50 protein-coding genes and 1 pseudogene are annotated in these 43,469 nt (G+C 71.9%); 27 read left to right on the top strand and 24 right to left on the bottom strand.

Annotated features, from left to right (window positions below; translation table 11 throughout):
- Nucleotides 1-91 precede the first annotated feature (91 nt).
- On the bottom strand, nt 92-925 hold the full coding sequence (locus HNQ01_RS20995; protein ID WP_173807467.1) for a TOBE domain-containing protein: 834 nt from the start codon (nt 923-925) through the stop codon (nt 92-94).
- A 68-nt stretch (nt 926-993) separates the two neighbouring features.
- Between HNQ01_RS20995 and HNQ01_RS20990 the strand changes: the two genes are divergently transcribed.
- Both HNQ01_RS20990 and HNQ01_RS20985 read left to right on the top strand, forming a co-directional pair.
- Entirely contained in the window at nt 994-1,809 is an 816-nt protein-coding gene (locus tag HNQ01_RS20990; RefSeq protein ID WP_173807466.1) for an amino acid kinase family protein, read from the top strand.
- Nucleotides 1,810-1,827: 18 nt separating this feature from the next.
- Nucleotides 1,828-2,655, top strand: coding sequence for an amino acid kinase family protein (locus tag HNQ01_RS20985; RefSeq protein ID WP_173807465.1), 828 nt, complete (start codon nt 1,828-1,830; stop codon nt 2,653-2,655).
- Here HNQ01_RS20985 and modD read toward each other — a convergent pair.
- The 11 genes from modD to pdxR all read right to left on the bottom strand — a co-directional run bounded on the left by modD (nt 2,627) and on the right by pdxR (nt 10,974).
- Entirely contained in the window at nt 2,627-3,520 is an 894-nt protein-coding gene (gene modD / locus HNQ01_RS20980) for a ModD protein (RefSeq protein WP_173807464.1), read from the bottom strand. The two genes, HNQ01_RS20985 and modD, sit on opposite strands and share 29 nt — an antisense overlap.
- Complete coding sequence (locus HNQ01_RS20975) at nt 3,517-4,332, bottom strand: ATP-binding cassette domain-containing protein (protein ID WP_173807463.1); 816 nt, start codon at nt 4,330-4,332, stop codon at nt 3,517-3,519. The genes modD and HNQ01_RS20975 overlap by 4 nt, the downstream gene beginning before the upstream one ends.
- Nucleotides 4,333-4,348: 16 nt before the next feature.
- Nucleotides 4,349-5,134, bottom strand: coding sequence for a molybdate ABC transporter substrate-binding protein (modA, locus tag HNQ01_RS20970; protein WP_173807462.1), 786 nt, complete (start codon nt 5,132-5,134; stop codon nt 4,349-4,351).
- A gap of 44 nt (nt 5,135-5,178) precedes the next feature.
- Entirely contained in the window at nt 5,179-5,865 is a 687-nt protein-coding gene (gene modB / locus HNQ01_RS20965; protein WP_173807461.1) for a molybdate ABC transporter permease subunit, read from the bottom strand.
- An 81-nt stretch (nt 5,866-5,946) separates the two neighbouring features.
- The gene (locus HNQ01_RS20960; RefSeq protein ID WP_173807460.1) at nt 5,947-6,348 is read right to left on the bottom strand and encodes a nitrogen fixation protein NifQ; all 402 of its coding nucleotides are present in this window, start codon (nt 6,346-6,348) and stop codon (nt 5,947-5,949) included.
- A gap of 3 nt (nt 6,349-6,351) precedes the next feature.
- Nucleotides 6,352-6,660, bottom strand: coding sequence for a ferredoxin III, nif-specific (gene fdxB, locus HNQ01_RS20955; protein WP_173807459.1), 309 nt, complete (start codon nt 6,658-6,660; stop codon nt 6,352-6,354).
- On the bottom strand, nt 6,657-6,863 hold the full coding sequence (locus tag HNQ01_RS20950) for a CCE_0567 family metalloprotein (RefSeq protein WP_173807458.1): 207 nt from the start codon (nt 6,861-6,863) through the stop codon (nt 6,657-6,659). Before HNQ01_RS20950 ends, fdxB begins: the two co-directional genes overlap by 4 nt.
- On the bottom strand, nt 6,856-7,371 hold the full coding sequence (locus tag HNQ01_RS20945; RefSeq protein ID WP_173807457.1) for a NifX-associated nitrogen fixation protein: 516 nt from the start codon (nt 7,369-7,371) through the stop codon (nt 6,856-6,858). Before HNQ01_RS20945 ends, HNQ01_RS20950 begins: the two co-directional genes overlap by 8 nt.
- Nucleotides 7,368-7,784, bottom strand: coding sequence for a nitrogen fixation protein NifX (gene nifX / locus HNQ01_RS20940; RefSeq protein ID WP_173807456.1), 417 nt, complete (start codon nt 7,782-7,784; stop codon nt 7,368-7,370). The genes HNQ01_RS20945 and nifX overlap by 4 nt, the downstream gene beginning before the upstream one ends.
- Nucleotides 7,785-7,831: 47 nt before the next feature.
- Nucleotides 7,832-9,286, bottom strand: coding sequence for a nitrogenase iron-molybdenum cofactor biosynthesis protein NifN (gene nifN / locus HNQ01_RS20935; protein WP_173807455.1), 1,455 nt, complete (start codon nt 9,284-9,286; stop codon nt 7,832-7,834).
- 200 nt (nt 9,287-9,486) lie between these two features.
- Entirely contained in the window at nt 9,487-10,974 is a 1,488-nt protein-coding gene (gene pdxR / locus HNQ01_RS20930) for a MocR-like pyridoxine biosynthesis transcription factor PdxR (protein WP_173807454.1), read from the bottom strand.
- Nucleotides 10,975-11,088: 114 nt separating this feature from the next.
- On the opposite strand from pdxR, the gene HNQ01_RS20925 reads away from it, so the two are divergent.
- From HNQ01_RS20925 to HNQ01_RS20910, 4 genes are all read left to right on the top strand, one after another.
- Entirely contained in the window at nt 11,089-11,748 is a 660-nt protein-coding gene (locus HNQ01_RS20925; protein ID WP_173807453.1) for a pyridoxamine 5'-phosphate oxidase family protein, read from the top strand.
- A gap of 82 nt (nt 11,749-11,830) precedes the next feature.
- The gene (locus HNQ01_RS20920; RefSeq protein WP_173807452.1) at nt 11,831-12,349 is read left to right on the top strand and encodes a glutathione peroxidase; all 519 of its coding nucleotides are present in this window, start codon (nt 11,831-11,833) and stop codon (nt 12,347-12,349) included.
- A 55-nt stretch (nt 12,350-12,404) separates the two neighbouring features.
- Nucleotides 12,405-12,815 carry a DUF4870 family protein gene (locus tag HNQ01_RS20915; RefSeq protein ID WP_173807451.1) on the top strand — a complete coding sequence of 137 codons (411 nt, stop codon included), beginning with the start codon at nt 12,405-12,407 and terminating at the stop codon, nt 12,813-12,815.
- 244 nt (nt 12,816-13,059) lie between these two features.
- On the top strand, nt 13,060-13,818 hold the full coding sequence (locus HNQ01_RS20910) for a hypothetical protein (protein ID WP_173807450.1): 759 nt from the start codon (nt 13,060-13,062) through the stop codon (nt 13,816-13,818).
- Nucleotides 13,819-13,845: 27 nt separating this feature from the next.
- Here HNQ01_RS20910 and HNQ01_RS20905 read toward each other — a convergent pair whose 3' ends face one another.
- From HNQ01_RS20905 to nifE, 5 genes and pseudogenes are all read right to left on the bottom strand, one after another.
- A complete protein-coding gene (locus HNQ01_RS20905) occupies nt 13,846-14,784 on the bottom strand; it encodes a phosphotransferase enzyme family protein (protein WP_173807449.1) in 939 nt (312 codons plus the stop codon).
- Entirely contained in the window at nt 14,777-15,220 is a 444-nt protein-coding gene (msrB, locus tag HNQ01_RS22245) for a peptide-methionine (R)-S-oxide reductase MsrB (protein ID WP_273468827.1), read from the bottom strand. Before msrB ends, HNQ01_RS20905 begins: the two co-directional genes overlap by 8 nt.
- Before the next feature lie 36 nt (nt 15,221-15,256).
- Nucleotides 15,257-15,766, bottom strand: a pseudogene (gene msrA / locus HNQ01_RS22240) (peptide-methionine (S)-S-oxide reductase MsrA); the annotation flags it as partial.
- Between the two features lie 106 nt (nt 15,767-15,872).
- Nucleotides 15,873-16,601, bottom strand: a complete 729-nt coding sequence (locus tag HNQ01_RS20895) for a hypothetical protein (RefSeq protein WP_286181050.1) — start codon at nt 16,599-16,601, stop codon at nt 15,873-15,875.
- A 30-nt stretch (nt 16,602-16,631) separates the two neighbouring features.
- Nucleotides 16,632-18,077: a nitrogenase iron-molybdenum cofactor biosynthesis protein NifE gene (gene nifE, locus HNQ01_RS20890; protein ID WP_173807446.1), complete on the bottom strand. Its 1,446-nt coding sequence runs from the start codon at nt 18,075-18,077 to the stop codon at nt 16,632-16,634.
- Between the two features lie 122 nt (nt 18,078-18,199).
- On the opposite strand from nifE, the gene HNQ01_RS20885 reads away from it, so the two are divergent.
- The gene (locus tag HNQ01_RS20885) at nt 18,200-19,090 is read left to right on the top strand and encodes a LysR substrate-binding domain-containing protein (RefSeq protein ID WP_173807445.1); all 891 of its coding nucleotides are present in this window, start codon (nt 18,200-18,202) and stop codon (nt 19,088-19,090) included.
- A gap of 197 nt (nt 19,091-19,287) precedes the next feature.
- On the top strand, nt 19,288-20,949 hold the full coding sequence (locus HNQ01_RS20880) for an L-lactate permease (RefSeq protein ID WP_173807444.1): 1,662 nt from the start codon (nt 19,288-19,290) through the stop codon (nt 20,947-20,949).
- A gap of 46 nt (nt 20,950-20,995) precedes the next feature.
- Here HNQ01_RS20880 and HNQ01_RS20875 read toward each other — a convergent pair whose 3' ends face one another.
- The 6 genes from HNQ01_RS20875 to nifH form a co-directional block, all read right to left on the bottom strand.
- Complete coding sequence (locus HNQ01_RS20875) at nt 20,996-22,531, bottom strand: methyl-accepting chemotaxis protein (RefSeq protein ID WP_217427636.1); 1,536 nt, start codon at nt 22,529-22,531, stop codon at nt 20,996-20,998.
- Nucleotides 22,532-22,685: 154 nt separating this feature from the next.
- Nucleotides 22,686-23,177, bottom strand: a complete 492-nt coding sequence (locus tag HNQ01_RS20870) for a hypothetical protein (protein WP_173807442.1) — start codon at nt 23,175-23,177, stop codon at nt 22,686-22,688.
- Nucleotides 23,178-23,199: 22 nt separating this feature from the next.
- Nucleotides 23,200-23,520 (bottom strand): hypothetical protein, encoded by a 321-nt coding sequence (locus HNQ01_RS20865; protein ID WP_173807441.1) that lies wholly within the window; start codon nt 23,518-23,520, stop codon nt 23,200-23,202.
- 99 nt (nt 23,521-23,619) lie between these two features.
- The gene (gene nifK / locus HNQ01_RS20860) at nt 23,620-25,176 is read right to left on the bottom strand and encodes a nitrogenase molybdenum-iron protein subunit beta (protein WP_173807440.1); all 1,557 of its coding nucleotides are present in this window, start codon (nt 25,174-25,176) and stop codon (nt 23,620-23,622) included.
- Nucleotides 25,177-25,222: 46 nt separating this feature from the next.
- Nucleotides 25,223-26,686 (bottom strand): nitrogenase molybdenum-iron protein alpha chain, encoded by a 1,464-nt coding sequence (nifD, locus tag HNQ01_RS20855; protein WP_173807439.1) that lies wholly within the window; start codon nt 26,684-26,686, stop codon nt 25,223-25,225.
- Nucleotides 26,687-26,775: 89 nt separating this feature from the next.
- A complete protein-coding gene (gene nifH / locus HNQ01_RS20850; protein ID WP_173807438.1) occupies nt 26,776-27,657 on the bottom strand; it encodes a nitrogenase iron protein in 882 nt (293 codons plus the stop codon).
- Between the two features lie 312 nt (nt 27,658-27,969).
- Here nifH and HNQ01_RS20845 point away from each other — a divergent pair, with 312 nt between their 5' ends.
- The 9 genes from HNQ01_RS20845 (at nt 27,970) to HNQ01_RS20805 (ending at nt 36,628) form a co-directional block, all read left to right on the top strand.
- Nucleotides 27,970-28,515, top strand: coding sequence for a group II truncated hemoglobin (locus HNQ01_RS20845; protein WP_173807437.1), 546 nt, complete (start codon nt 27,970-27,972; stop codon nt 28,513-28,515).
- Between the two features lie 64 nt (nt 28,516-28,579).
- Nucleotides 28,580-29,176 (top strand): hypothetical protein, encoded by a 597-nt coding sequence (locus HNQ01_RS20840; protein WP_173807436.1) that lies wholly within the window; start codon nt 28,580-28,582, stop codon nt 29,174-29,176.
- Nucleotides 29,177-29,205: 29 nt separating this feature from the next.
- Nucleotides 29,206-30,054, top strand: a complete 849-nt coding sequence (locus tag HNQ01_RS20835) for an NAD(+)--dinitrogen-reductase ADP-D-ribosyltransferase (protein WP_173807435.1) — start codon at nt 29,206-29,208, stop codon at nt 30,052-30,054.
- An 11-nt stretch (nt 30,055-30,065) separates the two neighbouring features.
- Complete coding sequence (draG, locus tag HNQ01_RS20830; RefSeq protein WP_173807434.1) at nt 30,066-31,028, top strand: ADP-ribosyl-[dinitrogen reductase] hydrolase; 963 nt, start codon at nt 30,066-30,068, stop codon at nt 31,026-31,028.
- The gene (locus tag HNQ01_RS20825) at nt 31,025-32,692 is read left to right on the top strand and encodes a nitroreductase family protein (protein ID WP_173807433.1); all 1,668 of its coding nucleotides are present in this window, start codon (nt 31,025-31,027) and stop codon (nt 32,690-32,692) included. Before draG ends, HNQ01_RS20825 begins: the two co-directional genes overlap by 4 nt.
- Nucleotides 32,685-33,497: an ankyrin repeat domain-containing protein gene (locus tag HNQ01_RS20820; RefSeq protein WP_173807432.1), complete on the top strand. Its 813-nt coding sequence runs from the start codon at nt 32,685-32,687 to the stop codon at nt 33,495-33,497. Before HNQ01_RS20825 ends, HNQ01_RS20820 begins: the two co-directional genes overlap by 8 nt.
- Before the next feature lie 40 nt (nt 33,498-33,537).
- Nucleotides 33,538-33,963 (top strand): thioredoxin domain-containing protein, encoded by a 426-nt coding sequence (locus tag HNQ01_RS20815; RefSeq protein WP_173807431.1) that lies wholly within the window; start codon nt 33,538-33,540, stop codon nt 33,961-33,963.
- Nucleotides 33,964-33,982: 19 nt separating this feature from the next.
- Nucleotides 33,983-34,216 carry an FmdB family zinc ribbon protein gene (locus HNQ01_RS20810; RefSeq protein WP_173807430.1) on the top strand — a complete coding sequence of 78 codons (234 nt, stop codon included), beginning with the start codon at nt 33,983-33,985 and terminating at the stop codon, nt 34,214-34,216.
- 108 nt (nt 34,217-34,324) lie between these two features.
- Nucleotides 34,325-36,628, top strand: a complete 2,304-nt coding sequence (locus HNQ01_RS20805) for a methyl-accepting chemotaxis protein (RefSeq protein WP_286181048.1) — start codon at nt 34,325-34,327, stop codon at nt 36,626-36,628.
- Nucleotides 36,629-36,649: 21 nt separating this feature from the next.
- Here HNQ01_RS20805 and HNQ01_RS20800 read toward each other — a convergent pair whose 3' ends face one another.
- Nucleotides 36,650-37,039 (bottom strand): hypothetical protein, encoded by a 390-nt coding sequence (locus HNQ01_RS20800; protein WP_173807429.1) that lies wholly within the window; start codon nt 37,037-37,039, stop codon nt 36,650-36,652.
- 240 nt (nt 37,040-37,279) lie between these two features.
- On the opposite strand from HNQ01_RS20800, the gene nifB reads away from it, so the two are divergent.
- Genes nifB through nifT form a run of 10 tightly spaced genes read left to right on the top strand, consistent with a single transcriptional unit; the run spans nt 37,280 to nt 43,382 of the window.
- Nucleotides 37,280-38,866 (top strand): nitrogenase cofactor biosynthesis protein NifB, encoded by a 1,587-nt coding sequence (gene nifB / locus HNQ01_RS20795; RefSeq protein ID WP_173807428.1) that lies wholly within the window; start codon nt 37,280-37,282, stop codon nt 38,864-38,866.
- Nucleotides 38,867-38,922: 56 nt separating this feature from the next.
- Entirely contained in the window at nt 38,923-39,117 is a 195-nt protein-coding gene (locus HNQ01_RS20790) for a 4Fe-4S dicluster domain-containing protein (protein ID WP_037482861.1), read from the top strand.
- 16 nt (nt 39,118-39,133) lie between these two features.
- Nucleotides 39,134-39,526 (top strand): HesB/IscA family protein, encoded by a 393-nt coding sequence (locus HNQ01_RS20785; protein ID WP_173807427.1) that lies wholly within the window; start codon nt 39,134-39,136, stop codon nt 39,524-39,526.
- Nucleotides 39,527-39,548: 22 nt separating this feature from the next.
- Nucleotides 39,549-40,064: a hypothetical protein gene (locus HNQ01_RS20780; RefSeq protein ID WP_286181045.1), complete on the top strand. Its 516-nt coding sequence runs from the start codon at nt 39,549-39,551 to the stop codon at nt 40,062-40,064.
- Complete coding sequence (locus tag HNQ01_RS20775; protein ID WP_173807426.1) at nt 40,061-40,906, top strand: 4Fe4S-binding leucine-rich repeat protein; 846 nt, start codon at nt 40,061-40,063, stop codon at nt 40,904-40,906. The genes HNQ01_RS20780 and HNQ01_RS20775 overlap by 4 nt, the downstream gene beginning before the upstream one ends.
- Nucleotides 40,887-41,222, top strand: coding sequence for a nitrogen fixation protein NifZ (locus tag HNQ01_RS20770; RefSeq protein WP_173807425.1), 336 nt, complete (start codon nt 40,887-40,889; stop codon nt 41,220-41,222). The genes HNQ01_RS20775 and HNQ01_RS20770 overlap by 20 nt, the downstream gene beginning before the upstream one ends.
- A gap of 40 nt (nt 41,223-41,262) precedes the next feature.
- Nucleotides 41,263-41,562 carry a nitrogen fixation protein NifZ gene (locus tag HNQ01_RS20765; RefSeq protein ID WP_353621752.1) on the top strand — a complete coding sequence of 100 codons (300 nt, stop codon included), beginning with the start codon at nt 41,263-41,265 and terminating at the stop codon, nt 41,560-41,562.
- On the top strand, nt 41,559-41,951 hold the full coding sequence (locus HNQ01_RS20760; RefSeq protein ID WP_286181043.1) for a DUF3024 domain-containing protein: 393 nt from the start codon (nt 41,559-41,561) through the stop codon (nt 41,949-41,951). The genes HNQ01_RS20765 and HNQ01_RS20760 overlap by 4 nt, the downstream gene beginning before the upstream one ends.
- Entirely contained in the window at nt 41,948-43,135 is a 1,188-nt protein-coding gene (locus HNQ01_RS20755) for a cysteine desulfurase family protein (protein WP_173807424.1), read from the top strand. The genes HNQ01_RS20760 and HNQ01_RS20755 overlap by 4 nt, the downstream gene beginning before the upstream one ends.
- Nucleotides 43,136-43,169: 34 nt before the next feature.
- Nucleotides 43,170-43,382 carry a putative nitrogen fixation protein NifT gene (nifT, locus tag HNQ01_RS20750; protein WP_173807423.1) on the top strand — a complete coding sequence of 71 codons (213 nt, stop codon included), beginning with the start codon at nt 43,170-43,172 and terminating at the stop codon, nt 43,380-43,382.
- Nucleotides 43,383-43,469 lie beyond the last annotated feature (87 nt).

Raw genomic sequence — 43,469 nt, 5'->3', positions numbered from 1 at the left:
CGCAAGCTCGTGACCATGCTCAACGCCATGGTCAAAACCAACAAACCTTGGGACACATCGCTTCACGGCGCTTGACTCGAAAGACGGTTACTCAGACCATGCGCGCCAGCATCACGCTGTCGGCCTGGAAGCAGGCCAGCAGCGGCCGGTCCGGGCGGGCATCCAGCCGGGCGAGACCCGCATCGGAGACCGTCGCAGCGAGCTGCAGGGAGCTGCCGTCGAGCTGCAGCACCACCTCCGAACGGACCGGACCGCGCTGCACCCTCGCCACGCGGCCGGCGTAGCAGTTGCAGACCGACAGGCAGGGATGCGCCGGATCGGCCAGCACGACGCAGGAAGACTTCACCAGCGCATGCACCTCCTGGCCGGGCGCCAGCCCGAGCCGCCGGCTCGAGTCGGCGGTCACCACCGCCGCCATCGGCAGGCCGTGGCCCAGGTCGAGCTCGACCAGCGCCTCGATGCCGTCGCTGCGGACCGCACGGACCGTGCCGACGAACTGGTTGCGTGCGCTCGACTGCATCGACAGGCGCCGCAGCACGCGGCGCAGCTCGTCGACATCGTCGCAGTCGTGATGCGCCTGCATCGTGTGGCGCAGCTGCTCCAGCGTGCGCTGGTGCTCGGCCTCGAAGGCGCGGTAGAAGGCGACCAGGCGGCGGCCCTGCTCGGTCAGGAGGCTGCCGCCGCCGCGCGCACCTCCGGCCGAGCGCAGCACCAGCGGCTGCCCGGCCATGTTGTTGATGTCGTCGACCGACTCCCAGGCCGCCTTGTAGGCGATCCCGACCGCCCGTGCCGCCCGCGCGATCGAGCCATGCCGATCGATCGCCTCCAGCAGCTCGACACGCTGCAGGCCCAGCCAGGGACCGGTCGCGGTATCAAGCCGGACATGGGAGCGCAGGGCACCGAGGGTGGAGCTGGACAGCGGCATGGCGTTGGGCTGGATTAGGGAAAACGCTTGATCGCAGGATGCGGAGCATGTCACGAGGAAAGGACCCCATGCCCACTCCGACCCCGGCTGAACTCGAATCGCTGCTGATGCAGCGGTCCCTGACCGACACGCAGCTGCTCGAGGCGGCACGCGCGGCAGCGGACTTCCGCATCCTTCCCGACGCCACCGTCCTCAAGGTCGGCGGCCAGAGCCTGATCGACCGCGGCCGCGCCGCGGTGCTGCCGCTGGTCGACGAGATCGTCGCGGCCCGGCGCGACCATCCGCTGCTGATCGGCACCGGCGCCGGCACGCGGGCGCGCCACCTGTACTCGATCGCCGCCGGCCTGAACCTGCCCGCCGGCGTGCTGGCCCAGCTCGGCGCCTCGGTGGCGGACCAGAACGCGGCGATGCTCGGCCAGCTGCTGGCGCGCCACGGCGTCTCGGCGGTCGACGGCGCGGGCCTGTCGGCGGTGCCGCTGTACCTGGCCGAGGTGCGTGCGGTGGTCTTCAGCGGCATGCCGCCGTACAAGCTGTGGATCCGCCCGGCCGCCGAGGGCGTCATCCCGCCCTACCGCACCGACGCCGGCTGCTACCTGGTGGCCGAGCAGTTCGGCTGCCGCGCGATGATCTACGTGAAGGACGAGGACGGCCTGTACACCGCCAATCCGAAGACCGAGCGCCATGCCACCTTCATCCCGAGGATCTCGGTCGACGAGATGAAGGCCCGCGGCCTGCAGGACTCGATCCTGGAGTTCCCGGTGCTCGACCTGCTGCAGTCGGGCCGCCATGTGCGTCAGGTGCAGGTCATCAACGGCCTGGTGCCCGGCAACCTGACCCGGGCGCTCGCCGGCGAACCGGTCGGCACGATCATCACCGCGGACTGATCCGCAGGACACCGCATCATGACGCAGAGCTCCATCAAGCATGTTTCCTCCCCGCTGGCCCGGCAGACGCTGCAGGACGGCGCGCTGACCCGCCCGGTGGCCGGCGTGCGCCCGATCCGCATGCTGCCCTGGCTGCAGGTCGTCAAGATCGGCGGCCGCTCGATCATGGACCGCGGCGCCGAGGCGATCCTGCCGATCGTCGACGAGATCCGTCGCCTGCTGCCGGAGCACCGGCTGCTGATCCTGACCGGCGCGGGCATCCGCGCGCGCCATCTCTACGGCGTCGGCCTGGACCTGGGCCTGCCGGTGGGCTCGCTGGCACCGCTGGCGGCCAGCGAGGCCGGCCAGAACGGCCACATCCTGGCCTCGCTGCTGGCGCCCGAAGGCGTGTCCTACGTCGAGCATCCGACCATCGCCAACCAGCTCGCGATCCATCTGGCCGCCACCCGCGCGGTGGTCGGCAGCGCCTTCCCGCCCTACCACCACCACGAGTTCCCCGGCGACCGCATTCCGCCGCACCGGGCCGACACCGGCGCCTTCCTGCTGGCCGATGCGCTCGGCGCGGCCGGCCTGACGATCGTCGAGGACGTCGACGGCATCTGCACCGTCGACCCGAAGGGCCCGGAGGGCGCGCAGGCTCAGCTGCTGGCCGAGGTCGATGCCGCGGCGCTGGCCGCACACGCCGGCCCGCTGCCGGTCGACCGTGCCCTGCCCGAGGTGATGGCCAACGCACGTCATCTCGAGCAGGTGCAGATCGTCAACGGTCTGGTGCCGGGCCGCCTGACGGCCGCGCTGCGCGGGCGCCACGTCGGCACGATCATCCGCAGCGGCCTGCGGCCGCTGTGACGTCCGCGACGGCCGCCGGGCCGATGCGCACCCGCACGTCGGCCGGCGGCGCGAAGTAGGGTGCCGAGCTGACCAGCAGGTCGGCTCCGGCGGCGGCGAAGGCCAGCGCGTTGTCGAGCGTCACCCCGCCGGCCGGCGCCAGCCGCGACCCCAGCCCCTCGGCGTGCAGCCGCGCCTTCAGTGCCGCGAGCCGCGCCGGATCGAAGCGCTCGAGCTGCAGCACGTCGACCCCCAGGCGCGCCAGCGCAAGCGCCTCCTCCTCGTCGCCCGTCTCGACGACCAGGCGCTTTTCCGGCTGAGCCTGGCGCAGCGCCTGCAGCCGTGCGGCCAGCATGCCGGGCGGCAGCAGGGCGCGGTGCTCGGGAAACACCAGCAGCGTCTCGGACAGCCCGAGGCGGTGCATGACGCCGCCGCCGGCCTGCACCGCCTCGGCCGCCAGCCAGCGCGTGCCCGGAAAGCTCTTGCGGGTGCAGGCCAGCGGCGTCGCGAAGCCAGCCTCGCGGAGCCGGCGCACGATCGCCGCGGTCGCGCCGGCGATGCCCGAGCAGGCCTCGACCAGCGTCTGCGCGCTTTTCCAGCCCAGCAGCACGCCCGCGGCCGGCCCCTGCCCGTCCAGCAGCACCGCACCGGCGGCGACCGCCTCGCCGCTGGACACCGGACGCACCACCGCGACTCCGCAGAGCTGCAGCATGCGCGCGGCCGCCTCGATGCCGGCCACCGTCATCGCCCCGCGCGCCTCGAAGCGGATCGTGGCCGCCTCGTCGCCCAGCGCCAGGCCGCGGGTGGTCAGGTCGCCGTGCGGCGCGTCCTCGAGCAGCAGCGCGCGCAGTGCCTCGTCGTGCAGGCCGGCACTCGGCGCACTCATCGCGGCAGCTCCGCGCACCCCGGATGCACCACCGGCAGCCCGAGCAGATGCCGCAGGCCGCGCGCCCGCGCCGCGTCGGCCAGCGGCGGCACGGGCGGCGCCAGGGCCTCGCGCGCAATGTCGCGCCGCTCGCCGCGGCGCAGGTCGACTTCGCGCACCACCTGGCCGGCCTCGATGACGAAGGCCTGGTCGGCGAGCGCGGCGACGTCGTCGATGTCGTGCGTGATGATCAGCATCGGGATGCCCAGACGCGCACGCACCGCGGCGATCTCCTGGCGCAGGCTGGCGCGCAGCGACGGATTCAGCGCCGAGAACGGCTCGTCGAGCAGAAGCAGGCGCGGCTCGCGCGCCAGCGCCCGCGCCAGCGCGACGCGCTGACGCTGGCCGCCCGACAGCGCCGCCGGCCGGGCCCCGGCCAGGTCCTGCAGGCCGAAGCTCTCGAGCAGCGCATCGACCCGGCGTGCCTGCCGCGGCTGCAGCCGCGGCCGCCACCAGTGCGTCAGCCCGAAGGCGATGTTCTGGCGCACCGTCAGGTGCGGGAACAGCGCATGTTCCTGGAACAGGTAGCCGACCTGGCGCTCGGCCACCGGCAGGTCGATGCCCGCCGCGGCATCGAACAGCGTGCGCCCGCCCACGCGCACATGGCCGGCCGCCGGACGCAGCAGCCCGGCCACCGCCTGCAGCGTCATCGTCTTGCCGGCACCGGACGGGCCGTAGAGCGCCACCACCGGCGCGTCGCTGGCAAAGCGCACCGACAGGTCGAAGCGACGCGTCGCGTCCGACACCCCGAGCCGCAGGTCGACGTCGATCATGCTGGCGCCCCTCGCCTCACGGCCTGCCGAAGCCCGCCCGGGCCAGCGCCGCCTGGGCTTCCGCCCCCAGCAGGAAGCCGAGGAAGTCCCCCGCCAGCGCCTTCTGCCGCCCCTCGGCGACCAGCGCGGCCGGATAGCGCACCGGATCGTGGCCCTCGACGCGCGTCACCACGCGCACCCTGTCGGCCATGACCGCCGCATCGGTGGCGTAGACGAAGCCGGCGTCGACCTCGCCGCGTGCGACGTAGTCGAGCACCTGGCGCACGCTGTCGGCGAAGACCACCTTGGGCTCCAGCGCCATCCACAGCCTCGCCTTCTCCAGCGACTGGCGCGCATAGCGCCCGGCCGGCACCGAGGCCAGCTTGCCGAGGGCGATCCGCTGCACCGCCGCGGTGCCCAGATCGGCCAGCGCCCCCACCTTCGGCGCGCCCTCCTTCGGCACGACCAGCACGACCTGGTTGGCGGCGATGTCGCGCCGCGAGCCGGCGTCGAGCAGCTTCTGCTCGATGCCTCGCGCCATCGTCTCCTCGTCGGCGCTGATGAAGACATCGACCGGCGCGCCTTGCGCGATCTGCTGGATCAGCACGCCGGAGGCGGCGAAGTTGAACTGCAGCTTCACGCCGGGACGCGCCGCCTCGAACTTCGGCGCCAGTTCCCTGAGCACGTTCGTCAGGCTGGCCGCGGCCGACACGGTCAGCGTCTGCGCGCGCGCCGGAGCGGACAGGGCCACCGTGGCCAGGCCCAGCAGGGCCGCGCCGGCCCAGCGGACCAGATGTCGACGGGAGGACAGGAAAGCGCTCATCGGAACATCTCCTTGAAACCGGGGAAATCCATGTTCATCCATGTTCACGCGGCTCGGCCGAACAGCCGGTTCGACAGCAGCAGCACCGCCACCGACAGCGCCGAGGTGATCAGCACCAGCGCCGCGGCGGTGTCGTCGTCGCCGGCCTGCACCGCGTCGTAGATCGCCATCGACAGGGTCTGCGTGCGCCCCGGAATGGAGCCCGCCACCATCAGCGAGGCACCGAACTCGCCCATCGCCCGCGCGAACGCCAGCAGCGTGCCGGCCAGGATGCCCGGCGCCGCCAGCGGCAGCGTCACCCGGACGAACACCGCCCAGCGCGACTGGCCCAGCGTGCAGGCCGCGGCCTCGAGCGTGCGGTCGACGCCGGCGAAGGCCGCGCTCGCCGACTTCAGCACCAGCGGCAGCGCCACCACCGTCGAGGCCAGCACCGCGCCATGCCACGAGAAGACGATCGAGTAGTCGAAGTGCTCGCGCAGCCAGCCCCCGACCAGGCTGCGCCGGCCCATCAGCAGCAGCAGGCCGTAGCCGATCACCGTCGGCGGCAGCACCAGCGGCAGCATGCACAGCGCCTCCAGCAGCCCCCGCCCCGGCAGCCGGGTGCGCGCCACCAGCCAGCCCAGCGCCATGCCGGCCAGCCAGGCCAGCAGCGTCGCGACGCCGGCCACCCGCAGCGACAGCCACAGCGGCGCGGCCCCGGGGCCGGAAAGCAGCGACAGCGGATCGATCATGGCGCACGGTCGTTATGTTGTCTGCACTATAGCGAAAGTCGAGCAAGATCCGGACCGGTCTGTGCCGATCCGGTCAGGACCTCACTCCTCGGGGCCGAAGCAGGCTGCGTGGTCGCTGCAGACCGCGCAGCTCGGCGCGCGGCAGGCGTGGATCTCGGCGCGCTCGCACAGCTGCTTGTAGAAGAACTTCTTCCACTTCATGTCGCCGGTGTTCTTCGCGGCGAGCGCCGGGAACCAGCGGCGCAGCAGGACTCCGAGCTCGACGCGGCTGGCCAGCTGCAGGTCCTGCCACAGGTGGTCGTCGCCCAGGCAGGCCAGCGCGACGATGCCGGCGACCTCGGCGCGGTCGGCGCCCGAGCCGACGCCGGGATCGGCATGCTCGAGCAGCAGGCTGCTCACCTCCTCGATCTCGTCGGCGCGCAGCGCCTGGCGGCGCAGCAGCTCCGGCGTCGGCACGAACATCAGCAGCGGCCGGTCACCCATGGCTCAGACCTCGACCGCGCCGTGCGTGTAGCACTTCTTCGGGCAGATCTTCGAGCAGGCGGTGCAGCCGATGCACAGCTCGCCCTTGGCGATGGTCATGACCTTCTTCTCGTACTCCTCGTCGTCGTCATCGGCGTCGAGGTCGACGCTGATGCGCTCGCCGTCCTCGGTCAGGCCGACGAGCTCGAGCACGCCGCGCGGGCAGACCTTGAAGCAGCGCCCGCAGCCGATGCACTTGGCCTCGTCGAGCGACTGCACGAACTGCGGCGTCCAGGTGGCGCCGCTCGGAAGGGTGACGGAATAGGTGCTCATGATGCGGCAGCCTGGGCGTCGGCCAGCGACTTGCGCGCCGCGACCAGCGCGGCATGGGCGTCGTGGGCGGTTCGGGCGACATCGAGGATCCTTTCCCAGTTCGTGGGCAGTTCCTCGGACAGATCGTGCAGGTCCATCTTGGCCTGCGTGGCCTTGGCGTTGAGCTTCCTGACCTCGGCCTTGAGGGTGTCGACGTCAGCCATAGGTGGCGACCTCCTTGTATTTCTCGACCATGCCGACGCCTTCGGCGACGAGCTTGTTGCCGGCCTCGGCCAGCTTGGCCAGCGACGCGTAGCCGAAGCGGTGCACGTCGCGCAGGTAGCGGTTGACGACGATGAGCCGGCCGGTGGTCAGCACGCAGCGGCCGAAGCCCTCGTGGCTCATCTTCATCATCGGGCTGACCATGCAGCCGGTGGCGCGCTCGATGCACAGGCCGATGGCGTTGTGGAACAGGTCCAGGCGCCAGAGCGTCTCCGGGTCCGGGTCGCCCATGATCGGCATGGCCTTGCGCTGCTCGGCGGTGATGATGTAGGGCGCCAGGATCGTCAGGTCGCTCTTGCCTTCCCAGGTGCCGTGGGTGTCCTGGGCGCGCAGCTGCTTGACCAGCTCGCGGATGAAGGTGTCCTTCAGCCAGTCCTCGTCGGGAATGGCCGCGGCAATGGCGGCGGGCTTGTCGGCCACCGGGGTGGCGGTGTCGGTGCTGGTGCTCATGACTTGTTCACTTCCTCGTCGTCCTCGAAATCGAAGCTGCGCTCCTGCCCCTTCATCAGCGCCTTGCGCAGCCACGGCGGCGGGGTGCCCTTGAGGACGTCCTGCAGCTTGTCGAGGATGTCCAGGATGGGTTCGGGCTGGTTGACCTTGACCGGATGGATCTTCGAGGCCACGACCCGCGCCGCCGCCGAGCCGCCGATCGCGGCGACATAGACGATCGCGCAGTCGTGGATCGCGGCCAGCTTCGGCGCGAGCTTGTCCTCGTTGCCGTCCTCGGCGAGGTCCTCGCCGAAGCCGAAGTCCTCGACGAAGTGGTAGCCGCCGGGTCCGATCTCGTAGACCGAGAGGTGCTTGGCCCAGCCGAAGTGCGCGTCGACGCGCTGCTGGTCCTGGGTGGCGAAGGCGATCTTCATCGCGGGACTCCTTGCGTCAGGGGTGGGCGGGAAAGGGGCGCGGCCGCTCAGGCGCTGGCCTCGGCGACGTGGTCGGCGGCCGGTGGCGGACGCTGCAGCCGCGGGATGTGCGCCGGCAGGTGCGCCTCGGCCGGCGGGCCGCCGACCTGCGCCACCGCCGCCAGCGAGGCCGCCGGCAGCGGCCAGTCGCCGGGACCGTGGTGGGCGATCTGCTCCATCAGCAGGTTGCCGACCGCGTAGACGAAGCTGCGCGTGCCGCGGTAGCCGACATGCACGACATGGGCGTTGCCGATGCGGTCGAACATCGGGATGCCGAGGCGGAACAGCGGCCTGCCCAGGCGCTCGGACGCCTGGCGGCCGTGCGAGTGCGTCATCAGCAGGTCGGCGTCGGCCGCCTGCGCCAGGCGCTCCAGATCCTCCAGGTCGCCGATCAGCACCTCGCCGGCAGGCATCTTCGCCAAGAGCGGCGAATGCGTCGTCGTCACGCAGGCCACCAGCTCGGCGCCCATCTCGACCAGGAAGCTGCCGGCCGACCACAGCAGGTCCGGCTCGGCGCCCAGCGCGATGCGCACGTTGCCGAAGTGGAAATGGCCGTCGAGCATCGCGTCGACCAGCTGGCTGCGCTGGCGGCGCAGCTTCGCCGGCACCGGCCGGCCCGACAGGCGCGCGAGTTCCACGATCAGCGCATCGGTCGCGGCCAGCCCGGTCAGGCGGTCGAACAGCGTGAACGGCACGCCGCACTGCGCCTGCAGCCGCTCGGCGGCCGGGCGCATCTGCTCGCCGAAGGCCAGGGCGTGCTGCGCCGAGCCCAGCGCGCGCAGCTGCCGCAGCGGCGTGCCGCCCAGCGTGGTGCCGAGCCAGTCCTCGGGAATGTGGCCGTCGAGCGAGCCGGCCACGTCGGGCACGACCCAGGGCTCCAGCCCGAAGGACTCGACGATCTCGCGCAGCTCCTCGACGTCGCCGGGCGAGAGGTGGCAGCCCGGCAGCAGCGCGACGCGTCCCGGCACGGTGGCCAGGCCCGGCTCGGCCAGCGTGCGCACGATCGCCTCGACCGCGCGGGCCCAGCCGTCCTGGAAGGCGCCGACATAGTCGGGCGTGCTGACGTAGACCAGCGCGGTGTCGCCGAGCGCCTCGGCGTGCTTCTGGCGGATCAGCTTCAGGTAGCCCTCGACGTCGTCGCCCTTGGTCTCGGTCAGGCCGGTCGAGCAGATCGCGATCACCTGCGGCTTCGTGCGGCTGCGGATGTTGAGCACCGCCTTCTCGACGTTGTCGAAGCCGCCCATGATGGTGGTGGCTTCGTTCATCGCGGTGGTCTGCAGCGGGATCGCCTCCTTGAAGTGGCGCACCAGCAGCACCAGGCCGAACGAGGTGCAGCCCTGCGAGCCGTGCATGACCGGCATGCAGCTCTCCAGCCCCATGAAGGCGTAGCTGGCGCCGAGCGGCTGGCTCATCTTCAGCGGGTTGACCGCGCAGGACTTCTTCGATTCGGTGACGAGGGCCATGAAGGACTCCGATCGCTGCGTTGCCCCCTCGTCAGTGCAGGATCGGTGCCAGCGCGGCCGCGTGCCCGGCGGACCGCGGAAATGTCTTTTCCGACAAGGACTTGCACGATCGGCGCGGGCTCCACCGGCTCGCGGCGCCGATTGGCGGGTTTGGCACAAAAGCGCCGAAAGCCGCCTCGAGAGCGGAGAGCGCCGCGGGCTCAGTCTCCGAGGAAGGCCCGCGCCAGCCGCTCGACCGCGCCGTCGATCAGCGCGTCCGGCGTGGCACCGTAGCCCAGCACCAGGCCCTGCTCGGGCATCGATCCGGCAGCAGTCGGTGCCATCCGGAATCGTCCCAGCGGCTGCGCGGCCACGCCCAGCGCCTGCGCACGCGCCGCCACGCCGGCCTCGTCCGGCGCGCCGGTCCAGGCCAGCAGCAGGTGCAGGCCGGCGTCGCCGCCGCGGATCGTCAGCCGCGCGGCCGGCGGCGCGTGCGCCAGCAGGTGGCGCTGCAGCGCCGCGCACAGCCGGTCGCGGCGCCCGGCGTAGAGCGTGCGCATGCGGCGCAGGTGCACGGTGTGGCGGCCGCGCTCGAGAAAGTCGGCCAGCGCGCGCTGCTCGATGCCCTGCCCCGGCCGGGTCAGCCGGCCGGCGGCGCGGGCGAAGTCGGCCGCCAGCGCCGCCGGCACGACCAGACAGCCCAGGCGCAGCGTCGGCAGCAGCGTCTTCGAGAAGGTCAGCGCGTGCACCACCGGCGCGTGCGGCTGCAGCGCGGCCAGCGCCGGCAGCGCGGTGCCGGCGCGCCAGAACTCGCTCTCGTAGTCGTCCTCGATGATCCAGGCGCCGGCGGCGCGCGCCCGCTCGACCAGCGCCAGCCGGCGCGCCAGCGGCATCACCGCGCCGGTCGGGAACTGGTGCGCGGGCGTGACGAAGATCAGCCGCGGCGGGTGCCGCGTCCAGTCCAGCTCGGACGGCGCCAGCCCGTCGGCGTCGACCGGCACCGGATGCACCCGCAGCCCGGCCAGCGCGAAGGCGGTGCGCGCGCCGCCGTAGCCGGGATCCTCGACCCAGGCGGTGTCGCCCTCGTCGGCCAGCAGCCGCGCGCACAGGTCCAGCGCACCCTGCGTGCCGGAGGTGACCACCACCTGCTCCGGCGCCAGCGCCATGCCGCGCCGCCCCGACAGCCAGCCCGCCAGCGCCGCGCGCAGCACCGGCTCGCCGCCCGGCGGCGCATAGCCGAGCTGGCGGGCGCCGGCCTGGCGCCAGGCGCGGTCCAGGCTGGCGCGCCAGGCGCGCAGCGGAAAGGACGCCAGATCCGGCACGCCCAGCGCCAGCGGCAGCAGCGACAGGTCGCCGGTGCCCTGCCCGGCCTCGGCCAGCGCCTGCGCGGCCCGGCGCGACAGGCCCGGTCCGGCCGGCGCGGCCGCCCTCGCCTCGTCCGCCACCGGCAGCGCCGCGACCCGGGTGCCATGACGGTCGGCCTGCAGATAGCCCTCGGCCTGCAGCTGCGCGTAGGCATGCAAGACGGTGTTGCGCGCCACGCCCAGCATCGGCGCCAGCCCCCGGCTGGCCGGCAGCCGCGCGCCGGCCCGCAGCACGCCGCGCAGGATCAGGCCGCGCAGATGCTCATGCAGCGCCCGCTGGCGCGGCAGGCCCGGCGGCCAGCGCAGATCGGACAGCGGGGACAGCTCGGACGGATCGACGGACATCGGTGGCTCCATGCAGGCACATCACGGTGGATCTCGTCATGGAGCCACCGGGCACCTATCGTGCCACCGCGAACCGATCTTCCGAAGAACCCTTGCCCCTGGAGCCGCCCCCGCATGGCCACCCCGAACGCCGCCCCGTCCGAACGCACCCGCGTGCGCCGCCTGCCCGACCGCGCCCGCTACGACGCCGAGAGCCTCGCGGCGATCGTCGATGCCGCGTGGATCGCGCATGTCGCCTTCCCGCTCGACGGCGGCGTGCACAGCATCCCGACCGCCGTCTGGCGCGAAGGCGATCATCTCTACATCCACGGTGCCAAGGCCTCGCGCATGCTCAAGGCGCTGACCGAGGCGGAGTGCTGCGTCAGCCTGGCGATCCTCGACGGCCTGGTGCTGGCGCGCTCGGCCTTCCACCACTCGATGAACTTCCGCTCGGTGGTGGTCTACGGCCGCTTCGAGATCGTCGTCGACGCCGCGCACAAGGCTGCCGCGCTGCAGGCCTTCACCGACCGCGTCTCGCCAGGCCGCTGGGCCACGCTGCGGCCGATGACCGACAAGGAGATGGGCGCCACCACGGTGCTGCGGCTGTCGCTGGCCGAGGCCTCGGCCAAGGTGCGCACCGGCGGCCCGAAGGACGACGACGAGGACCTCGCCTGGCCGACCTGGGCCGGCGTCGTGCCGCTGTCGCTGCAGGCCGGCGCGCCGCAGGCCGAGCCCGACAGCGCGGTCGACACGCCCCCGCCGCTGCCGGACAGCCTGGCGCCGTCGGCCGGCTGACCGTCGCCACGCCGCCCCGCTGCCGACAGGGAGGTGCGGACCGGGCGATGATCTCTGCCCCGTCCACCTGCCCTGTCCGACCATGTCCGCCTCCCGCACCTCCCTCGATCCCGCCGAACTCGACGCCGTGCCGCTGCAGCGGCTCGACGGCCGCGCCGCCACGCTGGGCGACTTCGCCGGCCAGGCGCTGCTGATCGTCAACGTCGCCAGCCGCTGCGGCTTCACGCCGCAGTACGACGGGCTGGAGGCGCTGCACCGGCGCTGGCAGGCGCGCGGCTTCGCGGTGCTGGGCTTCCCGTGCAACCAGTTCGGCCAGCAGGAGCCGGGCGACGCGGCCGAGATCGCCTCGTTCTGCCGGCTCTCGCACGACGTGAGCTTCCCGATGTTCGCCAAGATCGAGGTCAACGGGCCGGGCACGCATCCGCTCTACCGCCACCTGAAGCAGGCCGCGCCCGGCCTGCTCGGCACCGAGGCGATCAAGTGGAACTTCACCAAGTTCCTGCTCGACGCCGAGCACCGCGTCGTGCGCCGCTTCGCGCCGACCGACACGCCGCAGTCGCTGGAGGCCCACATCGAGCCGCTGCTGCCCCGCCCGGCCTGAGGGGCGCACGCGATCGATGCAGAATGGGCAGGAAGTCACACGAAGGAGCCTGCCCATGAGCGTCATCATCGTCGACGACAACCCCGACGGCCAGCGCCGCACGCTGCACGTCATCTACGCGCTGCATGCCTTCGGTCTGGGCCTGGGCGCCTTCGGCGCGGCCAGCGTCGTCGGCTCCTTCCTGTTCGGCTGGCCGTCGATCATCGCGGTGGTGCTGAGCTACCTGCAGCGCGACAAGGTGCGCGGCACCTGGATGGCCTCGCATGTGGAATGGACCATCTCGACCTTCTGGATCGCGCTGGGCTGGTCGCTCGCGGTACTGCTGCTGTCCCTCGTGCTGATGCCCTTCCTGATCGGCTTCGCGACGCTGCCGCTGGGCATGTTCCTGCTCGGCGTCTGGGCGATCTACCGCATCGCACGCGGCTGGCTGCGCCTCAGGGACGGCCTGGAGATGCCCCGGGAATGACAGCGGGCTGACGCCGGCCTGACCCGGCGGCGCCGGCAGCCGCCCCGTGTCGCCCCGGCCCCACGGCCGCGGGCGCGCAGATGATCTGCATCGCGGCCGGCCTTGCGGCGCGCGAAAACTTTCTTCATAAACCTGATACCGGATCGTTTCACGGCGGATGCCGCGGCGCTCCGGACCGTCCGGCGCCGGGCTCCGGCCCCTGGAAGCGCCGGGGCGAACGACCGACACGTCAGGGAATGAAGACATGACAGCAGCTTGGATGCGCCGCACGGGCGCGATCGCGATCGCCGGTGCCGCGCTGGCGGCCTTGAGCGCCTGCGGCGGCGGCGGGGGTGGCGACGAGACAGCGAGCCCGCAGGGCTACTGGTACGACGACACGACGATCGGGGTCGTCACCTCCGACAACGAGTTCTGGAGCCTGCGCACCGGCGGCACCGAGCTGGTGCTGAGGCACGGTACGCTGGCGACCTCCGGTCACAGCTTCTCGGGCGTGCTGGACGATTTCCTGATCTCGGCCGCCGGCAAGACCAGCGTGAGCACCTCGGGCACCTTCGTGCCGCGCAGCAGCCTCGGCGGCAGCTCGACCAGCGCCAGCGGCGCAACCAGCGCCTACACGCTGCGCTACGACAGCACCTACGAGCAGGCGGCCACGCTGGCGAAGGCGGCCGGCTCCTGGCAGGCCATGCTGGTCAGCGGAAACCTCACGCACCAGCACACGGGAACGGTCGCCAGCGACGGCAAGCTGACGATGACCAGCCGCAGCTGGATCACCGGCTCGTCGCCGTCGGGCACCGGCTGCACGCTCACCGGCACGCTGACGCCGGATCCGGCCGGCGGCAACTTCTTCCGCATCGCCGGCCAGTTCGGCACGAGCGGCTGCAAGGCCCCGAACGCCAGCGTGCGGGGCCTGGTCACCGTGAGCACGAGGAACGGCACCTCGGTGATGACCGGCGGCGTGCTGTGGAATGGCGAGGGCATGCCGCTCGCGCTGCTGCGAAGCTGAGCCGAGAGCCCCGCCGCGGGCCGGAAATCAGCCGCGCCCGCGCAGCCAGGCCAGCCGGGCCGCCAGCCGCTCGCGCCGGCCGGGCAGGTCCGGCCCCAGCCACGCGGTCCAGGCGACGACGAACAGCGCACGCGCCTCGATGCAGGCGTCCAGCAGCGCCGCGTCGATCGGCGGGCCCCGCTCGCGCCAGCCCGCCAGCGCCGCTTCGGCCCAGGCCTGCTCCGGGCCGCCGAAGATGCGGCCGGCGCCGATCAGCCCGGCCAGATCCCACTCGAGCGGCCCGCGACAGGCGTCTTCCCAGTCGAGCCAGACGCTGGCGGCCGGATCGGCCTGCAGCGCGCGCACGTTGTTGACCTGCGCATCGCCGTGCAGCCACTGCGGCGGCGCCGGGTGGGCTCGCAGCGCGCACGCCAGCGTGTCCAGCCGCGCCAGCAGATCGGCACGCACATCGCCCGGCAGGACGGTCGTCGCCGGACCGGACGGCGCGGTGACCAGCAGGCGCCGGGCCTCGTCGAGCGGCGCCCACGGCTCGGGCACCGCCAGCCCCGGCGCCAGCGCGGCCGGCAGCGTCGCCAGCACCGCATGGCAGGCCGCCAGCGCGCGCCCGGCCTGACGGGCCTCGGGCGGCTGCGACCGCAGGTCCAGCCCGCGCCACAGCGTGATGCGCCAGCCGGCTTCCCTGTGCGGCCCGGCCAGAGTGCCCGGCGCGGGTGCACCGACCGGCGCCCCGCCCGCCTGCAGCGCCTGCGCCAGCGCGATCTCGCGCCGCGCCCAGGCCGGCTCGGCGCGCGGCCCGGCGGTGCCGGTGGCCACCCGCGCGACCCAGGGCGTCGGCTCCAGCGCCAGCACGAGGTTCGAGAAGCGCCCGATCACCCTCGGCCGCACCTCGCCCAGCCCGAGACGCGGCGCCAGCGCCCGGCAGGCGGCCGAGACCTCGGCCTCGACCCCGGCGCCGGCCTCAGGCACCGGCCACGCCCTGCCCGTCCTTCTCCAGCGACAGCGCGTTGATGCAGTAGCGCAGCCCCGAGGGCGGCGGGCCGTCCGGGAAGACATGGCCGAGATGCGCGTCGCAGACCGCGCAGGTGACCTCGACCCGCACCATGCCGTGCGACTCGTCGACATGGCAGGCCACCGCGCGGCCGTCGACCGGCTGGGTGAAGGACGGCCAGCCGGTGCCGCTGTCGAACTTCTCGCCGGCGTCGAACAGCGGCGTGCCGCAGCAGGCGCAGTGGTAGCGCCCGGGCGTGAACAGGCCGCACATCGACGAGCTGAACGGCCGCTCGGTGCCCTTGCGGCGGGTGACGAAATACTGCTCGGGCGTCAGCCGCGCCTGCCAGAAGGCCGGCTCGCGCTCGACGCGGCGCGGCGGCGCGACATTGCCCTCGCGGGCGCGGCGCAGCACCTCGCGCCAGTCGATCAGCGGCGCCGGCTCGGGCTGGCCCGGCTGCGGCAGGCGCCAGTTCGGCCGCACCCAGTGGCAGGTGTAGCCGTCCGGATAGTGCTGCAGATAGTCCTGATGCTCCGGCTCGGCCTGCCAGAAGGGGCCGGCGGCCTTCAGCTCGGTCACCACCGGGCCGGGCCAGCGGCCGGAGGCGTTCACCTCGGCGACGGTGCGCTCGGCGGTCTGGCGCTGCGCCTCGCTCAGCCAGTAGATGCCCGAGCGGTAGGACGGGCCGCGGTCATTGCCCTGGCGGTCCGGCGTCGTCGGGTCATGGATCTGGAAGAAGAACTCCAGCAGCGCGCGGTAGCTCAGCCGCGACGGGTCGAAGACGATCTCGATCGCCTCGGCATGCGTGCCGTGGTGGCGGTAGGTCGCGTGGGGCACGTCGCCGCCGCTGTAGCCCACGCGGGTCGAGACGACGCCGGGCAGATGGCGGATCAGCTCCTGCATGCCCCAGAAGCAGCCGCCGGCGAGGATGGCGGTTTCGGTGGAGGCGGGGGTGTTCATCGGCGGGATTCCTTCGCGTGAGCGCATGACGGACAGGCCCCGAGCGTAGCCAAGGCCGCCTGCGCCTGCGGGGCGCAAGGGTTCTTCCGCGGCGGTGCGGGCAGCTTCACGCTCGGCCAGGTTCGGCGCGATGCCGCCGGATCGCCTCCAGCGAGCCGCGCCCGCTGTGGCGGAGCTGGCTGATGTCGTAGCGGTGCTCGGCGCCGACCGGGCAAGCCAGGCGCGCCACGCAGCCCGACGCGCACGGCGAGCCCTCGGTCAGCCGCTGGCGCTGGCAGGCTTCGATCTCCATGCGGCCGCTGTCGAGCGCCCGGCCGGGGCAGGCCTCGATGCAGCGCCGGTGCGTGCAGGTCGGACAGGGGTGGCCGAGGTCGACGGCGGGCGACGGCGGCAGGCTGGAATCGGTGACGACGGCCGCGCGATAGGCGAACCACGAGCCCCACTGCGCGTCGATGCCGACCATGAACGGCGACGCATGGTGCCAGCCGGCCAGGCTGCCCAGGCGCTGCAATCCCACATGCTGCCCAGGCGGCAGCCCGACCGGATAGACGAAGCGCGCGCTCGTGCCCGGCAGCGCCTCGCGCAGCCAGCGCTCGACGGTGCGCTGGCTGTGCTCGTCGATGGGATGCTCGGCGCCGAGCAGGCCGTCGGCCTGCTGCGCCTGCACGCAGTCCCACAGCCGCCGCCCGGCATGGCCGAACAGCAGCAGCTGCGTCTCGCCGGGCCTCGGGTCCAGGGGCGCAAGCAGATCGGCCGGCAGGTCGGCCAGATTGAAGACATGCTGGCGGTTCAGGCCGGCGTCGTCGAGCAGGTCATGGCGGGGCAGGTTCGGCATGACGGGCATTGTCCCGCCCCGGGCGCACGGTCAGGCCGGCGCGGCCTCCGCCGCCAGCTGCGCCGCGTCGGGCGCGACCAGCAGCGGGTCCATCGCCTCCCACGGCGCCGGCGCCCTCACCTGCTGCCACATCGGGTTGAAGAGCGCCTTGTCGATCTCGGCGATCATCGTGATCATGCCCTCGTAGCCGGCGAAGGCGTGGTGGCGCTCCTGATTGATGTCCATCCAGGGCATGCGCGCCTTCAGCGCCACGAACTGGCTGCGCCCGCCCGACAGCATGATGTCGGCCCGGGCCTCGCGCAGCATCGCGTACATCTGCCGCGGCGTCATGTCGTCGATCATGTGCGCGTCGTCGCCCATGATCTCCTTGATCTTCTCCTTGTCTTCCTTGGTGGACTTCTTCACCGAGGTGCCGACCACCTCCAGCCCGGCCTCCTGCAGCGCGCTGACGACCGACCAGCTCTTCACGCCGCCGGTGATCAGCAGCACGCGCTTGCCGGCCAGGCGCTCGCGGTAGGCGCGGATGCGTTCCCAGGCGCGCGCCTCCTCGGCGGCGATCAGCGCCTCGGTGCGGTCCTTCAGGTCGGCCGGTGCGCCCTGCTCGACCAGCAGCCGCGCGATCTCGCGCAGCGTCGTGCTCATGTCGCTGATGCCGTAGAAGGAGCCCTCGAAGTACGGGATGCCCCAGCGCTGCTGCATCTTCGTGGCGATGTTGATCATCGACTTCGAGCACACCATCATGTTGGCGCGCGCGCGGTGCGCCGAGGCGACCTCGCGGTAGCGGCCGTCGCCCGAGATGCACGACAGGACGCGCACGCCCAGCGCGTCGAGCAGCGGCTTGACCTGCCACAGCTCGCCCGACAGGTTGTACTCGCCGATGATGTTGATGTCGTAGGGCGTCGTGCGCTCCGGCTCCATCGTGCCGACGACATAGTCCAGCAGCGCCTCGGCGCCGAGCTTGTTGCCCAGGTTCTTCGGGCCGGCGAAGCCGGGCGCGTTGACCGGAATGACCGGCTTGCCGAACTTCTCGGTGGCTCGCCGGCACACCGCCTCGATGTCGTCGCCGATCAGGCCGGTCACGCAGGTCTGGTAGACGAAGACGGCCGGCGGGTCGACCTTGTCGACGATCTCGCGGATGGCCTTGAACAGGCGCTTCTCGGCTCCGTAGATGACGTCGAACTCGTTGATGTCGGTGGTGAAGCCGGTGCGGTAGGTCGTCGGGCCGCTGCTGGCCGAATGCCGGTTGTCCCAGGAGTTGCCCTCGCAGGCGATCGGGCCGTGGACCAGGTGGGCGACGTCGACGATGGGCTGCAGCGCGATCTTGGCGCCGTCGAAGGCGCAGCCGCCGGCGGCGGCCCCCGGCGTGAGCTGCTTGGTGCAGCCCTTCTTGCGCTCCTTCTCGCTCTTGGCCTGGTTCTTGTCGCAGCCGGGCTCGTCGAAGACATCGGCGATCTTGGCCTTCAGCGAAGCGGACATGGCAAACCTCCGTGGCGGATGACGGGGCAGGTGCAGCAGGTTCCGGGCCATGCGCCGGCGTGTCGGGAATGGCGGGAACGCGCCAATGCCGCCCGGCGGCGCGGCGCGTCACAATCGGTTCCATGTCGTCCTCGCCCGCCCGCATTCCGCCGATCCAGTGCCTGCTGACCTTCGAGGCGGTGGCGCGCCTGCGCAGCGCCACGCTGGCGGCCGACGAGCTCAGCGTCACGCCCAGCGCGGTCAGCCACCGGCTGCGCCAGCTCGAGGCGCTGGTCGGGCTGAAGCTGTTCAGCCGCCAGGACTTCGGCCTGACCACCGAGGGCGCGCACTATCTCGCGCAGGTGCGCATCGGCCTGCAGGCGCTGCGCCAGCTGCCCGGCCACAGCCCGCAGGAGAAGCGCCTGACGCGGCTGCGGCTGGCGGTGCCGCCGACCTTCTCGCGCCAGATGCTGCTGCCGCGGCTGGCGCTGTTCCGCAGCCAGTTCCCGGACGTGGAGCTGTCGATGCAGGTGGCCATCCCGCTGCTCGACGTCACCGCCGAGGAGGCCGACCTGGAAATCCGCTTCGGCATCGGCGGCTATGCCGACGTCGAGGAGCTGCGCCTGCTCGACGACGAGATCACGCCGGTGTGCAGCCCGGACTACCTGCGCGAGGCCGGCCCCTTCGACGGCTTCGACACGCTCGAGCAGGTGCAGTCCGCGCAGCTCATCCGCACGCCGCTCGAACCCTGGGGCACCTGGTTCCGCCACTGCGGCATCGCGCTGCCCGAGCCGGACGCCGGCGCGCAGTTCAACGACGCCGGCCTGGTGTTCGACGCCGCGGCCAGCGGCTTCGGCGTGTCGCTGCAGCGCCTGAAGCTGGGCGCGGCCTGGATCGAGAGCGGCCGCGTGGTGCGGCTGTCGCGGCAGTCGGTGCCCTCGCCCAACAGCCACTTCATCTGCTGGAAGCCCGGCACGCTCAAGCGCTGGGAATGCGCCGCCTTCGTCGAGTGGCTGCGCGAGGCGCTGCGCTGATGCCGCCGCCGCCACGGCTCCCGAACATCACGTAGACAGCACCACTTAGGGTCCAACCCTGTGACCGTGCGCGGGCTGAAATTTCATCAATCCGCGCCACAACAACCCTCAGCCAGCACCGCCCCGCCCGTCGATAGATTCCGCGCCAGCCGATTTTTCCCCAACTCTCTTCGCTCGCGCGCCAAGGACTCTCCGACATGGTCTGGCAACAGGTCTACGACCCCTTCCACAACATGGTCCTCTCCACGCTGGTCGCCATCATTCCGGTGGCGGTCATGCTCGTGGGGCTGGGCTTTCTCCATCTGAAGGCGCACGTCGCCGCCGCCGCCGGTCTGGCCGCCTCCATCATCGTGGCCGTCTTCGGCTTCGGGATGCCCGCGGGCCTGGCCGGCAACGCCGCCTTCTACGGCGGCCTGGTCGGCCTGCTGCCGATCGGCTGGATCGTGCTCAACATCATCTTCCTGCACCGCCTGACGGAGCTGAACGGCTCGTTCAAGGTGCTGCAGGACTCGATCGCCGGCATCACGCAGGACCGCCGCCTGCAGCTGCTGCTGATCTCCTTCAGCTTCGGCGCGTTCTTCGAGGGCGCGGCCGGCTTCGGCACGCCGGTGGCGGTGACCGCCTCGATCCTGATCGGCCTGGGCTTCTCGCCGCTGGCCGCCTCGGGCCTGAGCCTGATCGCCAACACCGCGCCGGTGGCTTATGGCGCGCTGGGCACGCCGGTGATCACGCTGGCCAAGGTGCACGGCTACGACCTGATGGCGGTGTCGGGCATGATCGGCCGCCAGCTGCCCTTCTTCTCGATGCTGGTGCCGTTCTGGCTGATCTGGGCCTTCGCCGGCCGCAAGGCGATGTGGGAGATCTGGCCCGCGCTGGTCGTCACCGGCCTGAGCTTCGCGATCCCGCAGTTCCTGGTGTCGAACTACATCGGCCCGGAGCTGGTCGACGTGATCGCCGCGGTCAGCTCGATGGTCTGCCTGGTGCTGTTCCTGCGCGTCTGGAAGCCCAGGACCATCTGGACCTCGGTCTCGCTGAAGGGCCATGACCACGACGCGGGCGAAGCCAAGGCGCCGGTCGCACCGAAGAAGCACCCGATCGACGCGGTGCTGCGCGCCTGGCTGCCGTGGGCGATCCTGACGGTCTTCGTGTTCGTCTGGGGCCTGCCGGAAGTCAAGAAGTTCTGGAACGGCGTCTGGGCGCCGGCCTTCCCGATCGAGGGCCTGCACAACATGATCGAGAAGATGCCGCCGGTGGTGCGCGAGCCGCACAAGGAGACGGCCGTCTACACGCTGGCGCTGCTGTCGACCACCGGCACCGGCATCCTGCTGTCGGCGCTGATCGGCGGCCTGATCATGGGCTTCGGTCCGATCGAGCTGGTCCGCACCTTCTTCAAGACCATCTGGATGGTGCGCTACTCGCTGCTGACCATCGTGCTGATGCTCGGCCTGGGCAACGTCACCCGCTACTCGGGCACCGACACGACGCTGGGCCTGGCCTTCGCCAACACCGGCGTGCTCTACCCCTTCTTCGGCACGCTGATGGGCTGGATGGGTGTCGCGCTGACCGGCTCGGACACCGCGTCCAACGTGCTCTTCGGCGGCATGCAGAAGGTCGCGGCCGAGCAGCTGGGCCTGAGCCCCAACCTGATGGGCGCGGCCAACTCCTCGGGCGGCGTGATGGGCAAGATGATCGACGCGCAGTCCATCGTCGTGGCCTCGACCGCGACGCGCTGGTTCGACCACGAAGGCGACATCCTGCGCTACGTCTTCTTCCACTCGGTCGCACTGGCCTGCCTGGTGGGCATCTTCGTGACGCTGCAGGCCTACGTGTGGCCGTTCACCACGATGGTGATCCACTGACGCGCCGACAGCGCTGACGCCGTGAGGCGTCCGGGCGCGGCAGGGTTCAGACCCGGAAGCGCTCGACCAGCGCGTGCAGCCGCGCCGCCTCGTCCTGCAGGCTCTCGGCGGCGGCCGCGCTCTCCTCGACCAGCGCGGCGTTCTGCTGCGTCATCTGGTCGAGCTGCGACACCGACAGGTTGATCTGGTCGATGCCGCTGCTCTGCTCGCCCGAGGCGACCTTGATGCTGCCGATCAGCGTCGAGACGCTCTCGACGCTGGCGACGATCTCGCGCATCGTCTCGGCGGCGCTGCCGACCGACTGGCTGCCCTGGCCGACCTTGTCGACCGAGTCGCCGATCAGCGACTTGACCTCGCGCGCGGCCGCCGCCGAGCGCTGCGCCAGGCTGCGCACCTCGCCGGCGACGACCGCGAAGCCGCGGCCCTGCTCGCCCGCCCGCGCGGCCTCCACGGCCGCGTTCAGCGCCAGGATGTTGGTCTGGAAGGCGATGCCGTCGATCACGCCGATGATGTCGGCGATCTTGGCCGAGGACGAGCGGATCGCGCCCATCGTCTGCTCCACCTCCTGCATCAGCGTGCCGCCGCGCTCGGCCACCGAGCGGGCGGTGCCGGCCAGATCGTCGGCCTGGGTGGCGACCTCGGCGCTCTGGCGCACCGTGCCGGCGATCTGCTCCATCGACGAGGCGGTGGCCTGCAGGCTGCTGGCCGCCTGCTCGGTGCGATGGCTCAGGTCGGTGTTGCCGGCGGCGACCTCCTGGCTGGACATCCGGATCGTCTCGCTGGCGCGGCGCACCTGGCCGACCAGATCGCGCAGCGCCTCCTGCATCGCATGCACCGAGCCGGCCAGCTGGGCGATTTCCGAACGCCCGTGCACCGGCACCTCGGAGGCCAGGTCGCCGTCGGCGATGCGTCCGGCGACCTCGCGCAGCACCTCGACCGGGCGCACGATGCTGCGGTTCAGGGCCCAGCCCAGCAGCACCGCCACGACGATGTTGAACAGCGTGATCGAGACGAAGACCGCATGCGCCCGCTCGAGCCGCTGCTGCACGTCCTGGCCGAGCGTCTTCTGCCGCTCGAGCTGCCACGCCACCATCGCGTCGGCGCTGGCGACATAGTCGACCACCGTCCGCTGGAAGGCGTCGGCGCGCTGGCGCACCAGCGTGTCGTCGCCCCGGGCGGCCAGCAGCTGCTCGCGGCCGGCGAGATAGCGCTGCCGCACCTCGGCCAGCCGGGCGCCCAGGCGACGGCCCTCCTCGCTGGTCTCGATCTCCTCGTAGCGCTTCTGGATGACCGTGGTGCGCGCGGTGACCGCCTTGGCCGGATCGGCGAAGTAGCCGGAGACCAGGCCGCTGGCGTCGAGCGCCATCGCCATCGCGCGCGCCGAGTTGGCCACGATGTTCTCGCGCCATTCGCGCGCCAGCGCCAGCCGCTCGCTCTGCTCGCCCTGCAGCACGCTGTTGGCACGGGAGACCGCCGCCAGATTGGTCCAGGTGACGACGGTGGCCAGCACCATCAGCAGCACCATGACCGCGTAGCCCAGCGCCAGCCGGGCCCCGATGCGCCAGTTCTCGAGGAAGTCCATCGTGTCTCGCTCCATGCGCGGCCGGATGGCCGGATACCAGGGCGAGTGTCGGTTCTGCCGGGTATTGCGAATGCCGTGAACAGCGCCGGAAAAACGACTGCCGGCATGCGCCGGCAGTGCAACATTGACCGCGGACAGATCCCGGGACCGGGGCTCAGTGATCGTCGGCCAGCGCCTCGGTGGCGATGAGCTGCTCGCGCAGCGCGTGGCGCGCGCGCCAGCCGCCCGGCGCGTCGAAGAGCGCATCGGCCGCGTCGACCGCCGCCATCGCGACGTCCTCGCTGCCGTAGACGCGCCACTGGCCGCCGCGCGCCTGCAGAGCCGCCAGCCCGGCCTGCAGCGGGCTCACCGCCTGCGCCTGGAAGTGACCGGCGCCGAGCAGGTGGTCGGCGCGGTAGAGCGGCGTGTCCCAGCCGTGCGCGTCGGCCAGGCCGCAGACCGCCGGGCAGGCCTGGCGCGCATCGGGCGACTCCGGCACCCGGTCGGCCAGGTCGAGCAGCTCGCGCGGCGTGGCCACGTCGAACACCTCCCATTCCGGCAGCGCGTCGCCGGCGCAGACCTTGCGCAGGAAATCCAGCTCGCCGTAGGCGAACCACGCCCGGGACTGCGCCGGGCCGGCCTCGGGCACCTCGACCACGAAGATCATCGCGTCTCTCCCGGAGCGGGCGTCACTCGACGCCGTCGTGCATCGCGCGCTGCCAGACGGTGCGGCGCAGCCGCTCCGACACCGCCAGCGGCGAGCCGTCGAAGCGGTCGTGATGCCGGCGCAGCGCCGCCTGCGCCACCGAGGCCTCCGCCAGCGTCAGCGGCAGCCGCCCGGCCATGTGCGAGGCCAGCGGCACGAGGCGCTGGATGGCCTGGCGGTTCGGATGCTCGTCGAGCGCGACGATCTCGTCGGCCTCGGGCCGCCCGTCCAGGCAGACCCAGCCGTCGATGACCTCGACCTTGCGGCCGTCGTTCGTGATCCTGACGAAGGTGGTCTCGTTCATGTCGCAAGCTCCAGGTCGGTCGGAATCGGCAAGGGCCCCGGTCGCCCGGGGCCCGATGCGCACCGGCGGGGACAGCCCCCGCCGCGGCGGATCCGCGGATCAGCGGATGATGTCGTACGAGTAGTCGGTCTTGCCCGGGACGATGGTGTTGGCGTCGAGCGCTTCGAAGAACTCGTCCAGGAACATCGTCAGCAGGCGCAGGCCGCCCTCGTAGCCCCAGGTGGGGAAGCGGTGGTAGTGGTGACGGTCGAAGATCGGGAACACCAGGCGGATCAGCGGCGTGCCGGTGTCGCGCTCGAGGTACTTGCCGTAGGTGTTGCCGATCAGGAAGTCGACCGGCTCCGTGAACAGCAGCGAGCGCATGTGCCAGAGGTCGCGCTTCGGGTAGACCTTGCAGCCGGCGCCGAAGGGCGAGGCGTCGAGCACGGCCTGGACCTTGGCCGCCCAGTCGTCGGTGCCGTTGGTGGCCAGCACATGGGTCGGCTCGGCGCCGAGCTCCAGCAGGAAGCGGGTGTAGCCGATCATCTGGTCCGGATCGCCGTACATCGCGTACTTCTTGCCGTGCAGGTGCGCCTGGCTGTCGGCCATCGCGTCGACGAGCTGGCCGCGCTCGCGCTCGAGCTGCGCCGGCACCGGCTTGCCGGTCAGGCGGCTGATCGCCATGATGAACTCGTCGGTGCCGGCCACGCCCACCGGCGCGTTCAGCACGACGACCTCCTGGCCCTTCTCCTTCAGGTACTTGATCGTCTTCTCGCAGCAGAACTCCTGGAAGACGATCGTCGCCTTGGCGTTGAGCGCCTTCTCGACGTCGGCCTTGGTGGTGCCGCCCTCGTACATGCGGAACTCGCCGTCGGTCGGGGTGTTCCAGACCTCCGACGGGTCGCACAGCACGGTGACGTCCGCGCCGAACAGGTCGAAGATGCGGCGCACTTCCTTCATGTTGCCGACGACGAAGCCGTCGAAGCCGCCGATGAAGTTGATGCTCTCGCCCGGCACGCGGGTCAGCGCCTCGGCGGTGCCGGCCTTGCCGTCCCAGAAGTGCTTGAGCACGCCCAGCAGCGCGTTGTCGTAGCCGGTGATGTGGCTGCCGACGAAGGCCGGGGTGTGCGCGAACGGCACGTCGAAGTCGGCCGGGATCGAGCCCTTCTGCTTCGAGTTCTTGATGAAGGCGTCCAGGTCGTCACCGATGACCTCGGCCATGCACGTCGTCGAGACGGCGATCATGTCCGGCTTGTAGAGGTTGTAGGTGTTGGCCAGGCCGTCGATCATGTTGTTCAGGCCGCCGAACACCGCCGCGTCTTCCGTCATCGACGAGGACACGCACGAGGTCGGCTCCTTGAAGTGGCGGCTGAAGTGCGAGCGGTAGTAGGCCACGCAGCCCTGCGAGCCGTGCACGAAGCTCATCGTCCTGGCGAAGCCGTTGGCGACGTAGACGGCGCCCAGCGGCTGGCAGGCCTTGGCGGGGTTGACGACCAGCGAGTCCCGGGCGAAGTTCTTCTCCTGGTACTCCTTGGTCTTGGTCCAGTTGCGGATCTCGTCGACCTTGACCTCGGCGTGGTTGAACTCGAACTCGGTCTTGTCGGCGAACAGCTTCTGATACTCGGGCTCACGGAACAGCAGCTCGTGGTCGAGGATCTTGTCGGCGTCTTGAGGCATGGTGGCTCTCCGGGCGATGCGTGGTGTGCGGTGGGGGGCGGCGCGCTCAGGCGGCCTTCTTCCAGGGCGCCGACTTGGCCAGGCCCCAGATCGGCGAGCTGATCGCCATGTCCATGTCGCGGGCGAAGATCGCGAAACCGTCGTAGCCGTGGTACGGGCCCGAGTAGTCCCACGAGTGCATCTGGCGGAAGGGCACGCCCATCTTCTGGAAGACGTACTTCTCCTTGATGCCCGAGCCGATCAGGTCCGGCTGGATCTTCTCGACGAACTTCTCGAACTCGTAGCCGGTCACGTCGTCGTAGATCAGCGTGGAGTCCTTGATGTAGTGGGTCGTGCGCTGGTAGTCGTCGTTGTGGCCGAACTCGTAGCCGGTGCCGACCACGTCCATGCCGAGGTCCTCGTAGGCGCCGATGACGTGGCGCGGACGCAGGCCGCCGACGTACAGCATGACCTTCTTGCCTTCCAGGCGCGGCTTGTACTTCGCGATGACCGCGTCGACCATCGGACGGTACTTGGCGATGACGCGCTCGGCGTTGGCCTTGATGGTGTCGTCGAAGTGGCTGGCGATCTCGCGCAGGCTCTTCTCGATCATGGTCGGGCCGAAGAAGTTGTACTCGACCCAGGGAATGCCGTACTTCTCCTCCATGTGCCGCGAGATGTAGTTCATCGAGCGGTAGCAGTGCAGGACGTTGAGCTTGGCCTTCGGGGTGTTCTCCAGCTCGGCGATGGTGCCGTCGCCCGACCACTGGGCGATCACGCGCAGGCCGATCTCCTCGAGCAGGATGCGGCTCGACCAGGCGTCGCCGCCGATGTTGTAGTCGCCGATGATCGCCACGTCGTACGGGGTCGACTCGAACTCGCGCTCCTTCTTGGTCTTGCCCTCGAAGACCCAGTCGCGGATCGCGTCGTTGGCGATGTGGTGGCCCAGCGACTGGGACACGCCGCGGAAGCCCTCGCAGCGCACCGGCACGATGGTGTGGCCGTCATGCTCCTTGGACTTCTTCTTCGAGACGGCCTCGATGTCGTCGCCGATCAGGCCGATCGGGCATTCCGACTGGATCGAGATGCCCTTGTTCAGCGGGAAGAGCTCCTGGATCTCGTCGATGATCTTGTCGAGCTTCTTGTCGCCGCCGAAGACGATGTCCTTCTCCTGGAAGTCGGAGGTGAACTGCATCGTCACGAAGGTGTCGATGCCGGTGATGCCGATGTAGTAGTTGCGGCGCGCAGCCCACGAGTACTGGCCGCAGCCGACCGGGCCGTGCGAGATGTGGATCATGTCCTTGATCGGGCCCCACACCACGCCCTTCGAGCCGGCGTAGGCGCAGCCGCGGATCGTCATCACGCCGGGCAGCGACTTGATGTTGGACTTGACGCCGCAGTCCGGCTTGCCTTCTTCATAGGTGCCGAGGTGCTTGGCGCGGCGCTTGGCCATCTTTTCCGGATAGGCCTTCAGGACTTCATCGATCAAGGCCTTGTTGGCGGCCTTGCGGTCTTCAACCGTCATGCTCATGGTGTGGGCTCCAGACGACAGGGTGGGGGATGCGCGGGTGGCGCACGCGCACCACCCTGAAGGGCCGGATCGGCCCCGGAACGTCAGACTCAGGCGGCCAGATCGGCGGCGGTCTTGCCGACCTGCGACTCGTCGATGGCCTGCATGATTCCGTGCTCCATCAGCAGGTCTTCGAGCTCGTCCATCGTGATCGGGGTCGGGATGACGCCGTTGCCCGCGTTGGCGTGGACCTTGGTGGCCAGGTTGCGGTACTCGCCGGCCTGCTTGCTGTCCGGGGCGTACTCGATGACGGTCATGCGGCGCAGCTCGGCGTGCTGGACGATGTTGTCGCGCGGCACGAAGTGGATGAGCTTGGTGCCCAGCTTCTTCGCCAGCGACTCGGCCAGCTCGAGTTCCTTGTCGGTCTTGCGCTCGTTGCAGACCAGGCCGCCCAGACGCACGCCGCCCGAGTTGGCGTACTTCAGGATGCCCTTGGAGATGTTGTTGGCCGCGTACATGGCCATCATCTCGCCCGACATGACGATGTAGATCTCCTGGGCCTTGTTCTCGCGGATCGGCATGGCGAAGCCGCCGCAGACCACGTCGCCCAGCACGTCGTAGGAGACGTAGTCCACGCCTTCATAGGCGCCGTTCTCTTCCAGGAAGTTGATCGAGGTGATCACGCCGCGGCCGGCGCAGCCGACGCCCGGCTCCGGACCGCCGGATTCCACGCAGCGGATGTCGCGGAAGCCGATCTTCATGACGTCCTCGATCTCGAGGTCCTCGACCGAGCCGGCTTCGGCGGCCAGCGACAGGATGGTGTCCTGGGCCTTCGCGTGCAGGATCAGGCGGGTCGAGTCGGCCTTCGGGTCGCAGCCGACGATCAGGATCTTCTGACCCATCTCGGCCAGCGCGGCCAGGGTGTTCTGCGAGGTGGTGGACTTGCCGATGCCACCCTTGCCGTAGAAGGCGATCTGACGAAGCTTGGACATTTCAGTTCTCCGGTTGAGAGATTGAGAGAGAGACGTGCGAACGCCGGGATCTCCTTGCCGCCTTCGGAGCCTGTGTGGGTCTTCTTCGAAGGTCCCTCGGGGCCAGCCATGGGGTTCAGCGCACCCAGCTCATCGCAACCGCCATGCCAGCCCGCCAGAACGCCGCGAATATTTCATAAGTCCTTGTTTTAAAAGGATTTTTCAGACAACCCCGGGATTCTTCGGGCAGCGGTGGGGAATGTGCGGAATCCGACAATCGCCGGCGCCTGCCGCCCTGGACGGGCAGGCATGGTGGTTGCAGAGGAAGGCCTCATGCAGCCGAGCCCGACAAACCCCACACAGGCCCAGCAGGCCCCGCAGGCGCCCGCCCCGAATCCGCACTACCTGCGCCTGGGCGGCCATGACGCGGTGGTGCGGCTGGTCGACGCCTTCTACCGGGCGATGGACACCCGCGAGGACGCCCGCACGATCCGCGCGATGCACGAGCCCGACCTGACGGCGACCAAGCGCGTGCTGGTCGACTACCTGAGCGAGTGGATGGGCGGACCGAAGCGCTACACGCCCTCGCGCGGCGCGCCGATGCTGCGCCGGCGCCACCACCCCTTCGACATCGACGAGGCCGCGCGCGACGCCTGGATGGCCTGCATGCGCCAAGCGCTGGCCGTGGCCTGCGAGGACGCCGCGCTGCGCGCCGACCTCGACGCAGCCTTCTGGAAGGTCGCCGACTTCATCCGCAACACCGAGTCGGGCGGCCAGTCGCGCCCGCACCCGGGCCGGCCGATGGAGGTCGCGCCGCACCAGGTGCCGCCGACCCACGCCTCGGCGGCTGCGCCCGACGCCGGTCCCCGCGTCGACTGACCGCCCGATGCCCGCCCGGCTCGACCGATTTCCTTCCCCCACCGTCACCCACAGGAGCCTCACGATGAGCACCCTCTCGATCACCGACACCGCATTCGCCCGCCTCGAAGCCGAGGGCCGGCTCGTCAACAGCGTGCTGAAGGCGCCGACGAAGAAGGCCGGCCGCTACGGCTTCCGCGGCGACATCGCGCTGAAGTTCCCGGCCAAGCTGGCCGACGAGGCGCGTCCGCCCGAGATCAGCAGCGACCAGATCATCGCCACCGCCCGGGCCGGCGAGCCGACCATCGAGTTCCTGGCCGGCTTCCTGCTGAGCTTCGAGTACCTCAAGCTCGTCGCCGAGGTGCTCGGCGACCTGCTCTCGCCGACCGGCAAGTACTTCTTCTTCGTCGACAACATCGACATCAGCAAGAAGTACGTCTGCGAGTACGGCGGCGCGACCTTCCACATCCTGCCGATCGACGAGGCGACGGTCTACAACGAGCTGCTCGAGCTGCTCTACCTCGAGAAGGGCGACCTGAAGAAGCTCGACACCGCCGGCAAGACCGACGCGATCGCCGACAAGGCCGCCGGCTTCAGCGCCAGCTTCCCGAAGATCACCTACGAGGAAGGCGTGGCGACGATGGGCCCGGTGCGCAACCTGTACGAGAACCGTCCGGTCTGAGCGCACGGACCGACGCCCTGCCCGCAGCGATGAGCGACGAGCCGGTCCAGCCGCACCGCTGGTACACCACCAACCTGGTGGGCGTGCCCGCGCCGCTGCTGGCCTCGACCGCCTTCAACGCCGACCCGCCGGCCACGCTGGCGATCGCCGGCGTGCGGCCGAGCCATCCGGGCCTGTTCGCGCTGCTCGGGCGCTGCGAGAGCGCCGCCGAGGCGCGCGAGATCTTCGTGAACTACCTCGACATCGCCTTCGGGCTGCGCCGCCCGGCCGCGCACGAGCTCGGCGGGCTCGGCCCGGCCGAGCAGCGCCGCTGGCGCAGCAGCTGGCGCAAGCTGCTGCAGGGCTGGGGCATGGACTCCAGCGGCCCGGCCGGCGCGGTGCTCAAGGGCTGGGTCGAGAGCCGCTTCGGGCTGGTGCCGGTCTTCCACCGCGCGCCGCTCGGGCGCTTTCCCTCGCCGGCCTGGATCGCCTATCTCGAGGAGAAGGCCACCAGCCGCCACCACGGCAACAACATCCACCAGCAGCTCGACCTGCTGCAGGCCTTCGGCCAGTGGATGCTCGCGCGCTTCGGCCCGCCGGGGCCGGGCCTCACGCCGCGGCATCTGCGCCTGTGGCGGGGCAGCAACCGCTGCGAGGAGCAGGTGGTCGCCGGCCGGCTGGCCGACCGGCGCTGCACGCTGCGGCTCAACAACATCGTCTCCTTCAGCCTGTCGCCCGAGGAGGCCGGCTGCTTCGGCGATCGCCTGCTCGAGGTGCAGGTGCCGCTGTGCAAGCTGCTGGTCTGGCCGGGGCTGCTGCCCGGTCAGGTGCTGCAGGGCGAGCAGGAGGTGCTCGCGCTGGGCGGCGACCACGAGGTCGTCGTGCGAGACGGCCTCTGAGGACCGCGCCGATGCCTGCCCCGACACCCCTGCCCGGACTGCCCGAGCTGCTCGACCGCGCGCTGGGCGCCTACCTGGGCCTGGCGCTCGGCGACGCGCTCGGCGCGACGGTCGAGTTCCTGCGCCCGCGCGAGATCGAGGCGCGCCACGGCGTGCACCGCGAGATCGTCGGCGGCGGCTGGCTCCGGCTCGCGCCCGGCCAGGTGACCGACGACACCACGATGAGCCTGGCGCTGGGCGAGGCGCTGCTGGCCTGCGGCGCCGGGACGCTGGCGCGCCATGCCGACGGCCGGGACGAGGCCGGGCTCTGGCCGCGCGCCGTCGGCGACGCCTTCGTGCGCTGGTGGCGCGGCAGGCCGGTGGACTGCGGCAACACCTGCCGGCGCGGCATCCAGCGCTATCTGCGCGACGGCTCGGTCGCCGGCCCGCCCAGCGAGGGCGACGGCGGCAACGGCGCGCTGATGCGCAACCTGCCGGTGCTGCTGGTCACGCTGGGCGACGACGCGGCGATGCAGGCGCTCTCCATCGCGCAGGCGCGCCTGACGCACCACCACCCGCTGTCGGACCAGGCCACGGTCGGGCTGGGCCGGCTCGCGCAGGCGCAGCTGCTCGGCGCGCCCGGCGCGGAGATCGACGCGATGGCGCGCCAGTGGGCCGACACGCACCGCGCCTTCCGCTTCGAGCCCTGGCCGGGCCGTGCCAGCGGCTATGTGGTCGACACGGTGCAGACGGTGCTGCACGCGCTGACCACGCAGCCCGACTTCGAGAGCGCGGTGGTGCGGGCGGTCAACCAGGGCGACGATGCCGACACCACCGGCGCGCTGGTCGGCCTGCTCGCCGGCGCGCGCTGCGGCGCCCGGGCGCTGCCGGCGCGCTGGCTGCGCCGGCTGCAGCCGCAGGTGCTGCGCGACATCACCGACCAGACCGTCGCGCTGCTGGCGCTGGCACGGGAGATGCGAGCCCTGCGGCCATGAACCCGATGACGACGATCGACGACTACCACCAGCGCACCAAGCACGCCCTGCCCTCGCGCTGGGCGGCCGGGCCCGAGACGCTCGACTGGGAGGCGCAGCCCGATCCGTTCCGGCGCTGGGACGGCGCGCCCGTCCACGGGCTGCCGCTGGGCGGCGCCGATCCGGCCGGCGACTGGCCGCAGGTGCTGCGCCCCGGCGCGGTCGCGGCGCAGCCGCTGTCGCGCGCGGCGCTGGGCCGGCTGCTCGAGCTCTCGCTCGGCCTGTCGGCGTGGAAGCAGGCCGGAGCGGACCGCTGGGCGGTGCGGATGAACCCCTCGAGCGGCAACCTGCATCCGACCGAGGGCTGGATCCTGTGCCGCGGCCTGCCCGACCTGCCCGACGGCCTGCATCACTACGCGCCGCGCGAGCACCGGCTGGAGCGGCGCGCCTCGATTGCGCCCGCGGCCGGGGCGGCGCCGCGGGCCTTCGTCGCGCTCTCCAGCGTCGCCTGGCGCGAGGCGTGGAAATACGGCGAGCGCGCCTGGCGCTACGTGCAGCTCGACACCGGCCACGCGATCGGCGCGCTGCGCTTCGCCGCGGCGCTGCTGGGCTGGCGGCTGCAGCGGCTCGACGAGGGCTCGGCACGGCTGGCCGCGCTGCTCGGACTCGACCGCGACGAGGACTTCGGCCGCGCCGAGCGCGAGGAGGCCGAGGCGCTGTTCGAGCTGCTGCCCGCCGCCGCGGACGCCCCGGCCGGCCCGGCGGGCGATGACGCCTTCTGGCACTGGACGGCGCCGGGCGCCTGCGCCTGGCATGGCACCGCCAGCCGCCTGGACCGCCATCCGATGTACCGCTGGCCGGTGATCGATGCGGCCGCCGTGGCCAGCCGCCCGCCCGCCGCGGTGCCGCCCGGCCCGCAGACCGCGCCGGCCCTCGACCCGGCGCTGCCCCGGCCCGCGGCCGAGCCGCAGCCGGCCGCGCGCCTGATCCGCCAGCGCCGCAGCGCGCAGCGCTTCGACGCGCGCTCCCGCATCGAGGCCGCCGCGCTGTGGTCGATGCTGCAGGCGCTCGATCCGGCCGATCCGGGCTTCGACCTGCACCCGGGGCCGGCGCGGGTGCATCTGCTGGTGTTCGCGCACCGGGTCGAGGGCGTGGCGCCGGGCGCCTACCTGCTCGGCCGCGGCGACGGCGCGCTCGAGCGGCTGCACGATCGGCTCGGCCACGGCCTCGGCGCGCCGCTGGACTGGGCCGAGGTCGACGGCGCGCCGGCCGGGCTGGCGCTGCGCCGGCTCGCCGCCCATCCGGCGCTGGCCGGCACGCTGCGCACCATCGACTGCCACCAGGCGCTCGGCTCCGACGCGGCGGTCGCGTTCGCGCTGCTGGCCGAGTTCCAGCCGCTGCCCGGGCCCTGGGCCTACCGCACGCGGCTGCAGGAAGCCGGCCTGATCGGCCAGCGCCTGTACCTCGAGGCCGAGGCCGCCGGTCTGCGCGGCACCGGCATCGGCTGCTTCTTCGACGACACGCTGCATGCGCTGGTCGGCATCGCGCCGCCCGAGGCCGCGCAGGCGCCGCTGCAGTCGGTCTACCACTTCACCGTCGGCGTGCCGCTGCACGACCCGCGCATCGTCGACACCCCGCCGCACGACCCGGGCCTGCCGCGCCCGAACGGAGACCTCGATGACTGAACGCACCTTCCTGCGCCTGAGCCCGGCCCAGGCCCGCGACTGGCTGCAGGCCCGCCCGGACGCGCTGATCCTCGACGCCCGCGAGGAGCGCCACCACGCGCTCGGCCACCTCGCCGGCAGCGTGCGGCTCGACGGCCGCAACCACGAGGCGCTGCTGATGCGCGAGCGCCGCAGCCGCCCGGTGCTGATCTACTGCTACCGCGGCCACGCCAGCCAGACCTGGGCGGCGATGTTCGCCGACTTCGGCTTCCGCGAGGTCGCCGACCTGATCGACGGCTGGAGCGCGCTCGACCCGCAGGGCCGGCTGTTCGGCCCGCAGCCGCCGCTGCAGCTGCTGCCCCAGGCCGGCGGCACGGTGCCGGCGGCGCTGGCGCTGTGGCTGGCGGCCGAGGGCTTCGATCCCGCCCGGCCGGGCCAGCCCGCGGCGCACGGCAACACGCCGCTGATGCACGCCGCCTGGCGCGGCCGCGCCGATCTGGCCGAGGCGCTGCTCGATCTCGGCGTCGCGCCCGACGCGGTCAACCATGACGGCAACAACGCGCTGTGGCTGGCCTGCGTGAACGGCGACACCGCGCTGGTGCGCCGGCTGGTCGCGCGCGGCGTGCCGCTCGAGCAGGCCAACCTGACCGGCGCGACCGCGCTGATGTACGCCGCCTCGGCCGGCAAGGCCGAGGTGGTGGCCACGCTGCTCGACCTCGGCGCCGACCCGCTGCGGCGCAGCCAGGACGACTTCAGCGCGCTCGACATGGCCGCGACCGTCGAGTGCCTGCGCCTGCTGCGCGCGGCCACGCGCCGGGCCGCCTGAGCGGCCCGCCCCGTCCTGCCTTGCCCACGGGAGTCCGTGCATGACCCGCATCACCTTCTACGAGAAGCCCGGCTGCGGCGGCAACGCGCGCCAGCGCGCGGCGCTGCAGGCCGCCGGCCACGAGCTCGAGCGCCGCGACCTGCTGGCCGAGCCCTGGACCGAGGCCGCGCTGCTCGACTTCCTCGCGCCGCTGCCGGTGGCCGACTGGTTCAACCGCGCCGCGCCGCGGGTGCGTGACGGCGAGATCGTGCCGGAGCGGCTGGCGCCGGAGCAGGCGCTGGCGCTGCTGCTGGCCGAGCCGCTGCTGATCCGCCGCCCGCTGATGCAGCGCCAGGACAGCGGCAGCCGCCTGGTCGGCTTCGACCCGGCCGCGGTCGAGGCCTGGGTCGGCCTGTCGCCGACCGGCCCGGCCGCCGGCGAGGGCTGCACCGCGCCGGCGCGCACCTGCTCCACCGTCCCCCTCTGACGCTCCCACGGAGATCACCATGCCGATCCACGACTACCACTGCCCCGCCTGCGGCGCCGACTTCGAGCTGCTGGTGCGATCCAGCACCGTGCCGACCTGCCCGGGCTGCGGCTCGACCACGCTGGACAAGGCCGTCTCGCGCATCGCGCCGCATGCGCGCATTCCCGGCCTGATCGCCGAGAACCGCCGCCAGGCGAAGAAGGAAGGCCACTTCAGCCACTACAGCGCCGCCGAGAAGGCCAAGGTGAGATAGGACAGACCGTGCTTATCGAGCGACCGGATCCGGCAGTTCTGCCGATGATGCTGTCGCGCCGGAGACATGCGGTCAGGCCGGCGCCTGTCCTGCAAGGAGCTCCATCCGATGTCAGCCTTTTCCCGCGGCGGCTCGGCAGTATCGGCCTCGTCTTCCGGTTTCTTCTCGCATCACGGCCCCTGGGCCCCGGGCGTGCGGCTGTTCCGCCGCCTGGGCTTCCGCAGCAAGGCCCTGATCGTCAGCACCTGCTTCGTGATGCCGCTGGCGGTCGTGTCGACCGCCTGGTTCAGCAGCGAGATGGACAGCCTCACGTTCACCCGGCGCGAGGCCGACGGCACCCGTTTCCTCAAGATGGTCACCGCCACGCAGGCCCAGGCCCTCGAGCTGCGCGGCCTGGCGACGGCCGGCCAGGACCGGAGCGCGCTGCTCTCGCGTCTGAAGACCTCGCTCGACACGCTGCGCTCGGCCCAGCCCGCCGGCCAGCCCTTCGTCGAGGAGCGCGTGCTGGCGGGGCTGCAGCAGCAGGTCGATGCGCTGCGCGGCCGCGACGACATCGCCGCGCATGACACGCTGATCGAGCAGATCGACGCACTGGTCAGCAGCACGCTCGACAGCTCGAACCTCGCGCTCGACCCGGAGGCGGCGACCTACTACCTGATGGACACGGCGCTGGTGCGCATGCCGGATCTGACCGACCAGATCCAGCGCCTGGCGCTGCACGCGCGGCGCGAGGGCATCGAGGCACGCGTCACCCAGGACGCCTCGCTGCTGGCCGGCCACCACCTGGAGGAGCTGCGCGCGGCACTGGGCAAGACGCTGCCGCTGATCCCGGAGCTCAAGGGCCCGTCCCGCGCCGACGAGCTGCTCGCCAGCCTGGAGCAGGCCCATGCGCTGGCCTCCCGGCCGGGGCAGGAGGCGCAGGCGAAGGCCGCCACCGCCAGCGCCATCTCGCTGATGCAGCAGTCCCAGGGAACGCTGCTGGACTGGCTCGAGCGCATGCTCGAGCAGCGCGCCACCGACAAGCTGCACGCCGAGCTGGCGGTCGGCGTGGCGATGCTGGTCAGCCTGGGCTCGGCGCTCTACCTCTTCCACTGCTTCTTCCTGGTGATGAACGGCGGCCTGAGGGAGACGCGCCGCCACCTGAAGGCGATGACCGAGGGCGACCTGACGACCTCGCCCTCGCCCTGGGGCAAGGACGAGGCGGCCGCGCTGATGCTCGACCTGCGCGACATGCAGCATGCGCTGCGCCACATGGTCAGCAGCGTGCGCACGGCCAGCCACGACATCGTTCACTCCAGCGCCGAGATCGCCGACGGCATGCACGACCTGTCGCAGCGCAGCGAGCATTCGGCGCACAACCTGCAGCAGTCGGCCGCCGCGATGGAGCAGATCTCGGTGACGGTGAAGAACACCTCGGCGCACACCGAGGAGGTCTCGCGCCTGGCCCGCGACAACGCCGCCGCCGCGACCGAGGGCGGCCGGGTCATGGGCACGGTGGTCGAGACGATGGAGGGCATCCGCGGCTCGTCGGCACGCATCAGCGACATCATCGGCACGATCGACGGCATCGCCTTCCAGACCAACATCCTGGCGCTGAACGCCGCGGTGGAGGCCGCGCGCGCCGGCGAGCAGGGCCGCGGCTTCGCGGTCGTCGCCGGCGAGGTGCGCACGCTGGCGCAGCGCAGCGCGCAGGCCGCGCAGGAGATCAAGCGCATCATCGGCACCAGCGTCGCGCAGGTCGAGACCGGCACCGCGGTCGTGCGCCAGGCCGGCGAGTCGATCCGCCACATCGTCGACTCCTCGCGCCGCGTCAACGAGCTGCTCGAGGACATCGCCACCGGGGCGCGCGAGCAGAGCATCGGCATCGAGCAGATCGGGGAGTCGGTGCACGAGCTCGACAGCGCGACGCAGCAGAACGCCGCGCTGGTCGAGCAGACGGCCGCCGCCTCCACGGCGATGCGCACGCAGGCCGACGCGCTGGCGCAGGAGGTCTCGCGCTTCAAGCTGCCCGACGGCGTCGCCGAGGCGCCGGACCTTTCCGGCACGGATCGGCCCGGCGGCGGCTTCGACTTCGACCAGGCGATCGAGGCGCATCGGGGCTGGAAGGTGAAGCTGCGCAAGGCGCTGGCCGGCCAGGAGTCCATCGACGCCGACACGGCCTGCCGCGACGACGCCTGCACCCTGGGCCGCTGGCTGCACGGCGCAGGCGGACAGCGCTGGGGATCGCGTCCGCTGTTCACCGAGCTGATCGAGCGCCACGCGCAGTTCCACCAGATCGCCGGCGACGTGGCCCGCCGCGCCCAGCACGGGCGCACCGTCGACCCGGAGCCGCTGATCGGTCCGGGCTCGGCCTTCTCGCAGGTCTCGAACGACGTGGTCTCGCTGCTGGCCCGGGCCAAGCGGGATTTCTGAGCGGCCGCGGCCTCGCCCGGTTCAGTACTGGATCTCGAACCAGTCCGGCTCGCGCCGGCGCAGCTCGTCGAGCAGCGCCAGCGTGGCCGGCAGCAGCGAGCAGGCGCCGTACCAGATCACGTCGCGGCGCGGCGTGGCCTGCCGCGGCGCCGTCGCCTCCTGCGGCACGCCCGCCGGCAGCGCGCGCAGCAGCGCGTCCCAGCCGGCCCAGTCCACCTGCGGCAAGCGCAGCATCACCACCGGCGGCAGATGCGCCAGCGTCGTCGCGACGGTGCGCAGCCCCGCCTCGACCTCGGCGAGCGTGAGCCGGCTGGCGAAGAGCTCGTCGGCGCCGCCCTCCAGCGCGACCAGCCGCTTGAGCACCGCGTCTCCGCTGGCATGGATGATGTCGAACAGGGCTCGCGAATACATGGTCGTTCTCCTTCGGGCGGGATGAGAGCCGCAAGCAACCCGCGTGCGCGCCGCACGGAGCGTGCGGGCTGTCGGGAATGTCGCCATCCGCACAAGCGCCACCGGCGCCGACAGGCTGCGACATTTCCCGCAAGTCCTTGATTCGGAACAGGAAAAGTCGGCGGAGACCCCGCCGGGAAGAGCTGGCACGGCTCTCGCACTGACGACGGCAACATCCACCGTCGTCACGAGGCTCTCCCCATGTCCAGCACCACGACGTTCGTTTCGATCGGCGACCTCCGCAAGGGCCGCCAGGCCGTCAGCGAGGTCATCGAGACCGCCAGCGGCGGCTGCAGCACCACCGGCGGCGCCGGCAAGTCGAGCTGCGGCTCCTCCGCCGGTCCCGACGACATGCCTCAGGAAATCTGGGACAAGGTCAAGAACCATCCCTGCTACTCGGAAGAGGCGCACCACCACTTCGCGCGCATGCACGTCGCGGTCGCGCCGGCCTGCAACATCCAGTGCAACTACTGCAATCGCAAGTACGACTGCAGCAACGAGTCGCGCCCGGGCGTGGTCAGCCAGAAGCTCACGCCCGACCAGGCGGTGAAGAAGGTGCTGGCGGTGGCCAGCGAGATCCCGCAGATGACGGTGCTGGGCATCGCCGGCCCCGGCGACAGCCTGGCCAATCCGAAGAAGACCTTCGACACGATGCGCCAGTTGGCCGAGAAGGCGCCCGACATCAAGCTGTGCCTGTCGACCAACGGCCTGGCGCTGCCCGACCAGGTCGACGAGATCTGCAAGTACAACATCGACCACGTCACGATCACCATCAACATGGTCGACCCGGCCGTGGGCGAGAAGATCTACCCGTGGATCTTCTACGACCACAAGCGCTACACCGGCTACGAGGCGGCCAAGATCCTGCACGAGCGCCAGATGCTGGGTCTCGAGATGCTGACCGCGCGCGGCGTGCTCACCAAGATCAACTCGGTGCTGATCCCGGGCATCAACGACGAGCACCTGATCGAGGTGAACCGCGAGGTGAAGAAGCGCGGCGCCTTCCTGCACAACATCATGCCGCTGATCTCCGAGCCGGAGCACGGCACGGTGTTCGGCCTGACCGGCCAGCGCGGGCCGACCGCCCAGGAGCTCAAGGCCGTGCAGGACGCCTGCATGGGCGGCGCCAACCTGATGCGCCACTGCCGCCAGTGCCGCGCCGACGCCGTCGGCCTGCTGGGCGAGGACCGCTCGGAAGAGTTCACGCTCGACAAGATCGAGGCGATGGACATCCACTACGACCTGGACAAGCGCCGCGCCTACCAGGAGAAGGTGGAGGAGGAGCGCCAGGCCCAGCACCAGGCCAAGGTCAATGCGCTGTCGAACGCCTTCGACGCCAGCCTGCTGGCCGGCACCGAGGAGCTGAAGGTCCTGGTGGCGGTCGCCACCGAAGGCCACGGCCGCGTCAACCAGCACTTCGGCCACGCCACCGAGTTCCAGATCTTCGAGGTGGACCGCAAGCAGGCGCTCTTCGTCGGCCACCGCCGCGTGGACCTGTACTGCCAGGGCGGCTACGGCGAGGACGAGCAGCTGCCCTCGATCGTCAGCGCGATCAACGACTGCCACGCGGTGCTGGTGTCGAAGATCGGCGCCTGCCCGCGCGACGAGCTCAAGGCCGCGGGCATCGAGCCGGTCGACCAGTACGCCCACGAGTTCATCGAGAAGGCCGCGCTGCAGTGGTTCGCCGACTACTGCGAGCGCGTGGCCAGCGGTGCCCTCCAGCACCACGAGCGCGGCGACGCGCGCATCCGCCAGGGCGCCTTCACCGGCGGCCAGGCCGTCGCCTGAGCGACACCTTCCCTCACGCTTTTCCCTGCCCAGCCCATCCAGCCCAGGAGATCACCATGGCCCTGAAGATCATCGCTTCCACCTGCACCGGCTGCTCCGCCTGCGAGGCCGAATGCCCGAACGTCGCCATCAGCGAGAAGGGCGGCACCTTCAAGATCGACCCGAAGAAGTGCACCGAGTGCGAAGGCCAGTTCGACTCGCCGCAGTGCGTCGCGGTCTGTCCGGTCGATGGCTGCATCGTGCAGGCCTGAGCCCCGGGAGCCCGACATGATCCTGCCCAACGTCACCGTGCTGCCGGCCGCGGAGAAGTTCATCCGCCGCATGGTGCGCTTCTCGGACCACCCGACCGGAGGCATGCGCCTGACGGTCACGCCGGGCGGCTGCTCGGGCTACAGCAGCGAGTTCACCATCGAGCCGGCCCCGCGCGCCGGCGACGCGGAGATCTCGCTCGCCGGCACGCGGGTCTTCCTGCCGGCCGAGAGCCGGCTGGTGCTCGACGGCATCGTCGTCGACTTCGTCGACTCGCCGACCAAGAGCGGCCTGACCTTCACCAACCCGGGCCAGGCGCCGTGCGCCTGCTCCAGCTCCGGCGACGCCAGCGCGATGCCCGCCGAGAGCGGCGTCACGCTGGACTCGATCCGGCGCATCGTGCGCGGCTGACGGCCCGCCCCGGACCCCGGCCATGGACCCGACCGGAATCGACTTCGACGACGCGGTGCTCGGCGCCGGCCTGCCGCCGGCAGCCGAGAAGGCCCTGGCCGAGGCCGGCGCGCTGCGCAGCAGCGACGCGGTGCTGGCGATGGCGCGCCTGATGACCGCCCAGGCGCTGGCGCCGGGCCATCCGGCGGTGCTGATCGCCTTCTACCGCCACCATTTCTACGGCCACCGGCTGGCCGCCGCGCGGGATGTCGCGCGCCGGGCGCTGGCGGTCGGGGCCGAGGCGCTGGGACTGCCGTCGGTGTGGCGCCAGGTGGCGCCGCAGCCCCTGCCCGACGCGATGGCCAATGCGCGCACGCGCTTCTACCTCTTCGCGCTCAAGGGCTATGCCTACCTGAGCCTGCGCCTGGACGACCCGGTCGAGGCCCGCGACGCGCTGGCGCTGCTGCAGGCGCTCGATCCGGACGACCGCGTCGGCGGCCGGGTGCTCGAGACGGTGCGGGTGCGCGCGCTGGTCGGCGACCCGGAGGACGACGCATGAACGCGACCGCGCCCGGATGGCACGACATCCCGGTGCGCGACTGGGAGGGGCGGCCGCTCGACTGCGCCGCCTGCGCACATGCCGCGCTGCACGCGGCCGGTGGCTGCGAGCCGGGCCGCTCGTGCATGCAGGACGCCTACGCGCGCCGCATCGACCGCTTCTTCCGCGAGCACCGCGAGCTCGCCGCGCAGCATCTGGACCATCCCTACTTCGAGGTGCGCGCGATCGCCGCGCGCCACACCGACGTCTTCCGGCTGCCGGCGCTGCTCGACGACCCGGACGAGACGGTGCGGCTGCAGGTGGCGCTGCGCGTGCCGCAGCGCCTGCTCGAGCGGCTGCGCGCGGATCCGCACCGCGAGGTGCGCATCCGCGTGGCGCAGCGCCTGGACGAGAGCCAGCTCGGCTCGATGCTGCGCGACCCGGACTACGAGGTGCGCCGCATCGTCGCGCGCCGCCTGCCCGAGGCGCTGCTGCCGCTGCTGATCGACGACATCGACCTGCAGGTGCGCCTGGAGGTGGCCTCGCGCGTGCCGATGCCGGCGCTGTGGCGCATGGTCGAGGACGGCGCGCCCGAGGTGCGCCGCCACGTCGCCGAGCGCCTGCCCGCGGCCCTGCTGACCGTGCCGGCCACCGACGAGGACTGGCTGGTGCGCTGGACCGCGGCCGCGCGCGCCGAGTCGCCCGCGCTGCTGGAGCGGCTGCAGGACGACGCCGAATCCGAGGTGCGCGAACGCGCGACCGAACGCCTGGCCGAGCTGCGCGCCGCCCGCGCCCTGCCGACGCCGGCGCCCCTGACCCTGATCCCGATCGAAGGAGGCCGAGATGGTCGACATCGCCCGTGACGACGACACCGTCGAGATCGCCCTGCCCCCGCGCTTCGCGATGGGCGAGCGCGTCATCAGCCGCAGCGTGATCCGCAACGACGGCACCTACAACGGCCGCGACATCGGCGAGGTGCTGGTGAACAAGGGCGAGATCGGCTACGTGCGCTCGATCGGCACCTTCCTGCAGCAGTTCTACATCTACGCGGTCGAGTTCGTCGATTCCGGCCACCGCGTCGGCATGCGCGCCAAGGAGCTGTGCACGCTCGACCACCTGCCCGAGGAGGTGCTCGCGCAGCTCGGCGAGCGCGCGCAGGCCCTCCACGACCTGCGCTGACCGCATCCATCCCCCACCCCCGCCACGAGGACCCGACGCCATGCTGATCGAACCGCGCCAGCCGAAGTACCCCTGGGGCCTGGAGGTGCGCGCCGCCGTCGACCTGTACAACGACGGCAGCCTGCCCGACATCGACGAGGACCAGCTGCTGATCGCCGCCGGCGGCCCCGGCGAGATCGTCCAGATCGGCCACCACGCCGAGGCCAACCTGCCGCTGTACATGGTCGACTTCGGCCTGTGCGTGCTGGGCTGCCTCGAGGAGGAGATCGTGCCGTCCGACCAGCCGCTGCCGGCGCCGGCCCCCGAGCCCGAGCCGGTCGGCGAGGACGGCGCACGATGAACGCGCGGGCGGCTGCGGGACGCGGCGGCCGCTCCGGGCCGCCGGCGGGCCACGCCGGCTCCGGGGCGGTCGTCGACCTGGACCGGCGGCGCATCGAGCGCGCCCTGCCCCGGCGCAGCCGCTACCGCTACGTGCAGCCCCGCGTCGAGCCCGGACCCGAGGGCGCGGGCTGGCGCGTCGTCAGCCCGAACTGCTCGCGCAACGTCGACCGCGACGGCGGCGAGATCGACATCGCCTGGCTGGAGCCCGAGCCGGACGGCCGCGGGCGCTGGCGACTGCACCGGCGCGACCACCGCTGCGCGCTGTGGACGCTGCATTCCGAGGGCCTGACGCTGCCCGAGGCCCTGACCCTGCTCTGCGAGGACAGCTCGCGGGAGTTCTGGACATGAACGACATCGTCTACCTCGACCACAACGCCACGACCGCGCCGGCGCCCGAAGTCGTCGACGAGATGCTCGACGCGCTGCAGCGCGCCTGGGCCAACCCCTCGTCCACCCACGAGCCGGGCCAGACGGCGCGCCGGCTGCTGGCCGACGCGCGCACCCGCATCGCCTCCTTTCTCGGCTGCCAGGGCGCCGAGCTGGTCTTCACCAGCGGCGCGACCGAGGCCAACCACCAGGCGATCCTCGGCGCGCTGGCGCTGGCCCGCGCGGAGAGCGCCGGTGCACGCCGGCGGCTGCTGGTGTCGGCGGTCGAGCACCCGGGGCTGCTCGCGCTGGCCGACCGCCTCGCCGGCGAGGGCGTGCCGGTCGAGCGCATCGCGGTCGACGCGCACGGGCGGCTCGACCTGGCCGACCTCGATCGCCGGCTCGCGCAGGGCGATGTCGCGCTGGTCAGCGTGATGGGCGCCAACAACGAGACCGGCGTCGTCATGCCGGTCGAGGCGGTCGCCGCGCGGGTCCGCGCCGCGGGCGCGCGGCTGCATGTCGACGCGACCCAGCTCGCCGGCAAGGCGCGGCTGCACTTCGGCCGCAGCGGCGCCGACCTGATGAGCGTGTCCGCCCACAAGCTGCACGGCCCGAAGGGCATCGGCGCGCTGCTGGTGCGCAAGGGCCTGGCGCTGCCGGCGCTGCTGGCGGGCCGCCAGGAGCGCCACCGCCGCGGCGGCACCGAGAACCTGCCGGGCATCGCCGGCTTCGCCGCCGCCTGCGACCTCGCCGCGCGCACGCTGGACGAGGACCTGGCGCGCATGACACGCCTGCGCAAGGCGCTCGAGGACGGGCTGCGCGCGGTGCTGCCGCCCGGACTGGCGGTGCTGGGCGAAGGCGCGGAGCGCCTGCCCAACACGCTGTGCGTGCGCTTCCACGAGATCGACAGCGAACGGGTGCTGGGCCGGCTCGAGCGCGCCGGCATCGTCGCCGCCTCGGGCGCAGCCTGCACCGCCAGCGGCACGCAGCCCTCGCATGTGCTGCTGGCCATGGGCTGCAGCGCGGCGCAGGCGCGCGCCGGCGTGCGCTTCTCGCTCGGCCGCGACACCACGCCGGCGCAGATCCGCCGCACCGTCGAGGCCGCCGCGCGCGTCGTGCACCCGCTGATGCTCGAGGACAGCCCCGCACTGGCGCAGGCCGCCTGACCCCCACGAACACCCAAGCAGAAAGGCCCCTCCCATGAAAGTCATGATGCGTCGCAACGCCGCCGGCGTGCTCTCGGTCTACGTGCCCAAGAAGGACCTGGAGGAGCCGGTGGTGGCGCAGGAGAAGCCGGACCTGTGGGGCGGCACCGTCACGCTGGCCAACGGCTGGCTGCTGTCGCTGCCCGAGATGGCCGCCGACACCCGGCTGCCGATCACCGTCGAGGCCCGCAAGGTCGGCAGCGACTGAGTAACCGTCTTTCGAGTCAAGCGCCGTGAAGCGATGTGTCCCAAGGTTTGTTGGTTTTGACCATGGCGTTGAGCATGGTCACGAGCT

This window comes from Sphaerotilus uruguayifluvii (assembly GCF_013294065.1).
GTDB classification, from domain to species: Bacteria; Pseudomonadota; Gammaproteobacteria; order Burkholderiales; family Burkholderiaceae_C; genus Sphaerotilus; species Sphaerotilus uruguayifluvii.
The sequence above is the reverse complement of the archived record's forward strand: the minus strand, read 5'-3'. Positions and strand labels throughout refer to the sequence as shown.

Excerpts from the sequence above, each read along its gene's own strand:
- HNQ01_RS20995 (WP_173807467.1), bottom strand. The coding sequence starts at position 925 with ATGCCGCTGTCCAGCTCCACCCTCGGTGCCCTGCGCTCCCATGTCCGG.
- HNQ01_RS20990 (WP_173807466.1), top strand. The coding sequence starts at position 994 with ATGCCCACTCCGACCCCGGCTGAACTCGAATCGCTGCTGATGCAGCGG.
- HNQ01_RS20985 (WP_173807465.1), top strand. The coding sequence starts at position 1,828 with ATGACGCAGAGCTCCATCAAGCATGTTTCCTCCCCGCTGGCCCGGCAG.
- modD (WP_173807464.1), bottom strand. The coding sequence starts at position 3,520 with ATGAGTGCGCCGAGTGCCGGCCTGCACGACGAGGCACTGCGCGCGCTG.
- HNQ01_RS20975 (WP_173807463.1), bottom strand. The coding sequence starts at position 4,332 with ATGATCGACGTCGACCTGCGGCTCGGGGTGTCGGACGCGACGCGTCGC.
- modA (WP_173807462.1), bottom strand. The coding sequence starts at position 5,134 with ATGAGCGCTTTCCTGTCCTCCCGTCGACATCTGGTCCGCTGGGCCGGC.
- modB (WP_173807461.1), bottom strand. The coding sequence starts at position 5,865 with ATGATCGATCCGCTGTCGCTGCTTTCCGGCCCCGGGGCCGCGCCGCTG.
- HNQ01_RS20960 (WP_173807460.1), bottom strand. The coding sequence starts at position 6,348 with ATGGGTGACCGGCCGCTGCTGATGTTCGTGCCGACGCCGGAGCTGCTG.
- fdxB (WP_173807459.1), bottom strand. The coding sequence starts at position 6,660 with ATGAGCACCTATTCCGTCACCCTTCCGAGCGGCGCCACCTGGACGCCG.
- HNQ01_RS20950 (WP_173807458.1), bottom strand. The coding sequence starts at position 6,863 with ATGGCTGACGTCGACACCCTCAAGGCCGAGGTCAGGAAGCTCAACGCC.
- HNQ01_RS20945 (WP_173807457.1), bottom strand. The coding sequence starts at position 7,371 with ATGAGCACCAGCACCGACACCGCCACCCCGGTGGCCGACAAGCCCGCC.
- nifX (WP_173807456.1), bottom strand. The coding sequence starts at position 7,784 with ATGAAGATCGCCTTCGCCACCCAGGACCAGCAGCGCGTCGACGCGCAC.
- nifN (WP_173807455.1), bottom strand. The coding sequence starts at position 9,286 with ATGGCCCTCGTCACCGAATCGAAGAAGTCCTGCGCGGTCAACCCGCTG.
- pdxR (WP_173807454.1), bottom strand. The coding sequence starts at position 10,974 with ATGTCCGTCGATCCGTCCGAGCTGTCCCCGCTGTCCGATCTGCGCTGG.
- HNQ01_RS20925 (WP_173807453.1), top strand. The coding sequence starts at position 11,089 with ATGGCCACCCCGAACGCCGCCCCGTCCGAACGCACCCGCGTGCGCCGC.
- HNQ01_RS20920 (WP_173807452.1), top strand. The coding sequence starts at position 11,831 with ATGTCCGCCTCCCGCACCTCCCTCGATCCCGCCGAACTCGACGCCGTG.
- HNQ01_RS20915 (WP_173807451.1), top strand. The coding sequence starts at position 12,405 with ATGAGCGTCATCATCGTCGACGACAACCCCGACGGCCAGCGCCGCACG.
- HNQ01_RS20910 (WP_173807450.1), top strand. The coding sequence starts at position 13,060 with ATGACAGCAGCTTGGATGCGCCGCACGGGCGCGATCGCGATCGCCGGT.
- HNQ01_RS20895 (WP_286181050.1), bottom strand. The coding sequence starts at position 16,601 with ATGCCGAACCTGCCCCGCCATGACCTGCTCGACGACGCCGGCCTGAAC.
- nifE (WP_173807446.1), bottom strand. The coding sequence starts at position 18,077 with ATGTCCGCTTCGCTGAAGGCCAAGATCGCCGATGTCTTCGACGAGCCC.
- HNQ01_RS20885 (WP_173807445.1), top strand. The coding sequence starts at position 18,200 with ATGTCGTCCTCGCCCGCCCGCATTCCGCCGATCCAGTGCCTGCTGACC.
- HNQ01_RS20880 (WP_173807444.1), top strand. The coding sequence starts at position 19,288 with ATGGTCTGGCAACAGGTCTACGACCCCTTCCACAACATGGTCCTCTCC.
- HNQ01_RS20875 (WP_217427636.1), bottom strand. The coding sequence starts at position 22,531 with ATGGACTTCCTCGAGAACTGGCGCATCGGGGCCCGGCTGGCGCTGGGC.
- HNQ01_RS20870 (WP_173807442.1), bottom strand. The coding sequence starts at position 23,177 with ATGATCTTCGTGGTCGAGGTGCCCGAGGCCGGCCCGGCGCAGTCCCGG.
- HNQ01_RS20865 (WP_173807441.1), bottom strand. The coding sequence starts at position 23,520 with ATGAACGAGACCACCTTCGTCAGGATCACGAACGACGGCCGCAAGGTC.
- nifK (WP_173807440.1), bottom strand. The coding sequence starts at position 25,176 with ATGCCTCAAGACGCCGACAAGATCCTCGACCACGAGCTGCTGTTCCGT.
- nifD (WP_173807439.1), bottom strand. The coding sequence starts at position 26,686 with ATGAGCATGACGGTTGAAGACCGCAAGGCCGCCAACAAGGCCTTGATC.
- nifH (WP_173807438.1), bottom strand. The coding sequence starts at position 27,657 with ATGTCCAAGCTTCGTCAGATCGCCTTCTACGGCAAGGGTGGCATCGGC.
- HNQ01_RS20845 (WP_173807437.1), top strand. The coding sequence starts at position 27,970 with ATGCAGCCGAGCCCGACAAACCCCACACAGGCCCAGCAGGCCCCGCAG.
- HNQ01_RS20840 (WP_173807436.1), top strand. The coding sequence starts at position 28,580 with ATGAGCACCCTCTCGATCACCGACACCGCATTCGCCCGCCTCGAAGCC.
- HNQ01_RS20835 (WP_173807435.1), top strand. The coding sequence starts at position 29,206 with ATGAGCGACGAGCCGGTCCAGCCGCACCGCTGGTACACCACCAACCTG.
- draG (WP_173807434.1), top strand. The coding sequence starts at position 30,066 with ATGCCTGCCCCGACACCCCTGCCCGGACTGCCCGAGCTGCTCGACCGC.
- HNQ01_RS20825 (WP_173807433.1), top strand. The coding sequence starts at position 31,025 with ATGAACCCGATGACGACGATCGACGACTACCACCAGCGCACCAAGCAC.
- HNQ01_RS20820 (WP_173807432.1), top strand. The coding sequence starts at position 32,685 with ATGACTGAACGCACCTTCCTGCGCCTGAGCCCGGCCCAGGCCCGCGAC.
- HNQ01_RS20815 (WP_173807431.1), top strand. The coding sequence starts at position 33,538 with ATGACCCGCATCACCTTCTACGAGAAGCCCGGCTGCGGCGGCAACGCG.
- HNQ01_RS20810 (WP_173807430.1), top strand. The coding sequence starts at position 33,983 with ATGCCGATCCACGACTACCACTGCCCCGCCTGCGGCGCCGACTTCGAG.
- HNQ01_RS20805 (WP_286181048.1), top strand. The coding sequence starts at position 34,325 with ATGTCAGCCTTTTCCCGCGGCGGCTCGGCAGTATCGGCCTCGTCTTCC.
- HNQ01_RS20800 (WP_173807429.1), bottom strand. The coding sequence starts at position 37,039 with ATGTATTCGCGAGCCCTGTTCGACATCATCCATGCCAGCGGAGACGCG.
- nifB (WP_173807428.1), top strand. The coding sequence starts at position 37,280 with ATGTCCAGCACCACGACGTTCGTTTCGATCGGCGACCTCCGCAAGGGC.
- HNQ01_RS20790 (WP_037482861.1), top strand. The coding sequence starts at position 38,923 with ATGGCCCTGAAGATCATCGCTTCCACCTGCACCGGCTGCTCCGCCTGC.
- HNQ01_RS20785 (WP_173807427.1), top strand. The coding sequence starts at position 39,134 with ATGATCCTGCCCAACGTCACCGTGCTGCCGGCCGCGGAGAAGTTCATC.
- HNQ01_RS20780 (WP_286181045.1), top strand. The coding sequence starts at position 39,549 with ATGGACCCGACCGGAATCGACTTCGACGACGCGGTGCTCGGCGCCGGC.
- HNQ01_RS20775 (WP_173807426.1), top strand. The coding sequence starts at position 40,061 with ATGAACGCGACCGCGCCCGGATGGCACGACATCCCGGTGCGCGACTGG.
- HNQ01_RS20770 (WP_173807425.1), top strand. The coding sequence starts at position 40,887 with ATGGTCGACATCGCCCGTGACGACGACACCGTCGAGATCGCCCTGCCC.
- HNQ01_RS20765 (WP_353621752.1), top strand. The coding sequence starts at position 41,263 with ATGCTGATCGAACCGCGCCAGCCGAAGTACCCCTGGGGCCTGGAGGTG.
- HNQ01_RS20760 (WP_286181043.1), top strand. The coding sequence starts at position 41,559 with ATGAACGCGCGGGCGGCTGCGGGACGCGGCGGCCGCTCCGGGCCGCCG.
- HNQ01_RS20755 (WP_173807424.1), top strand. The coding sequence starts at position 41,948 with ATGAACGACATCGTCTACCTCGACCACAACGCCACGACCGCGCCGGCG.
- nifT (WP_173807423.1), top strand. The coding sequence starts at position 43,170 with ATGAAAGTCATGATGCGTCGCAACGCCGCCGGCGTGCTCTCGGTCTAC.